46 protein-coding genes and 1 tRNA gene (2 of these 47 only partly in view) are annotated in these 57,671 nt (G+C 69.4%); 22 read left to right on the forward strand and 25 right to left on the reverse strand.

Translation table 11 applies throughout. From position 1 onward, the window contains the following. The 3 genes from ACWGDB_RS21680 to bldG all read right to left on the reverse strand — a co-directional run. On the reverse strand, nucleotides 1–1,783 hold the 5' portion of the coding sequence (locus tag ACWGDB_RS21680) for a sodium-translocating pyrophosphatase (RefSeq protein ID WP_453823889.1). It extends 623 nt beyond the left edge of the window; only the first 1,783 of its 2,406 coding nucleotides appear in the window; the start codon lies at nucleotides 1,781–1,783; the stop codon falls past the left edge of the window. A 302-nt stretch (nucleotides 1,784–2,085) separates the two neighbouring features. Further along, on the reverse strand, nucleotides 2,086–2,523 hold the full coding sequence (locus ACWGDB_RS21685) for an ATP-binding protein (protein WP_383610562.1): 438 nt from the start codon (nucleotides 2,521–2,523) through the stop codon (nucleotides 2,086–2,088). A 124-nt stretch (nucleotides 2,524–2,647) separates the two neighbouring features. Continuing rightward, nucleotides 2,648–2,989 carry an anti-sigma factor antagonist BldG gene (gene bldG, locus ACWGDB_RS21690; RefSeq protein ID WP_003975386.1) on the reverse strand — a complete coding sequence of 114 codons (342 nt, stop codon included), beginning with the start codon at nucleotides 2,987–2,989 and terminating at the stop codon, nucleotides 2,648–2,650. A gap of 82 nt (nucleotides 2,990–3,071) precedes the next feature. Here bldG and ACWGDB_RS21695 point away from each other — a divergent pair, with 82 nt between their 5' ends. After that, nucleotides 3,072–5,579, forward strand: a complete 2,508-nt coding sequence (locus ACWGDB_RS21695) for a DEAD/DEAH box helicase (protein WP_453823890.1) — start codon at nucleotides 3,072–3,074, stop codon at nucleotides 5,577–5,579. Between the two features lie 518 nt (nucleotides 5,580–6,097). On the opposite strand, the gene ACWGDB_RS21700 is transcribed toward ACWGDB_RS21695, so the two are convergent. The 7 genes from ACWGDB_RS21700 to ssd form a co-directional block, all read right to left on the reverse strand. Beyond that, complete coding sequence (locus ACWGDB_RS21700) at nucleotides 6,098–6,577, reverse strand: Rv3654c family TadE-like protein (protein ID WP_453823891.1); 480 nt, start codon at nucleotides 6,575–6,577, stop codon at nucleotides 6,098–6,100. A gap of 158 nt (nucleotides 6,578–6,735) precedes the next feature. Then, the gene (locus ACWGDB_RS21705; RefSeq protein ID WP_453823892.1) at nucleotides 6,736–7,149 is read right to left on the reverse strand and encodes a TadE family type IV pilus minor pilin; all 414 of its coding nucleotides are present in this window, start codon (nucleotides 7,147–7,149) and stop codon (nucleotides 6,736–6,738) included. Continuing rightward, complete coding sequence (locus tag ACWGDB_RS21710) at nucleotides 7,136–7,345, reverse strand: DUF4244 domain-containing protein (protein WP_453823893.1); 210 nt, start codon at nucleotides 7,343–7,345, stop codon at nucleotides 7,136–7,138. The genes ACWGDB_RS21705 and ACWGDB_RS21710 overlap by 14 nt, the downstream gene beginning before the upstream one ends. 134 nt (nucleotides 7,346–7,479) lie before the next feature. After that, nucleotides 7,480–8,268 carry a type II secretion system F family protein gene (locus tag ACWGDB_RS21715; RefSeq protein WP_453823894.1) on the reverse strand — a complete coding sequence of 263 codons (789 nt, stop codon included), beginning with the start codon at nucleotides 8,266–8,268 and terminating at the stop codon, nucleotides 7,480–7,482. 40 nt (nucleotides 8,269–8,308) lie between these two features. Then, nucleotides 8,309–9,169: a type II secretion system F family protein gene (locus ACWGDB_RS21720; RefSeq protein ID WP_453823895.1), complete on the reverse strand. Its 861-nt coding sequence runs from the start codon at nucleotides 9,167–9,169 to the stop codon at nucleotides 8,309–8,311. Nucleotides 9,170–9,270: 101 nt separating this feature from the next. Then, nucleotides 9,271–10,437: a TadA family conjugal transfer-associated ATPase gene (locus tag ACWGDB_RS21725; protein WP_453823934.1), complete on the reverse strand. Its 1,167-nt coding sequence runs from the start codon at nucleotides 10,435–10,437 to the stop codon at nucleotides 9,271–9,273. Nucleotides 10,438–10,862: 425 nt separating this feature from the next. Then, complete coding sequence (ssd, locus tag ACWGDB_RS21730; protein WP_453823935.1) at nucleotides 10,863–11,990, reverse strand: septum site-determining protein Ssd; 1,128 nt, start codon at nucleotides 11,988–11,990, stop codon at nucleotides 10,863–10,865. Nucleotides 11,991–12,549: 559 nt separating this feature from the next. On the opposite strand from ssd, the gene ACWGDB_RS21735 reads away from it, so the two are divergent. Further along, nucleotides 12,550–13,383, forward strand: a complete 834-nt coding sequence (locus ACWGDB_RS21735) for an HAD family hydrolase (RefSeq protein WP_453823896.1) — start codon at nucleotides 12,550–12,552, stop codon at nucleotides 13,381–13,383. A 438-nt stretch (nucleotides 13,384–13,821) separates the two neighbouring features. Here the strand turns inward: ACWGDB_RS21735 and ACWGDB_RS21740 are convergent, their stop codons facing one another. Then, a complete protein-coding gene (locus ACWGDB_RS21740) occupies nucleotides 13,822–14,646 on the reverse strand; it encodes a Fic family protein (protein WP_406199322.1) in 825 nt (274 codons plus the stop codon). Between the two features lie 101 nt (nucleotides 14,647–14,747). Here ACWGDB_RS21740 and ACWGDB_RS21745 point away from each other — a divergent pair, with 101 nt between their 5' ends. Beyond that, nucleotides 14,748–15,761, forward strand: a complete 1,014-nt coding sequence (locus tag ACWGDB_RS21745; RefSeq protein ID WP_453823897.1) for an ATP-binding protein — start codon at nucleotides 14,748–14,750, stop codon at nucleotides 15,759–15,761. A gap of 35 nt (nucleotides 15,762–15,796) precedes the next feature. Here ACWGDB_RS21745 and ACWGDB_RS21750 read toward each other — a convergent pair whose 3' ends face one another. Then, the gene (locus tag ACWGDB_RS21750) at nucleotides 15,797–17,080 is read right to left on the reverse strand and encodes a hypothetical protein (RefSeq protein ID WP_453823936.1); all 1,284 of its coding nucleotides are present in this window, start codon (nucleotides 17,078–17,080) and stop codon (nucleotides 15,797–15,799) included. 373 nt (nucleotides 17,081–17,453) lie between these two features. On the opposite strand from ACWGDB_RS21750, the gene ACWGDB_RS21755 reads away from it, so the two are divergent. The 6 genes from ACWGDB_RS21755 to ACWGDB_RS21780 all read left to right on the forward strand — a co-directional run bounded on the left by ACWGDB_RS21755 (nucleotide 17,454) and on the right by ACWGDB_RS21780 (nucleotide 25,953). Next, nucleotides 17,454–20,123 (forward strand): SulP family inorganic anion transporter, encoded by a 2,670-nt coding sequence (locus ACWGDB_RS21755; RefSeq protein WP_453823898.1) that lies wholly within the window; start codon nucleotides 17,454–17,456, stop codon nucleotides 20,121–20,123. A gap of 383 nt (nucleotides 20,124–20,506) precedes the next feature. Beyond that, a complete protein-coding gene (gene acs / locus ACWGDB_RS21760; protein WP_453823899.1) occupies nucleotides 20,507–22,465 on the forward strand; it encodes an acetate--CoA ligase in 1,959 nt (652 codons plus the stop codon). A gap of 220 nt (nucleotides 22,466–22,685) precedes the next feature. After that, nucleotides 22,686–24,125, forward strand: a complete 1,440-nt coding sequence (gene nhaA / locus ACWGDB_RS21765) for a Na+/H+ antiporter NhaA (RefSeq protein ID WP_453823900.1) — start codon at nucleotides 22,686–22,688, stop codon at nucleotides 24,123–24,125. A 79-nt stretch (nucleotides 24,126–24,204) separates the two neighbouring features. Next, nucleotides 24,205–24,708 carry a phage holin family protein gene (locus ACWGDB_RS21770; protein ID WP_453823901.1) on the forward strand — a complete coding sequence of 168 codons (504 nt, stop codon included), beginning with the start codon at nucleotides 24,205–24,207 and terminating at the stop codon, nucleotides 24,706–24,708. Then, on the forward strand, nucleotides 24,705–25,643 hold the full coding sequence (locus tag ACWGDB_RS21775) for an alpha/beta fold hydrolase (RefSeq protein WP_453823902.1): 939 nt from the start codon (nucleotides 24,705–24,707) through the stop codon (nucleotides 25,641–25,643). Before ACWGDB_RS21770 ends, ACWGDB_RS21775 begins: the two co-directional genes overlap by 4 nt. Nucleotides 25,644–25,770: 127 nt before the next feature. Further along, nucleotides 25,771–25,953 (forward strand): hypothetical protein, encoded by a 183-nt coding sequence (locus ACWGDB_RS21780; RefSeq protein WP_453823903.1) that lies wholly within the window; start codon nucleotides 25,771–25,773, stop codon nucleotides 25,951–25,953. Between the two features lie 39 nt (nucleotides 25,954–25,992). Here ACWGDB_RS21780 and ACWGDB_RS21785 read toward each other — a convergent pair whose 3' ends face one another. From ACWGDB_RS21785 to nth, 3 genes are all read right to left on the reverse strand, one after another. Beyond that, nucleotides 25,993–27,192, reverse strand: coding sequence for a MarP family serine protease (locus ACWGDB_RS21785; RefSeq protein ID WP_453823904.1), 1,200 nt, complete (start codon nucleotides 27,190–27,192; stop codon nucleotides 25,993–25,995). 13 nt (nucleotides 27,193–27,205) lie between these two features. Then, entirely contained in the window at nucleotides 27,206–27,901 is a 696-nt protein-coding gene (locus tag ACWGDB_RS21790; protein WP_453823905.1) for an NUDIX hydrolase, read from the reverse strand. Between the two features lie 220 nt (nucleotides 27,902–28,121). Next, nucleotides 28,122–29,156, reverse strand: a complete 1,035-nt coding sequence (nth, locus tag ACWGDB_RS21795; protein ID WP_453823937.1) for an endonuclease III — start codon at nucleotides 29,154–29,156, stop codon at nucleotides 28,122–28,124. Between the two features lie 531 nt (nucleotides 29,157–29,687). On the opposite strand from nth, the gene ACWGDB_RS21800 reads away from it, so the two are divergent. From ACWGDB_RS21800 to ACWGDB_RS21810, 3 genes are all read left to right on the forward strand, one after another. Next, nucleotides 29,688–30,362, forward strand: coding sequence for a Crp/Fnr family transcriptional regulator (locus ACWGDB_RS21800; protein ID WP_453823906.1), 675 nt, complete (start codon nucleotides 29,688–29,690; stop codon nucleotides 30,360–30,362). Between the two features lie 143 nt (nucleotides 30,363–30,505). Next, nucleotides 30,506–31,372: an NUDIX hydrolase gene (locus tag ACWGDB_RS21805; protein WP_453823907.1), complete on the forward strand. Its 867-nt coding sequence runs from the start codon at nucleotides 30,506–30,508 to the stop codon at nucleotides 31,370–31,372. 67 nt (nucleotides 31,373–31,439) lie between these two features. After that, nucleotides 31,440–32,270: an MBL fold metallo-hydrolase gene (locus ACWGDB_RS21810; RefSeq protein ID WP_453823908.1), complete on the forward strand. Its 831-nt coding sequence runs from the start codon at nucleotides 31,440–31,442 to the stop codon at nucleotides 32,268–32,270. A 32-nt stretch (nucleotides 32,271–32,302) separates the two neighbouring features. Here the strand turns inward: ACWGDB_RS21810 and ACWGDB_RS21815 are convergent, their stop codons facing one another. The 3 genes from ACWGDB_RS21815 to ACWGDB_RS21825 form a co-directional block, all read right to left on the reverse strand. Beyond that, nucleotides 32,303–33,124, reverse strand: a complete 822-nt coding sequence (locus ACWGDB_RS21815) for a nucleotidyltransferase domain-containing protein (RefSeq protein ID WP_453823909.1) — start codon at nucleotides 33,122–33,124, stop codon at nucleotides 32,303–32,305. Nucleotides 33,125–33,265: 141 nt separating this feature from the next. Continuing rightward, nucleotides 33,266–33,733, reverse strand: coding sequence for a RidA family protein (locus ACWGDB_RS21820; RefSeq protein WP_383610498.1), 468 nt, complete (start codon nucleotides 33,731–33,733; stop codon nucleotides 33,266–33,268). Further along, nucleotides 33,730–33,891: a DUF4177 domain-containing protein gene (locus ACWGDB_RS21825; protein WP_003975360.1), complete on the reverse strand. Its 162-nt coding sequence runs from the start codon at nucleotides 33,889–33,891 to the stop codon at nucleotides 33,730–33,732. Before ACWGDB_RS21825 ends, ACWGDB_RS21820 begins: the two co-directional genes overlap by 4 nt. Before the next feature lie 106 nt (nucleotides 33,892–33,997). Here ACWGDB_RS21825 and ACWGDB_RS21830 point away from each other — a divergent pair, with 106 nt between their 5' ends. Next, nucleotides 33,998–34,975, forward strand: coding sequence for an ArsA-related P-loop ATPase (locus ACWGDB_RS21830; protein WP_453823910.1), 978 nt, complete (start codon nucleotides 33,998–34,000; stop codon nucleotides 34,973–34,975). A gap of 112 nt (nucleotides 34,976–35,087) precedes the next feature. After that, nucleotides 35,088–36,566 (forward strand): ArsA-related P-loop ATPase, encoded by a 1,479-nt coding sequence (locus ACWGDB_RS21835; protein WP_453823911.1) that lies wholly within the window; start codon nucleotides 35,088–35,090, stop codon nucleotides 36,564–36,566. Nucleotides 36,567–36,612: 46 nt separating this feature from the next. On the opposite strand, the gene ACWGDB_RS21840 is transcribed toward ACWGDB_RS21835, so the two are convergent. After that, a complete protein-coding gene (locus ACWGDB_RS21840; RefSeq protein ID WP_328425258.1) occupies nucleotides 36,613–36,951 on the reverse strand; it encodes a WhiB family transcriptional regulator in 339 nt (112 codons plus the stop codon). 466 nt (nucleotides 36,952–37,417) lie between these two features. On the opposite strand from ACWGDB_RS21840, the gene ACWGDB_RS21845 reads away from it, so the two are divergent. Next, nucleotides 37,418–39,718 carry a transglycosylase domain-containing protein gene (locus tag ACWGDB_RS21845; protein ID WP_453823912.1) on the forward strand — a complete coding sequence of 767 codons (2,301 nt, stop codon included), beginning with the start codon at nucleotides 37,418–37,420 and terminating at the stop codon, nucleotides 39,716–39,718. Between the two features lie 115 nt (nucleotides 39,719–39,833). Here the strand turns inward: ACWGDB_RS21845 and ACWGDB_RS21850 are convergent, their stop codons facing one another. Next, a complete protein-coding gene (locus tag ACWGDB_RS21850) occupies nucleotides 39,834–40,298 on the reverse strand; it encodes a GatB/YqeY domain-containing protein (RefSeq protein WP_383610488.1) in 465 nt (154 codons plus the stop codon). Between the two features lie 120 nt (nucleotides 40,299–40,418). On the opposite strand from ACWGDB_RS21850, the gene ACWGDB_RS21855 reads away from it, so the two are divergent. The 3 genes from ACWGDB_RS21855 (at nucleotide 40,419) to ACWGDB_RS21865 (ending at nucleotide 42,461) form a co-directional block, all read left to right on the forward strand. Continuing rightward, nucleotides 40,419–41,345 (forward strand): metallophosphoesterase, encoded by a 927-nt coding sequence (locus tag ACWGDB_RS21855; protein ID WP_453823913.1) that lies wholly within the window; start codon nucleotides 40,419–40,421, stop codon nucleotides 41,343–41,345. A gap of 200 nt (nucleotides 41,346–41,545) precedes the next feature. Further along, entirely contained in the window at nucleotides 41,546–42,355 is an 810-nt protein-coding gene (locus ACWGDB_RS21860) for a Pr6Pr family membrane protein (protein WP_453823914.1), read from the forward strand. Between the two features lie 32 nt (nucleotides 42,356–42,387). Continuing rightward, nucleotides 42,388–42,461 (forward strand) — tRNA-Pro (locus ACWGDB_RS21865). Between the two features lie 1,580 nt (nucleotides 42,462–44,041). Here ACWGDB_RS21865 and ACWGDB_RS21870 read toward each other — a convergent pair. Continuing rightward, nucleotides 44,042–46,069 (reverse strand): RCC1 domain-containing protein, encoded by a 2,028-nt coding sequence (locus tag ACWGDB_RS21870; protein ID WP_453823915.1) that lies wholly within the window; start codon nucleotides 46,067–46,069, stop codon nucleotides 44,042–44,044. Between the two features lie 273 nt (nucleotides 46,070–46,342). Continuing rightward, on the reverse strand, nucleotides 46,343–48,340 hold the full coding sequence (locus tag ACWGDB_RS21875) for a pentapeptide repeat-containing protein (protein WP_453823916.1): 1,998 nt from the start codon (nucleotides 48,338–48,340) through the stop codon (nucleotides 46,343–46,345). A gap of 310 nt (nucleotides 48,341–48,650) precedes the next feature. On the opposite strand from ACWGDB_RS21875, the gene ACWGDB_RS21880 reads away from it, so the two are divergent. After that, entirely contained in the window at nucleotides 48,651–49,280 is a 630-nt protein-coding gene (locus ACWGDB_RS21880) for a class I SAM-dependent methyltransferase (RefSeq protein WP_062931541.1), read from the forward strand. Between the two features lie 108 nt (nucleotides 49,281–49,388). Here ACWGDB_RS21880 and ACWGDB_RS21885 read toward each other — a convergent pair whose 3' ends face one another. The 3 genes from ACWGDB_RS21885 to ACWGDB_RS21895 form a co-directional block, all read right to left on the reverse strand. Then, nucleotides 49,389–50,279, reverse strand: coding sequence for a tyrosine-type recombinase/integrase (locus ACWGDB_RS21885; RefSeq protein WP_453823917.1), 891 nt, complete (start codon nucleotides 50,277–50,279; stop codon nucleotides 49,389–49,391). Beyond that, nucleotides 50,164–50,820, reverse strand: coding sequence for a site-specific integrase (locus ACWGDB_RS21890; RefSeq protein WP_453823918.1), 657 nt, complete (start codon nucleotides 50,818–50,820; stop codon nucleotides 50,164–50,166). The genes ACWGDB_RS21885 and ACWGDB_RS21890 overlap by 116 nt, the downstream gene beginning before the upstream one ends. A gap of 197 nt (nucleotides 50,821–51,017) precedes the next feature. Continuing rightward, on the reverse strand, nucleotides 51,018–51,452 hold the full coding sequence (locus ACWGDB_RS21895) for a DUF4913 domain-containing protein (RefSeq protein ID WP_453823919.1): 435 nt from the start codon (nucleotides 51,450–51,452) through the stop codon (nucleotides 51,018–51,020). A gap of 924 nt (nucleotides 51,453–52,376) precedes the next feature. On the opposite strand from ACWGDB_RS21895, the gene ACWGDB_RS21900 reads away from it, so the two are divergent. The 3 genes from ACWGDB_RS21900 to ACWGDB_RS21910 form a co-directional block, all read left to right on the forward strand. Then, nucleotides 52,377–53,174: a GAF domain-containing protein gene (locus tag ACWGDB_RS21900; protein ID WP_453823920.1), complete on the forward strand. Its 798-nt coding sequence runs from the start codon at nucleotides 52,377–52,379 to the stop codon at nucleotides 53,172–53,174. Nucleotides 53,175–53,251: 77 nt separating this feature from the next. Beyond that, entirely contained in the window at nucleotides 53,252–53,434 is a 183-nt protein-coding gene (locus ACWGDB_RS21905; protein WP_453823921.1) for a hypothetical protein, read from the forward strand. A gap of 701 nt (nucleotides 53,435–54,135) precedes the next feature. After that, nucleotides 54,136–57,671 carry the 5' portion of an nSTAND1 domain-containing NTPase gene (locus ACWGDB_RS21910; protein WP_453823922.1) on the forward strand. The gene runs 565 nt beyond the window's last position, so only the first 3,536 of its 4,101 coding nucleotides appear in the window; it begins with the start codon at nucleotides 54,136–54,138; its stop codon lies off the right edge, out of view.

The raw sequence follows: 57,671 nt of genomic DNA on the forward strand, positions 1-57,671 counted from the left end.
CCGACCGCGACACGGCGTTGATGGCGAGCCCCGAGAAGAGGAAGACGACCGCAGCGCCGGCGATCAGGCCGACGAGGTTGTTGGGCTGCGAGATGTCCATCATCAGGTTCATCGGCGCGCCTTCGCCGCTGAGTTTCTCGCCCACGTCCCGCGCGCCGGTGGTGATGGCGTCTCGGTACGACCCGAAGAGCGCCGCTGCCGCCAGGACGGCGGTGGCGATGGCGATGCCCTTGGTGATGGCCTTGGTGGTGTTGCCGACCGCGTCCAGGTTGGTGAGCACCTGGGCGCCCGCGCCCTCGACGTCGCCGGACATCTCGGCGATGCCCTGCGCGTTGTCGGAGACCGGACCGAAGGTGTCCATGGCGACGATCACGCCGACCGTGGTGAGCAGGCCGGTGCCGGCCAGCGCCACCGCGAACAGCGCCAGCATGATCGACGTACCGCCGAGCAGGAACGCCCCGTAGACGCCGAGCCCGATCAACAGGGCGGTGTAGACGGCCGATTCCAGACCGACCGAGATACCGGCGAGGACGACGGTGGCCGGACCGGTGAGCGAGGTCTTGCCGATGTCCATGACCGGCCGGCGGTTGGTCTCGGTGAAGTAGCCGGTCAGCTGCTGGATGACGGCGGCCAGCACGATGCCGATGCCCACGGCGACGAGCGCGAGGATCCGCGGATCGCCGTCCTTGGCCGCGATGGCCGCGTCGGTGACGCCGTCGAGGTCGGCGTACGACGACGGCAGGTAGATGAACACGGCGGCCGCGACCAGCACGATCGAGATCACCGCGGAGATGAAGAACCCGCGGTTGATCGCCGTCATGCCGCTGCGGTCACTGCGGCGCGGTGCCACGGCGAAGATGCCGATCATCGCGGTGATCACGCCGATCGCGGGCACGATCAGCGGGAAGGCGAGCCCGGAGTCACCGAACGCCGCCGACCCGAGGATCAGCGCGGCGACCAGGGTCACGGCGTACGACTCGAAGAGGTCGGCAGCCATGCCGGCACAGTCGCCGACGTTGTCGCCCACATTGTCGGCGATGGTCGCGGCATTGCGCGGATCGTCCTCCGGAATGCCCTGTTCGACCTTGCCGACCAGGTCGGCGCCGACGTCGGCGGCCTTGGTGAAGATGCCGCCACCGACACGCATGAACATCGCGATCAGCGCGGCACCGAGACCGAATCCTTCGAGCACCTTCGGCGCGTCGGCCGCGTACACCAGCACCACACAGGAGGCGCCCAGCAGACCGAGCCCCACCGTGAACATGCCGACGACGCCGCCGGTACGGAAAGCGATCTTCATGGCTTTGTGCGAGACGGCGGTGAGATCCTTTTCCGGCTCACCCTCCGCCGGGGTCGCTTCCCGCGCGGCTGCGGCAACGCGCACATTGCTGCGCACCGCGAGCCACATGCCGATATAACCGGTGCCCGCCGAGAACGCGGCGCCGATCAAGAAGAACACCGATCGGCCGATGCGCTGATTCCAGTCGTCCGCGGGCAGCAGCATGAGCAGGAAGAACACGACCACGGCGAATACGCCGAGCGTGCGCAACTGCCGGGCCAGATAGGCGTTCGCGCCTTCCTGGATGGCCGTCGCGATCTTCTTCATGCTGTCGGTGCCCTCGCCCGCCGCGAGCACCTGGCGCACCAGGACTCCGGCGACCACGAGCGCGGCCAGCGCGACGATGCCGATGATCGTGATGATGATCCGGTTGTCGTCCGTCAGTACTGCGGCTGCGAGGGTAGTGGGATGGTCCAGCTGATGAGGGGTAGAAAGCCCCGCCATTCGTCCTCCTTGACGCTTGGGCTGAGCTCAAGATGTGGACGGATTCTAGGTACCGGAAGCTGATCAAAACAGAGCGCGGTAAACGGAATCAGCCTTCACATGCCGTTCAGCAAATGATCGACGTACCACCACAGAACCCGAAAGCGCTAATGCCCCAAAACCATTGACGCCCGCGTTTACTTGATCAAATGATCGGCAGATTGATCGTGAATTCATTCACGAATTCCCGCACGTTCTCCGAAAAACGCGAAGGGGCCCTGCTCAGCAGGGCCCCTTCGCGATGTGACGGGTGAGTGGGCCGGTCAGGAGAGCACCGCGGCCGGCGGTGTGGTCGGCCAGGTCATACGGATCAGCCCACCGTGCTCCCCCGCGGAGACCTCGACGTCGTCGACGAGTCCGCTGATGACCGCGAGGCCCATCTCGTCCTCCTCGGCATCCACTTCGCCGTCGCCGCCCGCGGCACGGGCTGCCCGGTCGCCGGGAACGGAGCGTGGTGCCTCGTCGCCGACCTCGATGGAGAACTGTTTCTCCTCCTCGATCAGCGCCACCTTCACCGGCGCCGTGATGCCGACGCTCTGGTGCAGTCCGACGGCACGGGTGCAGGCCTCGCCGACAGCGAGCCTGACCTCGTCGAGTACGGCCTCGTCCACTCCGGCCCTGCGCGCCACCGCTGCCGCCACCAGTCGGGCGGTCCTGACGTGCTCGGGCAGCGCGCTGAAGCGGAGTTCAACGGTGGCCATGCATCCCCCTCAGAACTACGGGCGTGCTTTCGGGGGGACCGGGCCGCCGAAAGCCCAGTCCCCCTTCACTTTCACCTTCTGCGAACCTGGGCACGCCGCAGTACGGCGTGCCCGGGTCCGGTGATCAGTCGGTTGCCGCTACCGCTTCCTCGACCGAGGTGTGGATCGGGAACACCTTGGTGAGGCCGGTGATACGGAAGATCTTCAGAATGCGCTCCTGGTTGCAGACCAGGCGCAGGGAGCCCTCATGGGCACGCACACGCTTCAGGCCGCCGACCAGCACGCCGAGCCCGGTGGAGTCGAGGAAGTCCACGCCCTCCATGTCGACGACGAGGTGGAAACTCCCATCGTTCACAAGCTCGACCAACTGTTCGCGCAGCTTGGGCGCGGTATATACGTCGATTTCGCCACCGACCTCGACGACCGTACGATCGCCGACGGTACGGGTCGACAGGGACAGGTCCACGGATCCTCCAGCACCTTGCTATCGAGCGGTCGCCCCTAAGGACACCTCGGCTTACAGCCCCCAGGACGGTTCGCCAGCCGCGATGGCATTCAATCACTTACCGGCAGGCGTGCACGACGCCTTGGTCCCATTGTCCGTCACGCCAGTGACACACTCGGTGCCGATGGCCAAGAATCTCCGATCCGATCGATCCCCGACGGGCCCCGTTTCCCGGGTGGACCCGGGCACGGTGCTGGGACGGCTCGCCTCGGGACCGAACCGGGCTTCGCGCATCACTCATACGGAGCATGTGCCCCCGCGCGCCGGTCGCCATGCCATCTGGCCTGATCGGATCCGCGCGGAGATCATCGCCGCGGTGCAGACGGCCGGAATCGAACATCCCTGGGCCCACCAGGCACGCGCCGCCGAGCACGCCCTGGACGGCGACTCGGTGGTCGTCGCCACGGGCACGGCGTCGGGCAAGTCCCTGGCCTACCTGGTCCCGGTTCTCTCGACGCTCCTGGACGGCTCGGAGGCGCCGAACGGGCGCGGCGCCACCGCCCTCTACCTCGCTCCGACCAAGGCTCTTGCGGCGGATCAGTGCCGTTCGGTGAAGGAACTTTCACATCCGCTGGGCAATTCCGTACGGTCGGCCGTGTACGACGGCGATACTCCGTTCGAGGAGCGCGAGTGGATCCGCCAGTACGCCAACTACGTCCTGACCAACCCCGACATGCTGCATCGCGGCATACTCCCGTCCCACCCCCGCTGGTCCTCCTTCCTGAAGGCGCTGAAGTACGTCGTCATCGACGAGTGCCACACCTACCGCGGCGTCTTCGGCTCCCACGTCGCCCAGGTCCTGCGCCGCCTGCGCCGCCTGTGCGCCCGCTACGGGGCCTCTCCCGTCTTCCTGCTGGCCTCCGCGACCGCCGCCGAGCCCGCGGTCGCCGCCGGCCGTCTCACCGGCCTCCCGGTGGTGGAGGTCGCCGACGACGCCTCCCCGCGTGGCGAGCTGGTCTTCGCCCTCTGGGAGCCCCCGCTCACCGAGCTCCAGGGCGAGAAGGGCGCCCCCGTCCGGCGTACGGCCACCGCCGAGACGGCGGACCTGCTGACCGACCTCGCCGTCCAGGGCACCCGCACCGTCGCCTTCGTACGTTCCCGGCGTGGCGCCGAGCTGATCTCGGTCATCGCGCAGGAACGCCTCGCCGAGGTCGATCGCTCCCTCGCCCGGCGTGTCGCGGCGTACCGCGGCGGCTACCTCCCCGAGGAACGCCGCGCCCTGGAACAGGCCCTCCACTCCGGCGAACTCCTCGGCCTCGCCGCCACCACCGCCCTGGAACTCGGCATCGACGTCTCCGGCCTCGACGCCGTACTGATCGCCGGCTACCCGGGCACACGCGCGTCCCTGTGGCAGCAGGCAGGTCGGGCCGGCCGCGCCGGGCAGGGCGCGCTTGCCGTCCTGATCGCCCGCGACGATCCGCTGGACACCTACCTCGTCCACCATCCCGAGGCCCTGTTCGACCGTCCGGTGGAGTCGACGGTCCTCGACCCCGACAACCCGTACGTCCTCGCCCCGCACCTGTGCGCCGCAGCCGCCGAAGTTCCGCTGACGGACGAGGACCTGGAGCTGTTCGGCCCCGAGACCGAAGCGCTGTTGCCGCAGCTGGAGGCCGCGAAGCTACTGCGCCGCCGCACGAAGGCCTGGCACTGGACGCGCCGGGAACGGGCCGCCGACCTGACCGACATCCGCGGCGAGGGCGGCCGTCCGGTCCAGGTGGTCGAGTCCGGCACGGGTCGGCTGCTCGGCACCGTCGACGCGGGCGCCGCGCACGGCACGGTGCACGAGGGTGCGGTGCACCTGCACCAGGGCCGTACGTACCTGGTGCGCTCCCTCGACCTGGAGGACTCGGTCGCCTTGGTCGAGGAGGCCTCCCCGTCGTACTCGACGGTCGCCCGCGACACGACGGCGATCTCCGTCCTGGAGACGGACATCGAGGTCCCCTGGGGTGACGGCCGCCTGTGCTACGGCTCCGTCGAGGTCACCAACCAGGTGGTCTCCTTCCTGCGGCGCAGGCTGATCACCGGCGAAGTACTGGGCGAGACGAAACTCGACCTCCCCCCTCGGACGTTGCGCACGCGCGCGGTGTGGTGGACGGTCACCGAGGACCAGCTGGACGAGGCCCGGATCAACCCGGAGATCCTCGGCGGCGCCCTGCACGCCGCCGAGCACGCCTCGATCGGCCTGCTGCCCCTCTTCGCGACCTGCGACCGCTGGGACATCGGCGGCGTGTCGATCCCGCTCCACCCCGACACGCTGCTCCCGACGGTCTTCGTCTACGACGGCCACCCCGGCGGCGCGGGCTTCGCCGAGCGCGCCTTCCACACCGCCCGCAGCTGGCTCACCGCCACCCGCCAGGCCATCGCCTCCTGCGAGTGCGACGCCGGCTGCCCGTCCTGCATCCAGTCCCCCAAGTGCGGCAACGGCAACGATCCGCTGCACAAGCGTGGGGCGGTGCGGCTGCTCACTGTGCTGTTGCGGGGGGCGCCGGAGGAGACGGCGGAGGCCGGGGTGAGTGAGGGCGGGGGGTCCGGTCCGGGTGAGGCGGCGTGACCTGAGCTGAGTTGGGTTGGGTGAGTGGGTGAGGTTGGGCGGTCTGGTCCGGGTGAGGCCCGGGGGGCTGGCTTGGGTGAGGCCCGGGGGCTGGCTTGGGTGAAGCCCGAGGGGCTGGCTTGGATGAGGCCGCGGCGCCTGGTCTGGTGCGGCCGGACAGCCAGGCCTGGGTGACGGCGCGGGGCCGACCGGCCCGGGGCGGGACGGCGGGGTTGCCTTGGAGCGGGGGCGGGAGCAGGGCGTTTGTCGCGGAAGGGGACGCTGTCGCGGAACAGGGGGGAGGCTCCCGTCCCGGATCGGGAGGGTGAGGCCGTCTCGGACCGGTAGGAGGAGGGTGCGCTGGCCCCGGACCCGGCCCCGGACCTGGCCCTGGCCCGCTCTCTGGGGTGCCCCGATGCCCCGCGCCGGAAGGGAGAGCCAGCCCCTGGCCCCGAGGGCGAGTCTGTCCCGAACCGGGCGGGAGAGAGCCTGCCCCGGCTCCTGGGCGGCAGGAGGAGCCGTCGGTGGCCGCGTAACGGTCAGGGAGGCGGCGTCGGCCGGTCGGTGCCCTCAAGGGGGACCTGCGGACTCCCCGTCAGCCGGTCCGTCCCCTCAGGGCCGAACGGCTGAGGCCACGACAGCAGGGACGCCCGCGTTTGCTCGGCGGGCCCCGACGGCCCCGCCCGCGCCCTGACCTCCGCAGCGAACGGCCCCCGACCCGACGCCGCCGTCACATCCGACACCTCCCCCACCAGCACGCACCGCACCAGCCGCACCCCCTGAGCCTCAGCCACCCGTTCCGCCCGAGCGCAGGCCGCCGTACCGCCCTCCGCCCAGTGGTCCGCCGCCGCCAGCGCCGCGAGATCGGCACCGCCGGCCGCGCGGTGCCGGGTCATGACGGCTTGTCCCAGGGCGAGTACGACGCCGAAGACGACACAGAGCACCGCGATGGCGCCGACGCTCCAGACGGTGGCGGAGCCGCGATCGGAACGGAGGGCGACAGCGCGCCGTCGGGCCACTCGGCCCCAGGCCCAGCACTTGCCTCTGCTCTGGCCCTGGCCCTGGCCCCAGTCGGTCTCGGCGTCCGCGTCGGCGACCCTCCCGGACCGCCGACCGCCCGCCCCACGCTCAGGGCTTTGCGCGACGCCAGACCCGGTGCGTACTGCCCAACTCCTACTCATGTTCCCGACCCCACCGTCTCCTCCGCCGACGCCACGGCCTCCTCCCGTACCTCGAAGGGAAGACCGCCCAGCACCGGCGGCTTGGCCACGACGACCACGCGGACCTCGTCCCCCTTCCTGCCGACCGTGACCGTCGCACCGCGCGGTGCCGCCTCCCGGGTGACCTCGATGACCGCGTCGGCCGGATCCTGCCGGGCTGCCGCGCGGGCACCCGTCCGAGCCGCGTCGACGCACTGGATCTGCGCGGCCACCACGATCAGGCACCACACCAAGGCCATCGCGAACATCACCAGCACGGGCAGCACGACAGCCGACTCCGCCGTCACGAATCCTTGGTCCGAACCCCAGACCGCGAGCCGACCGCTCCTCCGCTTGCTCCTCCTCCCGCTCCTCGGCTCACATCCGCGCATCGAGCGCCTGCTTCACGATGTCCTGCAGCTGCGCGCTGACCTGCCCGCTCGTCACGACCTTGAAGAGCACCACTGCGAACGCCACCGCCGCGACGATCCCCATCGCGTACTCGGAGGTGACCATCCCCGCGTCCCTCCGCGCCGCCCGCATCCTGCACACCAGGGCCCGCATCCGTGCCCGTACCGCCTTGTACATCTCAACCCCCGTAGAGCTCAGTTCTGTTGAAACCAGCTATTGAATGTCCTGCTACTAATCCGTTGAAGGTCCCGCTGACCCGTTGAAGGTCCCGCTGATCCGCAGCCGTATGCCGCGCTCGCTCCCTCACCGCGTCACCCGCCACCCCCTCCCAGCACCCCACCCGCCAGTCCGATCACCACCGGCGCGACCCCGACCGCGATGAACGCGGGCAGGAAGCACAGCCCCACCGGTGCGCTCACCATGACCGCCGCCCGCCTGGCACGTTCCGTCGCCGTGCGCGCCCAGTCGGCGCGGGCCTCCGCGGCGATCCGCGCGACCGGCCCGGCCGCAGGGAGCCCGGACACGTCGGACCGTTCCAGCAGCCGCGCCAGCGCCCCGGCCCTCGGCAACGAGGCCAACCGCTGCCACGCCTCGCCCGGTTCACCGCCGAGCCGCACTTCCGCGGCACCTCGCGCGAGCCGGTCCCCTACGGGGCCGCCCAGGGCCTCGCCGACGGCCTGTGCCGCGATCACCGGAACGGCTCCCGCAGCGATGCAGGCCGCCAACAGATCTGCCGCGAGCGGAAGTTGCCTTGCCACTTCACCGGCGTCGACTTCGTCCGCAGGGCGGAGGGCTTCCTGCCGACGCCGCCACGCCCAAAGCCCGGCCGCGACGATCAACCCCACCGCCAACCCGGCGACCCCGCCTACCACCGCCCAACCGGCAGCCACGACAGCCACCATGGGCAGCCCCCGCCGCACGCCCGACCGGACGTCGAACCGCCGGCGACTCGACGCCAGATCGACCGTCGTCATCAACTCGGCGAGCCGTCGCCGAGCCCTTCTCTCGTTTCTGGCCGCGAGCACCCACCACAAGGCCCACCCGACGACCAGCATCGCCCCCAACGCCGTCCCCACCCTGTGGACAACCTCCGCGTTCACGCCGCCACCTCCCTCTCACGCCCCCGACTGGTTCGAGTCCTCACGTCGCCTCCGCTCCCCGCACGATCCGCAGCGCCCACCACGTCCCCAACCCCTCCAACACGCCCCCGACGACCAGGCACCCGACCCCCGCCCCGGTATGCAGCAGCACCCGCAACGGTTGGGCCCCCATGGCGGCACCGAGCAGCAATCCGAGGACCGGCAGACCGGCGAGCATCACCGCCGTCGAGCGAGCGCCCACCAACTGAGCACGCAAGTCCGCGCGTTGGTCACGTTCGGCCCGCAACGCCCCTTCCAGCCGGTCGAGCCCGGCCGCGAGCCCCGCGCCCTGGTCCACGGCCACCCGCCAGCACGCCGCCAGGCCCGACAAGCCCTCGGCGCCCGGCTGCCGTGCCGCCAAGGCGAGGGCGCCCGGCACATCCCCGCCGAACCGTGCCGCCGCCAGCACCGCGGCCTGTGCCTGACCAAGCCCACCGGAGTCCCGCGCCGCCAGCAGCAACGCCTCCCCCGGCTGCCGTCCGGCCCGCACCTCCCCGGCGAGCGCCCCGCACAGCGCGATCACCGCGTCCCCCCGACGCTCCCGTGACCGCCGCGCCTCCCGCGCCAGCCGTACCCGCCGCAGCACCGGCACCCCGACCGCCCCCGCGACGACCGGCAACACCGACGACCCCAGCACGGCCAGCACCAACCCGGCGACCGGCGCCCACCACTCGGCCCGCAACCGCTCACGAAGGCGCCCCAGCTCCCGCGCCATCTGCCGCCACTCCGGCGGCCCGGCACCCACAGCCCCACCGCCCGCCAGCAGCAATTGCGCCCGCCGCGCCCCGGAGTTTCGCCCGCCCAGCAGCCAGACCGCCGCCCCTAGGCAGGCCACGGCAGCGCCCAACGACATCTCACCCATACGGATCACCCACACCCTTCACGCCTGCACAGCCCTCACGCCCCGCGTCGTTCACGACCGCGCACCCCTCACACCCCGCGTCCCTCACCACCGCGCACCGCTCACACCTCCACCCCGCCATCGCCCTCCTCCCGAAGCAGCCCCCGAAGCCGCTCCCACCCCCGCTGGTACGCGAACCCCTCCGCGCCCCACCGCAGCGCCGGCACCGTCCGCACCAACCCCGACGGGTCCCGCTCCAGGACGTGCACCTCGGCGATACGCCGCCGCCCGTTCCGGTCGCGCACGAGATGCAGTACGACCGCCAGGGCCGCCGCCAACTGGCTGTGCAGCGCGGCCCGGTCGAGCCCGGCCGCCGTACCGAGCGCCTCCAGTCGGGCCGGCACGTCGGCCGCCGCGTTGGCGTGGACGGTCCCGCAGCCTCCCTCGTGGCCGGTGTTCAACGCGGCCAGCAGATGGACCACTTCGGGGCCTCGCACCTCGCCCACGACCAGCCGGTCCGGGCGCATGCGCAGCGCTTGCCGCACCAGGTCCTCGAGGGTGACGAGCCCGGCGCCCTCCTGGTTGGCGGGTCTGCTCTCCAGCCGTACGACATGCGGGTGGTCGGGCCTGAGTTCTGCCGAGTCCTCCGCGAGGACGATCCGCTCGCCCGCCCCGACGAGCCCCAGCAGCGCGCTCAGCAGCGTCGTCTTGCCGCTGCCGGTCCCACCACTGATCAGGAAGGACAGCCGCGCGTCGAGGAGCGCCCGCAGAACCCGGTCCCCGCCCGGCGGCACCGTGCCCGCCGCGACCAACTCGTCGAGCGTGAACGCCCGCGGCCGCACGACACGCAGCGCCAGGCAGGTGCAGCCGACGGCGACCGGCGGCAGCACCGCGTGCAGCCGGGTGCCGTCGGGCAGCCGGGCGTCCACCCAGGGCCGCGCGTCATCCAGGCGGCGCCCTGCCACCGCGGCGAGGCGTTGTGCGAGGCGCCGTACGGCCGAAGCGTCCGGGAAGGACACGGATGTCAGCTCCAGTCCGCCGCCCCGGTCCACCCAGACCCGATCCGGCGCCGAGACCAGCACATCCGTCACGGACGGATCGGCGAGCAGCGGCTCCAGCGGGCCGCTCCCGACCAGCTCTGACCGTAACTGCTCGGCCGCCCCGAGGACTTCGGCGTCCCCCAGCACCCTGCCCTGCTCCCGCAGTGCCTGCGCGACCCGCGCCGGAGTCGGTTCGGCCCCGCTCTCGGCCAGCCACTGCCGCACCCCGACGAGCAGCCCCGCAGGCATGCCCACCCCGGCCGCCTGCCCCTCCGTCGCCCACCGAACAGCCGCCGTACCGGCTCTCGCGGCCGGCTCCCGCGGCACGGCCGACGATCCGTCTCTGTCGCCCGACTCCCACCGCACAGTCGACGATCCGTCCATGCCCGCCAACTCCCGCCGCCCGGCACCCGAAATCGCCGTACGGTCCGACAGCCGCCCGCCCACAGCCCCGCCCGCTAAGTGGTCCGACAGCCGCCCCGCCACACTGCCACGCACCGCACGCCCCACCGGCCGACGCTCATCAGCGTCGCCCGCAGACGCATCCGACGCCCACCGCGGCGTACCTCTACGGGCCCTGACGCCCGACGCGCCGCCCGCTCGCGCCCTCTCGGACGACACCCGCACCGGCTCGGCCTCGCGTCCGCCACCCCGCCCAAGCCTCGACCCCGTACTCATGCCACCCTCGCCTCGAGCAACGCCCGCTCCCAGAACTCCCGGCAGAACCGCGCCAACGGCCCTCGCCCCGCCACTCCCGGCGGATCCTTGCTCTCGTGCGGCCGCAGCAGCCCCGACTCGACCGGCACCTCACCCACGAGCGGCAGCTCCAGGAGTCGGGCGACCTCGCGGTCGTCGAGCCCTGCCGCGTACGGTCCGCGTACCGCCACCCGCAGGTCACGCAGGACCAGTTGGACCGCGGAGGCCACCTGCCGAGCGGCGGCCACGGCGCGCAGTTCGGCGGGGGCCACGAGGATCCCGACGTCGAGTTGGGCGAGGGCTTGCGCGACCCCCTCGTCGATACGGCGGGGCAGGTCGACGACGACCGCGCCGCCCCGGCGCCGGGCCGCGGCGAGGACCGCTCGCATCGCCTGTGGCGGGACGGCGACGCAGTCGCCGCGATCCCAGCTCAGGACCCGCAGGGAGTGCAGTTTCGGCAGTGACTCCTCCAGGGCGCCGCTGCCGAGCCGTCCGCGTGAGCCGGCGAATGCCGGCCAGCGCAGGCCGTCGGCAGACTCGCCGCCGAGGAGTACGTCGAGTCCGCCGCCCAGCGGATCGGCGTCCACGAGCAGCGTGCGGAGCCCCTCACGCGCGGCGGTGACGGCGAGGGCGCACGCGAGCGTGGAGGCGCCGGCCCCGCCGCGTCCTCCGATGACGCCGACAGTGAGGGCGGGGCGTCCGACGCCTTCGGCGACGTCGGCGATGCGGTCGACAAGCCACTGTTCACCGTCCGGCAGCATCAGGACGTGATCGGCGCCGATCTCGACGGCCCGGCGCCAGACCCCGGAGTCGTCCTGGTCCCGGCCGACGAGCACGACGCCCCTTCGGCGGCCGACGCCGCGCACGCGGCGTGCGGCGTCGTCGCCGACCAGGACGAGCGGCGCGGCCTCCCAGCTGCCTCTGGGCTCGGGCACTCCGTGGTGGACCTCCGGTGTGGCGCCTGCCGCGGCGCACAGGCGCAACAGGTCGTCGAGCAGATCTGTGTCCTCCGTGACGATCAACGGCTTGCCCGGCCGCCCTGAGGCGGCGGGCGGCGGATCGTGTGTGACGGTTGCGGTCACGGTTTCCGTCCCCCTTCGCTGCATCACTCGCGCAGCCCTGCGGCCCCGCGATTCCCAAACGTGTGAAGAACCGGCAAGCGGCCTCCATATGAACGGCCGATACGAACCGGCCAAACGCGCCCGACTAACCAGAACCGGCCATGAAGTCGGCCTGAGCGGGGCGTGTTGGAAACACGGTGCAGCGATCCCGGAAATCGTGTGGATCTTGGTCGATAACTGTGGACAACTCGGCGCTTGTGAATATCGCCGTCACCCATACCGGTGACCCCCGTACCGATCCCTGTGCGACTCCCGCAGAGCAGCACGATCGCTACACACAGTGATGAATGATGGGCATGCGAAAGAGGCGGCCGCAGCCGCCTCAACTCGGCCCTACGGCCGCGCTCGGAAGGGGAAAATGTACCCGGACATGCGACGACCCCCGCCGGGGGGGAGAGCGGGGGTCGTCTCCACGGCCGACTCGGGGGGGGGAGGAGTCGGACCGGGTTAGCACGGTCGCGAACGATCCGTGACTTCCATGGTGTACCCGAGAGCCCTCTCAGGCAAACCCACGCGCCCACCTTACGCCGAATGGGCTGCCCCTATGCTCGGGGTCGTGGAAAACCACTCCTTGCCCCGCACAGCCGCCTTCTTTGACCTGGACAAGACGGTCATTGCGAAGTCGAGCACGCTCACGTTCAGCAAGTCCTTCTACCAAGGCGGTCTGATCAACCGCCGGGCCGCCTTGCGGACCGCATATGCCCAGTTCGTCTTCCGCCTGGGCGGTATGGACCATGACCAGATGGAGCGCACACGCGAGTACCTCTCCGCGCTCGTCCGCGGCTGGAACGTCCAGCAGGTCAAGGAGATCGTCGCCGAAACGCTGCACGACCTGATCGACCCGATCATCTACGACGAGGCCGCCTCCCTCATCGAGGAGCACCACACCGCCGGCCGCGACGTCGTGATCGTGTCCACGTCGGGCGCGGAGGTGGTCGAGCCGATCGGCGAGCTGCTCGGCGCCGACCGCGTGGTCGCCACGCGCATGGTCGTCGGCGATGACGGCTGCTTCACCGGCGAGGTGGAGTACTACGCGTACGGTCCGACGAAGGCCGAGGCGATCAAGGAGCTGGCCGCGTCCGAGGGCTACGACCTCTCCCGCTGCTACGCCTACAGCGACTCGGTCACCGATCTGCCGATGCTGCAGGCCGTCGGCCATCCGCATGCGGTGAATCCCGACCGCACGCTGCGCCGTGAGGCACTCGTGCGCGGGTGGCCGATTCTCGACTTCCATCGCCCCGTCCGGCTCAAGCAGCGCATTCCTTCGTTCTCCGTACCCCCGCGCCCCGCCCTTGTCGCGGCTGCGGCCATAGGAGCCGCGGCGGCCACCGCGGGCCTCGTCTGGTACGCGAGTCGACGCCGCTCCGCGCTCGCCTGAACTGCACTTCCCGGGCTGGGCGCATCGCGTTCGACTTACCGATGACCGTTTGTCTCCGTTTTGCGAGCAAAAGTAAAGAACTGCGGCCAGGCCTTCCGCTTGGTTGGGTCCTGGAGTACAAAGGACTCAACGGCCCGCGAGACCAAGGACATCCGAGAGGATCACCTTAAATTACGCATTTGGCCCCACGGACCGAGCATGGACACCGGGCACCCACGCGACGTCGACCCGTCGATTACGGGCCAGCCGCACCAGGTGACGGGCAAAGTTCCCGACCTGATGGGCAACATATCGAGGACGCCTGGTAACCCGGTGGACATGCCAGCGGCGGTACGAATCCTCGTACCGCCGCAACTCTTATGAGCCCCCTCGGGGGCTTTTTTCATGCCCTACGCATCGCAATGCTTTGCGGCTCACAACGCCTCACGCGCGTGTGCGTCACGCCGCGCCGCGCTGAAGCGCCTCGCAGACAGCCGTCGACTCGCGCGCGCCGAGCTCGATCGCCTTGCCACAGTGGGCGATCCAGGCGGCCATGCCCTCGGGGGTGCCCGAGACATAGCCATCGAGCGCCGCCAGATAGGCCGCGCGGCCCAGTTCGCCGTGGCCGACCTCGGCGGGACAGACGGACTTCGGGTCGAGGCCGCTGCCGACCAGGACGATGCGCTCGGCCGTGCGCGCGACCAGGCCGTTGTGGGAGGTGAAGGGACGCAGCGCGAGAAGCTCGCCGTGCACGATGGCGGCCGTCACCAGCGCAGGAGCCGAACCGCCGGCGATGATCAGCTCGGACAGCCCCTCCAGTCGGCCATGCACCTCCGCCGCGCTCGGCAGCGGCAGCTCGACCAGCGGCTCGTCGACCGGCTCGCCCTCCTGCCGCGGCCGTCCGACCCGGTCGTCCTTGCTCGCCGCCGCCACCAGGTGCAGCCGGGCCAGCACCCGCAGCGGCGACTGCCGCCAGATGGACAGCAGTTGACCCGCCTCGGCCGTCAGCCGCAGCGAGGCACCCACAACGCGCGCCTCGTCGTCACCGCTGAAGTCGGTACGCCGGCGCACCTCTTCCAGTGCCCAGTCGGCCCCGGACAGCGACGCGGACCCGCGGGCGCCGCGCAGCGCCGCCTCGCCGGTGATCTCGTTGCTGCGGCGCCGCATGATCCGGTGCCCGTACACCCGGTCCACGGACTTACGCACGGACTCCACGGACTCGGGCACACCGGGCAGGGAACCGAGAGTCGCGAGCGGATCGGCGGACGCGCCTGTCGTACTCATGAGTACGACACTACGCAACCAGGGCGCGCACCCCACGATCGAGTGGCCTTCTTCACGCACGCATGCGACGCACAGCTACTGGTCCACTACCCTTTGTGAACATGAAAATTGCTTTCGTCGGGAAGGGCGGCAGCGGCAAGACGACCCTGTCCTCCCTGTTCATCCGCCATCTCGCCGCGACCGGCGCGCCCGTCGTCGCCGTCGACGCCGACATCAACCAGCACCTGGGAGCCGCACTCGGCCTCGACGACACGCAGGCCGCGGCACTGCCCGCGATGGGCGAGCGGTTGTCGCTGATCAAGGACTACCTGCGCGGTTCCAATCCGCGGATCGCCTCCACGCGGACGATGATCAAGACGACGCCGCCGGGCGAGGGGTCGCGGCTGCTGCGGGTGTGCGAGAGCAACGCGGTGTACGACGCCTGCGCCCGGCCGGTGGAACTCGACGGCGGCGCCGTCCGTTTGATGGTCACCGGCCCCTTCACGGACTCCGATCTCGGGGTCGCCTGCTACCACTCCAAGACGGGGGCGGTGGAGCTGTTCCTGAACCACCTGGTGGACGGCCCCGACGAGTACGTCGTGGTCGACATGACGGCGGGCTCGGATTCCTTCGCCTCCGGCATGTTCACCCGCTTCGACATCACGTTCCTCATCGCCGAGCCGACCCGGAAGGGGGTCTCCGTCTATCGCCAGTACAAGGAGTACGCCCGCGACTTCGGCGTCATCCTGAAGGTCGTCGGCAACAAGGTGCAGGGTCAGGACGATCTCGACTTCCTCCGTGCCGAGGTCGGGGACGACCTGCTGGTGACCGTCGGGCACTCGGACTGGGTGCGCGCCATGGAGAGGGGCCGCCCGCCCCGGTTCGAGCTCCTGGAGGACCCCAATCAGCTCGCACTGCGCCGCCTGCACACGGCCGTGGATGCCACACACGAGCTGCGGGACTGGGAGCGTTACACCCGCCAGATGGTGCACTTCCACCTGAAGAACGCCCAGTCCTGGGGCAACGAGCGCACCGGGGCCGACCTGGCGGCGCAGATCGACCCCGGATTCGTACTCGGCGAGAACGTCGCGACCCTGTCCGGGGGCAACAACTCCCACCTGACTCCTACTGCTTGACCTGTCGCCGACGGGCTGCTGACCGACCGCTTGACCTACTCCTTGGCGCCTTCCTTGACCGCAGGCGCCCCGGGCACTCCCTTCGGGGCCGGGGCCGGGCGACCCGACAGGAAGGACGCCCAGCCCTCCTTCGGGGCCTCACCGACCCCGAGGGTGCGCAGCTTCTTCAGGGTCGCCGGGTCCTGGGCGTCCAGCCAGTCGGCGAGTTGGCGGAAGGACACGCAGCGCACGTCGGGTTTGTTGCAGACGGCCTCGACGACGGCTTCGACGGCGCGCATGTAGGTGCCGCCGTTCCAGGACTCGAAGTGGTTGCCGATGATCAGGGGCGCGCGGTTGCCGTCGTAGGCCCGGTGGAAACCCTTGAGCAGACCGTCGCGCATCTGGTTGCCCCAGAAGTCGTGCTTGGCGGGGTCGCCCTGGCTGTCGGTGCCCGACTGGTTGACCATGAAGTTGTAGTCCATGGTGAGCTGCTCGTAGGAGTGCCCGGGGAAGGGCACGAGCTGCAGCGACAGATCCCACAGACCCTCCTTCTTCGTGGGCCAGAGCTGGGTGTTGACCCCGCTGGAGTCGTAGCGGAAGCCGAGATCCCGCGCGGCCTTCACGAAGTTCTTCTGGCCTTCCAGGCAGGGTGTGCGGGCGCCGATGAGCTCCTTGTCGTAGTCGAAGGGCAAAGGGGGCGCCTTCGTCATACCGGCGTTGGTCTTCCAGGACTTCACGAACTTCTTCGCCTGGGTGATCTCGTCCTTCCATTCCTCCACCGACCATTCACCGACCCCGCCGTCGCTGCCGCAGAAATGGCCGTTGAAATGAGTGCCGATCTCGTTGCCTTCGAGCCACGCGAGGCGCAGTTGCTTCACTGTGTCGGCGATGCCCTCTTCGTCGTTGAAGCCGATGTCGGAGCGGCCCGGGGAGTGCTGGGGCGGCCGGTACAGATCGCGTTTGTGGTTCGGCAGCATGTACACGCCGCTGAGGAAGTACGTCATCGTCGCGTTGTTCGCCTTGGAAACCTTGCGGAAGTGGGAGAACAGCTTCTGGCTGTCCTCGCCGGCGCCGTCCCAGGAGAACACCACGAACTGCGGCGGCTTCTGACCGGGCTTCAGCCGCTCCGGTCTGCGCAGATGCGGCTGCGCCCCGGTGTACGCGGTGGACCCGTCGCCGATCAGCCGGACGACGTTCTGCGGCGCGGGTGCCGCCGGCTTGACCTTCGGCGGTCCGGGCACGCCCTGCCCGGCATCGGTGCCGGTCGAGCAACCCGCGAGGGAAGCGGCACAGACCGCCGCGATCGCGGTGCCCGCGGTAATCCTGTGCGTCGCGATGATCCTGTGCGTCGCGGAGGCCCTGTGTGACGCGGCAATTGTGCGAGGGGCGGCGTTGTGGCGGGTGGCGGCCATGTTCCGTCCACCTTCTTCCTTCTCTCGGGTGCCGACAGCGCCGCCAAAGTCGCATGGGACCGAGAAGGAATTAGTACGACAAGCCGACTAATCAATCACTTCACTCTTGAGGGGGATTTATTAGTCCATTTGCTCGGAAAAACTATTCCGGCCCTTTACTCTGCATTACGATCCGTTTACCGACTGTTGATGCATCCCGCCGCTGCACGCCGTGACCACACGGCCGCCGACCCGACCCCTCGCCGAAGAGCGGGGGACCACCAGATCCGCGACCGCGCTGCCCCGGAGGAGACGGGAAAACATGTCAGCCTTCGTCCCCACCCGCACCGACGAACCAAGCCGAGAGAAGCACCTCCACGAACCCCACAGCCCGCCCCCGACCAGGCGGCCCCGCCACCGCATCGCGGGCGCCGACGTGTCGGCCTCGATCGCGGTCTTCCTGATCGCACTCCCCCTGTCCCTGGGCATCGCCCTCGCCACGGGCGCGCCCCTCCAGGCCGGCCTCGTCGCCGCGGCCGTCGGCGGGATCGTCGTCGGCTATCTCGGCGGCACACCGCTCCAGGTCAGCGGCCCCGCGGCCGGCCTCACGGTCGTCACCGCCGAGCTCATCCAGAGATACGGATGGCGGACGACCTGTGCCATCACCGTCCTCGCCGGCCTCGCCCAACTCGGCCTCGGCTTCGTGCGCGTGGCACGCTCCGCACTCGCTGTCAGCCCGGCCATCGTGCACGGCATGCTCGCCGGCATCGGTGTCACCATCGCCGTGGCCCAGCTGCACATCGTCCTCGGCGGCACCCCGCACAGCTCGGTCCTCGACAACATGCGTGAGCTACCGGCCCAGTTGGCCGGCGTGCATGCAGCCGCCCTGTCGGTGAGCGCGCTGACCCTCGCCCTGCTGTTGGCCTGGCCCCGGATTCCCGGCCGCACGGGCGGGCTCCTGCGCAAGGTGCCGGCCCCGCTCGTCGCCGTCGCCGTCGCCAGCACAGCCGCGTCCTTCGCCGGGCTCAGCCTGCCCAAGGTCGACCTGCCGTCCTGGAGCAGCCACGCGCTGGCCGCACTCCCCGAGGGCCCGGTCCTCGGCCTGGTCGCCGCCGTGCTGACCATCACGCTGGTGTGCAGCGTGCAGTCGCTGCTCGGTGCGGTCGCCGTGGACAAGCTGGTCGCCACGCGGCCGGAGCAGTCCGCCCGTGTCGGGCGCTCCGACCTGGACCGTGAGCTGCTCGGTCAGGGCGCCGCCAATGTCGTCTCCGGCGCGCTCGGCGGGCTGCCCATCGCCGGGGTGGCCGTACGCAGTTCCGCGAATGTGCAAGCCGGTGCCGTCAGCCGGAACTCCACGATGCTGCACGGCGTTCTCGTAGTAGTCGCCGCGTTGCTGATGGTCCCGATCCTGGAGCTCATCCCGCTCGCCTCGCTCGCCGCCCTGGTGATGGCCGTCGGCATCCAGATGGTGTCCCTGCACCACATTCGCACGGTGACCCGCCACCGAGAAGTGCTGGTGTACGCCATCACCACCCTCGGCGTGGTGTTCTTCGGCGTCCTTGAGGGCGTGACGCTGGGAATCGCCATGGCCGTCGCCGTCGCCCTGCACCGCCTCACCCGCACCCGCATCACGCACGACGAGAAGGAAGGAGTCCATCACGTACATGTGAGAGGCCAGTTGACGTTCCTCGCGGTGCCACGGCTCAGCCGGGCCCTGCATCTCGTACCCCAAGGCGCGCAAGCCGTGGTGGAGTTGGACGGTTCGTTCATGGACCACGCGGCGTACGAGTCACTGCAGGACTGGCAGAACACGCACACCGCCCACGGCGGCTCCGTCGAGCTGATCGGACGCAGATCCGGGGTTCGGATCGGTGAGCCGACAGGACCGGTCGGTCTCCATCTCGACGGGACGGGCACGACCGAGTCGGCCGACTGCCGTTGCCACCCCTGGACTGCCTGGCGCAACCACCAGTGCGAGATCCCGGAGTCCGTCACGTCCCGCGACGGAGAGCCTGGGCAAGCGCAGGCGATCGCGACCGACGGCAGCGACGAGGCAGGTGCGTCCAGCAACACGGGAGCCTCTGGCTGCACAACAGCCCCTGGCCACACCGGCGCCACCGACGGCACCGACGGCACCGGCGACCCCGACACGATCGGCGGTGTCGGCAGGACCGACGGCACCGGAAGCCCCACCGGATCCGCCCGCCCCGACGAGAGCGGGGTCGACGGGGCGGCAAGGGCAGACAGGGTCGGCGCGGGCAGCGAGGTCCGCGGGATGGCGGGCGGCACCGACGGGAGCCGGCCGAGCGGCCGTCAACTGGCCCGAGGCATCAGCGCGTTCCAGCGCAACACCGCGCCCCTGGTGCGGGGCGAGCTGGCGCGGCTGGCGCGGGAGGGGCAGCAGCCTTCCCAGCTGTTCCTCACCTGCGCGGACTCACGAGTGGTCACGTCGATGATCACCTCCAGTGGTCCGGGCGACCTGTTCGTGGTGCGCAACGTGGGCAACCTCGTTCCGCTGCCCGGCCAGGAGAGCGGGGACGACTCGGTGGCGGCCGCGATCGAGTACGCGGTGGACGTGCTGGAGGTGCGGTCCGTCACGGTGTGCGGGCACTCCGGGTGCGGGGCCATGCAGGCGCTGCTCAACGCCGAACCGGACGGCCCGCGGGCCCCGCAGACCCCGCTCAGGAGGTGGCTGCGGCACGGGCTGCCGAGCCTGGAGCGGATGTCCGACGAGGACCGGCCGTGGGCCAGACTCGCCGGGCGGGCCCCGGCCGATGCGGTCGAACAGCTGTGCCTGACCAATGTGGTCCAGCAACTGGAGCACCTGCGAGCGCACGAGTCGGTGGCCCGGGCCCTGCGGGAGGGGGCGCTGGAATTGCACGGGATGTACTTCCACGTGGGCGAAGCACAGTCGTATCTGCTCGCCGAGGAGGGTGAGGAGGGTACGGACGACGTGTTCGACCACGTGGGAGTGGCGGATCTGTCGGCGTGATGCGGGGAGGTGAGCGCGGCCCCGTTCGGTGCGGGGCCGCGCTTCTCGTTGGCTGCGGTTCGCGTGGGCCGGGTTCACCTGGGAGGGGCCAGACCCGAGCGGGGCCGAGGCCCCACGGAGCGGCATTCCCGCGGATCGGCGTTTCGCCTGGACCGGGCTGGAATGTGAAAGGGATTACAGACCTGAACCGCGTCCGGTCGGCGCCCGTGGGAACGGATGACCCCGGCGCGTTCATCTCGACACCCGAAAGCACCTCCGGGCCACTTCCGGGCCCACCCGCCGACAGGTCTAAACCAATTTTCCGTCGACCCTTGTCATCGGGCCCCCGGGTCTGATGAGCTGTGGCCTGGGACACAACGGACACCCTGGGAAAGGGAGATGTCGTGAGCAACGAAAGCCTGGCCAACCTGCTCAAGGAAGAACGCAGGTTCGCACCCCCCGCCGACCTGGCCGCAGGCGCCAACGTCACCGCGGAGGCGTATGAACAGGCCAAGGCTGACAGGCTCGGTTTCTGGGCCGAGCAGGCCCGCCGGCTGACCTGGGCCAAGGAGCCTACCGAGACGCTGGACTGGTCGAACCCGCCGTTCGCGAAGTGGTTCAAGGACGGCGAGCTCAACGTCGCCTACAACTGCGTGGACCGGCATGTGGAGGCCGGGCACGGCGACCGGGTCGCCATCCACTTCGAGGGCGAGCCCGGCGACAGCCGCGCGATCACCTACGCCGAGCTCAAGGACGAGGTCTCCAAGGCCGCCAACGCCCTGCTGGAGCTGGGTGTTCAGAAGGGCGACCGGGTCGCGGTCTACATGCCGATGATTCCCGAGACGGCGGTCGCGATGCTGGCGTGCGCGCGCATCGGCGCCGCGCACTCCGTCGTCTTCGGCGGCTTCTCGGCGGACGCGCTCGCCACTCGGATCCAGGACGCCGACGCCAAGGTCGTCATCACCTCCGACGGCGGTTACCGGCGCGGCAAGCCGTCCGCGCTCAAGCCGGCCGTGGACGACGCGGTCGCGCGCGTGGAGAACGTCCAGCATGTGCTCGTCGTCCGGCGCACCGGTCAGGACGTCGCCTGGGACGACAGCCGCGACGTGTGGTGGCACGAGATCGTCGAGCGGCAGAGCGCCGAGCACACGCCTGAGGCGTTCGAGGCGGAGCACCCGCTGTTCATCCTGTACACGTCCGGGACGACGGGTAAGCCGAAGGGCATCCTGCACACCTCCGGCGGCTATCTCACCCAGACCGCGTACACGCACCACTCGGTCTTCGACCTCAAGCCGGAGACGGACGTCTACTGGTGCACCGCGGACGTCGGCTGGGTGACCGGGCACTCGTACATCGTGTACGGGCCGCTCGCGAACGGCGCGACGCAGGTCATGTACGAGGGCACGCCGGACACGCCGCACCAGGGCCGGTTCTGGGAGATCGTCCAGAAGTTCGGGGTGACGATCCTGTACACGGCGCCGACCGCGATCCGTACGTTCATGAAGTGGGGCGACGACATCCCCGCGAAGTTCGACCTCGGCAGCCTCCGGGTGCTGGGGTCCGTCGGTGAGCCGATCAACCCCGAGGCGTGGATCTGGTACCGCAAGAACATCGGCGGCGACCGCACCCCCATCGTGGACACGTGGTGGCAGACCGAGACCGGCGCGATGATGATCTCGCCGCTGCCGGGTGTCACGGAGACCAAGCCCGGTTCCGCGCAGACGCCGCTGCCCGGCATCGCCGCGACCGTCGTCGACGACGAGGCGAACGAGGTGCCCAACGGCGGTGGCGGCTATCTGGTCCTGACCGAGCCGTGGCCCTCGATGCTGCGCACCATCTGGGGCGACGACCAGCGGTTCATCGACACGTACTGGTCGCGGTTCGAGGGCAAGTACTTCGCCGGTGACGGGGCGAAGAAGGACGACGACGGCGACATCTGGCTCCTCGGGCGCGTCGACGACGTCATGCTCGTGTCGGGCCACAACATCTCCACCACGGAGGTCGAGTCCGCGCTGGTCTCGCACCCGTCCGTCGCCGAGGCGGCCGTCGTCGGTGCCGCCGACGAGACCACCGGGCAGGCGATCGTCGCCTTCGTGATCCTGCGCGGTACGGCGAACGCCGAGGACGAGGGCCTAGTCAACGAACTGCGCAACCACGTCGGCACCACGCTCGGCCCGATCGCCAAGCCGAAGCGGATCCTGCCGGTGGCCGAGCTGCCGAAGACCCGCTCCGGCAAGATCATGCGCCGACTGCTGCGGGACGTCGCGGAGAACCGCCAGCTCGGTGATGTCACCACGCTCACCGACTCGAGCGTCATGGACCTCATCCAGGCGAAGCTCCCGGCGGCGCCGAGCGAGGACTGAGCACGACCGCAGTCCGAACACGGCAGGGGACTGAGCACGACCGCGAAGGGCACCCGGCGTCAAACGCGCCGGGTGCCCTTCGCGTACGTACGGTGGAACTCGACGGATGCACCCCGACGCACCCTTAGGTAAACTAACCAAAAACAGCCTCACCCTCAGGTGCGCCGGGAAGTCTGGTCGGCATGTGTTCTGTCCTGCCCACCGACCGGAGGTCTTCCCCGTGGCCGCGTCCCGCACCACCGCTCCCGCCCGCAAGGTCTTCGCGCGGCTGTCCCTCCCCGAGCGGAACTTCGTCGCGGACGCGCTGCGCACCGAGACCGTCGGTGGTGTGCTGCTGCTCGTCGCCGCGATCGCCGCGCTGGTCTGGGTAAACGTTCCCGCACTGCACGACAGCTACGAGAGCGTCAGTCACTTCCACCTAGGCCCCGAAGCCCTGGGGCTGAATCTGTCCATCGAGCACTGGGCCGCCGACGGACTCCTCGCGATCTTCTTCTTCGTCGCCGGTATCGAGCTCAAGCGTGAGCTGGTCGCCGGCGATCTCCGGGACCCGAAGGCGGCCGTACTGCCGGTCGTCGCCGCGCTGTGCGGGATGGCGGTGCCCGCGCTGGTCTACACGCTGACCAATGTCACCGGGGCCGGCTCGTCGGCGGGCTGGGCCGTCCCGACCGCCACGGACATCGCCTTCGCGCTCGCCGTGCTCGCCGTCATCGGCACCTCCCTGCCGAGCGCCCTGCGCGCCTTCCTGCTCACCCTCGCCGTCGTCGACGACCTCTTCGCGATCCTGATCATCGCGGTCTTCTTCACCGACCGGATCGACTTCGCCGCGCTCGGCGGTGCCGTCGTCGGGCTGGGTGTCTTCTGGGTGCTGCTGAGGAAAGGCGTACGCGGGTGGTACGTCTACGTTCCGCTCGCCCTCGTCATCTGGGGGCTGATGTACAACAGCGGCATCCACGCCACCATCGCCGGCGTGGCGATGGGCCTGATGCTGCGCTGCACCCGTCGTGAGGGTGAGGAGCACTCCCCCGGCGAGCGCATCGAGCATCTCGTACGCCCGCTGTCGGCGGGCCTGGCCGTGCCGCTGTTCGCGCTGTTCAGCGCGGGCGTGGCAGTGTCCGGCGGTGCGCTCGGCGACGTGTTCGTCCAGCCGGAGACGCTGGGCGTGGTCCTCGGGCTCGTCGTCGGCAAGACGATCGGGATCTTCGGCGGCACATGGCTGACGGCACGTTTCACCAAGGCCTCGCTCAGCGACGACCTGGAGTGGGCGGACGTGTTCGCCGTGGCGACCCTCGCCGGCATCGGCTTCACCGTCTCGCTGCTCATCGGGGAGCTCGCCTTCGAGGGCGACGCCACGCTGACCGACGAGGTCAAAGCCGCCGTACTGCTGGGCTCCCTCATAGCCGCGACCCTGGCGACGGTGCTGCTGAAGGTACGGAACGCCAAGTACCGCACGATGGTCGAGGCCGAGGAGCGCGACGAGGACGAGAGCGGCATTCCGGATATCTATGAGGAGGACACTCCGGAGTACCACCTGCGGATGGCCGCCATCCACGACCGCAAGGCCGCCGAGCACCGCCGTATCGCCGAGGAGCAGGTCGCCGCACGCCACGCGCTTGCCGAAGTGGCGGGCGGGGCAGGCGAGGAGGAGCAGCGTCGGGCATGATCTGACGGGACGGCACAAAAGACGGAACCGCACCCAGTCAGGCAGAAGACGGAACCGTGACTACGAGGGAGACCCCGCGATGAGCGCACCCGACGGCAGCCCGGTCGGCGCCGAACGCAGCATCGGCCAGCTGTTCGCCTCGGCGACGACCGAGATGTCGGCGCTGGTGCACGACGAGATCGCACTGGCGAAAGCGCAGCTCAAGCAGGACGTCAAGCGCGGCGCGACGAGCGGCGGCGCGTTCACGGTGGCCGCCGCGGTGCTGGTGTTCTCGCTGCCGATGCTGAACTTCGCCCTCGCGTACGGCATTCGGACCTGGAGCGACTGGAACCTCGCGATCTGCTTCGTACTGTCCTTCGCGGCGAACGTCCTGGTTGCGCTCGTCCTCGCGCTGATCGGAGTCGTGTTCGCGAAGAAGGCCAAGAAGAGCCAGGGTCCGCAGAAGGTCGCCGCCTCGGTGAAGGAGACGGCGGGCGTCCTGCAGAAGGCCAAGCCGCATCCCCGTACGGCCCCGGCGACGGCACCGGAGCTGGAGGACCGGTCGCCCGCGGCCATCGAGGCTGTGGCACGCTCGTCGTCATGACGGATCCCGCCACCCCCTCGGCGCAACCTGCCTCGGTCGTACGACCCGATGGTCCCTGGACACACAGGGACGTGGCCGCCAATGGTGCGCGCTTCCACATCGCCGAGATGGGCGACGGCCCGCTGGTGCTGCTGCTGCACGGCTTCCCGCAGTTCTGGTGGACCTGGCGGCACCAGCTCGTCGCCCTCGCCGACGCGGGCTTCCGGGCGGTGGCGATGGACCTCAGGGGCGTCGGCGGCAGCGACCGCACCCCGCGCGGTTACGACCCGGCCAACCTCGCCCTCGACATCACCGGGGTGGTCCGCTCGCTCGGGGAGCCCGACGCCGCGCTGGTCGGACACGACCTCGGCGGCTATCTGGCGTGGACGGCGGCCGTGATGCGTCCCAAGCTCGTTCGGCGGCTCGCGGTCGCGTCCATGCCGCACCCGCGGCGCTGGCGCTCGGCGATGCTCTCGGACGTCAAGCAGACGAGTGCGAGTTCCTACATCTGGGGGTTTCAGCGACCCTGGGTTCCCGAGCGGCAGCTGACCGCCGAGGACGGGGCGCTCGTCGCGCGGCTGGTCCGGGACTGGTCGGGCCCGCGCCTGCCGGACGACGAGGCGGTGGAGACGTACCGCCGCGCGATCTGCATCCCGTCGACGGCGCACTGCTCCATCGAGCCGTACCGCTGGATGGTGCGCTCGCTGGCCCGGCCCGACGGTATCCAGTTCAACCGGCGCATGAAGCGCCCGGTGCGCGTCCCGACGCTGCATCTGCACGGCTCGCTCGACCCCGTGATGCGTACGCGCAGCGCGGCCGGCTCCGGCGAGTACGTCGAAGCGCCGTACCGCTGGCGGCTGTTCGACGGGCTCGGGCACTTCCCGCACGAGGAAGACCCGGTCGCTTTCTCCACCGAACTGATCAACTGGCTGAAAGATCCCGAACCCGATCGGTGACCGCGCCGACGCGCCCGGTATCCGGATCTGAACAGGTGTACTACGAACAGCCAATTGCCTGGCGCATAGGCCAATTGGGAGCCCTGGGGGCGGTTATCGACCTTGGGGCAGGGGCAGACGTCGGGGTATGGGCTGGACGCACGACTACAGTGACGCAGCACGCAATCGCCGCTCGGCCAATGGGCTGAGCTCCCACCAGCGAGGCACCGCCCCGCAGATGCCGGGCTCTGACCTACGGGTGGGCATTCCGCGCATTCTGCGCCGCCGGGCCCGCTGGGTCTCGGTGCGGCTGCGCCACCCGCGCACCTGACACCGGCCGCGCCCCGCGGCCCTGTTCCGGCACCCGGGACTACAGAGCGCAGCTGTCGCTGTCCACCTGCTGGTTGGCGGTACGCCCCTTGACGATGTCCTCCTGGATCTCGTCCGCGGTGAGCGCGTAGCCGGTCTCGGCGTCGTCGAGGGACTTGGCGAAGACCACGCCGTACACCTTGCCGTCGGGCGTGAGCAGCGGGCCGCCGGAGTTGCCCTGACGCACCGTCGCGTACAGCGAGTAGACGTCACGGCGCACGGTGCCGCGGTGGTAGATGTCCGGGCCGTTGGCCGGCAGGCGCCCGCGCACGCGCGCGGCACGCACGTCGTACGCCCCGTTCTCGGGGAAGCCCGCGATGATCGCGCTGTCGCCGCTCTCGGCGTCGGTGGCCGTGAACTGCAGTGCGGGCGCGTCCATGTCGGGCACGTCGAGTACGGCGATGTCGCGCTCCCAGTCGTAGAGAACGACGGTGGCGTCGTACTTCCTGCCCTCGCCCCCTATCTGGACGGTGGGTTCGTCGACGCCGCCGACGACGTGCGCGTTGGTCATGACGCGGCGGTCGGCGAAGACGAAGCCGGTGCCCTCCAGCACCTTGCCGCAACTCGTCGCCGTGCCCATGACCTTGACGATGGAGCGCTGGGCGCGGGTGGCCACCGGGCTGGCCGCCAGGGCCGGGTCGGGCGGCTTGACCTCGTTGATCGGTTCGTTCGAGAACGGGCTGAAGACCTGCGGGAAGCCGTTTTGCGCAAGGACCGTGGAGAAGTCCGCGAACCAGGTGTCCGCCTGGTCGGGCAGCGCCCGCGAGACGCCGAGCAGCACCTTGGAGCTACGGACCTCCTTGCCGAGCGTCGGCAGGGTGGTCCCGGCAAGGGCGGAGCCGATCAGCCAGGCCACCAGCAGCATCGCGACGACGTTGACGAGGGCACCGCCGGTCGCGTCCAGGGCGCGGGCCGGGGACCAGGTGATGTACCGGCGCAGCTTATTGCCGAGATGGGTGGTCAGGGCCTGGCCGACGGAGGCGCAGACGATCACCACGACGACCGCGACGACGGCGGCGGTCGTACTCACCTCGGCGTTGTCGGTCAGCGCGTCCCAGATGACCGGGAGGAGGTACACGGCCACGAGACCGCCGCCGAGGAAGCCGATCACCGACAGGATGCCTACGACGAAGCCCTGGCGGTAGCCCACGATCGCGAACCACACGGCGGCGACCAGCAACAGGATGTCCAGCACATTCACGGAGGCCACCCTGTCATGACCGCCAGTCGAGCGGGACCTGCTTGCTTCTGTCCCAGGGCCGCTCCCAGCCCGAGTAGTGCAGCAGACGGTCGATGATGCCGGCCGTGAAGCCCCAGACCAGGGCCGATTCGACCAGAAATGCCGGACCTCGGTGCCCGCTCGGGTGGACGGTCGTGGCGCGGTTGTCCGGGTCCGTGAGATCCGCCACGGGGACGGTGAAGACGCGGGCCGTCTCGTTCGGATCGACGACGTCGACCGGGCTCGGCTCGCGCCACCAGCCCAGCACGGGCGTCACGACGAAGCCGCTCACCGGGATGTACAGCTTGGGCAGGACGCCGAAGAGCTGGACGCCGCCGGGATCGAGCCCGGTCTCCTCCTCGGCCTCGCGAAGAGCTGCCCGCAACGGCCCGTCGGCCTGCGGGTCGCCGTCCTCGGGGTCGAGGGCGCCGCCCGGAAAGGAGGGCTGTCCGGCATGGGAGCGCAGTGAGCTGGCGCGCTCCATCAGCAGCAGCTCGGGCCCGCGCTCGCCCTCGCCGAAGAGGATCAGTACGGCCGACTGGCGCCCCGCGCCGTCCTCCGGCGGCAGGAAGCGGCTCAGCTGCATCGGCTCGACCGTCTCCACCACCCGCACCACCGGGGCCAGCCAGGCCGGCAGCCCTTCGTCGCTGAGCACCACCGGCCCGCCCTGTGTATCGCTCGCCCGCGTCATCGCCACCCCCCTCGTCCTGCCCGGTACAACGCCCGACGGCACCTAGATCGTTCCGGCCGACCCGCCCGCTCGCCCACCGAACGGCATCCCGTCCGCCCGGGGGCGGCCGTACGACCACACGCCGGCGGGTGCTCGAACGGTTCCGGGCGGGCCGTACGCATGCTTGCCGACCCTCGACCGGTCCGCGCCGAGCCCCCGACAGCCCGTCCGCTCGGCCGCGTCATCCGGCCCCCAGCGGCGGGGCCGGCTTGCCGCCCGCGTCGAGGTAGGACTGCGGAGGCTTGAGGCGCTGGCCGGGGAAGCCGCCCTTCTCGTACTTGAGGAGCTTCTTCGCCTTCTCGGGGTCGGTCTCGCCCTCGCCGTAGGCCGGGCAGAGCGGCGCGATGGGGCAGGCGCCGCAGGCGGGCTTGCGGGCGTGGCAGATGCGGCGGCCGTGCCAGATCACGTGGTGCGAGAGGTCCGTCCAGTCGCTCTTGGGGAACAGCGCTGCGATCTCGGCCTCGATCTTGTCGGGGTCCGTCTGCTCGGTCCACTGCCAGCGCCGCACCAGCCGCTGGAAGTGCGTGTCCACGGTGATGCCGGGACGGCCGAAGGCGTTGCCGAGGACGACGAAGGCCGTCTTGCGGCCGACGCCGGGCAGCTTGACCAGGTCCTCGAGCCGGCCCGGGACCTCGCCGCCGTGGTTCTCCACCAGCGCCTTCGACAGGCCCATGACCGACTTGGTCTTGGCCCGGAAGAAACCGCACGGTCGGAGGATCTCCTCGACCTCCTCCGGGTTGGCTGCCGAAAGGTCCTCCGGGGTGGGGTACTTGCCGAAGAGCGCGGGAGTCGTCTGGTTGACACGCAGGTCGGTGGTCTGGGCGGACAGGACCGTGGCGACCAGGAGCTGGAACGAGTTGTCGAAGTCCAGCTCGGGGTGGGCGTACGGGTAGACGTCGGCGAGCTCACGGTTGATACGGCGGGCGCGACGGACGAGGGCGGTGCGGGACTCGGCCGTGGGGGGCTTCGGGGTGACGGTCTTGACGGCGGAGGCGCCTTTCACCGAGGCGGTGGCCTTCTTGGGGACGATGGCCGGTTTCTTACTGATCGCCCTCTTCGTGCTCACCCTCGCCGCAGTCGTTTTCTTCGCGCTCGCCGTTTTCTTGGCGCTTGCCGTCTTCTTGGCGGGAGCGGCTTTCTTGGCAGGCGTGGCTTTCTTGGTGGCTGTCGACTTCTTGGTCGCTGTCGACTTCTTGGCGGCCGTCTGTTTCTTCACGTCCGCACCCTTCCCCACGCCCACGCCGGCTTCCTTCTTTGCGGGCACGGCCCGCGTGGCTGCCGCAGCCTTCTTCGAGGGCGCGGCCTTCTTCGCGCCCGTCGACGCCTCCACAGCACCCGGCTGCCTACCGCCCGCGGCCTTCTCCTCGGCGTCCGACTTCACCGCCGTTTTCTCGCCACGTGCCACCGCCGCACCCGGCGCCTTTTTCGCCGCTTTTGCCGTTTTCCGTCCGCCACCAGGGTTCTGTTCGCCCACAGCGGAATCGCGACGTACAACCACCCGCCCAGCCCCCTTGGCCTGTGCTCTCACCGGCGATTTGGACACCCGGCCAGCCTAAAGCCCGGCACTGACATCCGCCCCGGACCCTGAAGATCGGCCCCCAATTGGACCCCTGCCGCTTACCTCGGGACACCTGTGCGGCATCCTTGTGACAGATCACACTGTTTGGACCGTCCGGCAAAATGGGGAGCACGGCCCCCTGGTACGCGGGGGAGCGATCCCCTGAGCAGGTCGACAAGGAGAGAACTCGTGGACGACCCTCTGCGGCGCAATCCGCTCTTCGCGGCTCTCGACGACGAGCAGTCCGCGGAACTGCGCGCCTCCATGGGTGAGGTGACCCTCGCACGTGGCGACTCCCTGTTCCACGAGGGCGACCCGGGCGATCGGCTCTACGTCGTCACCGAGGGCAAGGTCAAGCTTCACCGGACGTCTCCCGACGGCCGCGAGAACATGCTGGCCGTCGTAGGCCCCGGAGAGCTCATCGGCGAGCTGTCCCTCTTCGACCCGGGCCCGCGCACGGCGACCGCCACCGCGCTGACCGAGGTCAAGCTGCTGGGCCTGGGCCACGGCGACCTCCAGCCCTGGCTGAACGCCCGCCCCGAGGTGGCCACCGCGCTGCTGCGCGCCGTCGCGCGCCGTCTGCGCCGCACCAACGACGCGATGTCCGACCTCGTCTTCTCGGACGTCCCCGGCCGCGTGGCACGCGCGCTCCTGGACCTGTCCCGCCGTTTCGGCGTGCAGTCCGAGGAGGGCATCCACGTCGTGCACGACCTGACGCAGGAAGAGCTGGCCCAGCTGGTCGGCGCATCCCGCGAGACGGTCAACAAGGCGCTGGCCGACTTCGCAGGTCGCGGCTGGCTCCGCCTGGAGGCCCGCGCGGTGATCCTGCTGGACGTGGAGCGGCTGGCCAAGCGCTCGCGCTAGGCACACCGAGTCAGCGCCAGGCGCATCTCGAGCCGTACGACGCCGGGGCCCCGTCTCTCCGTGAGGCGGGGCCCCGGCGCGTTTGCCTGCCCCCTGATCGGCCACCCCTCGAACATCCGCGCACCAGGAGATAGCCTCCGCCCATGGCAAACGGGCAGTGGTACCCACCGGAGTGGCCGGACAGAATCCGCGCGCTCGCGGAAGGAAGCCTCACTCCGGCTGCCCCGAAGCGCGCGGCCACCGTCATGCTGCTCAGGGACGCCGGCACCGGCCCGGCCGTGCACATGCTGCGCCGCCGCGCGTCCATGGCCTTCGCCGGCGGGGCGTACGCCTACCCGGGCGGCGGCGTCGATCCTCGCGACGAGCATCCGATCCGCTGGGCGGGCCCCACGCGCGCGTGGTGGGCGCAGCGGCTGGGCGTCGACGAGGCGGCGGCCCAGGCGATCGTCTGCGCGGCCGTGCGGGAGACGTACGAGGAGGCGGGCGTCCTGCTCGCCGGCCCGACCCCCGATTCCGTCGTCGGTGACACCACCGGCGAGGACTGGGAGGCGGACCGCGCAGCCTTGGTGGCCCGGGACGTGTCGTTCGCCGAGTTCCTGGACCGCCGGGGACTGGTGCTGCGTTCGGATCTGCTGGGCGCCTGGACCCGCTGGATCACCCCGGAGTTCGAACCCCGCCGCTACGACACGTGGTTCTTCGTCGCCGCCCTCCCCGAGGGCCAGCGCACCCGCAACGCCTCCACCGAGGCCGACCGCACGGTGTGGATCCGTCCCGCGGACGCCGCCGACTCGTACGACAAGGGCGAGCTGCTGATGATGCCGCCCACCATCGCGACGCTGCGCCAGCTGACCCCGTACGACAGCGCCGCTCAGGCGCTCGCCGCCGCTCCCGAACGCGACCTCACGCCCGTCCTGGCGCAGGCCCGCCTGGAGGACGGCGAGATCGTGCTGTCCTGGCCCGGCCACGACGAGTTCACCAAGCACATCCCGACCGGCGGAGCCCCCGCATGACCTTGCCCGCAGCACCCGCGGTTCCCGAAGCTCCCGCAGTGCCGACAGCCCTGGAAGGCCCCCTCGTATGACGGACGCAGCAGCCCTCCCCGGCCAGCCGCGAGGCGGGGTCCTCTCCGGCCCCGCCACCGCCCGCGCCGTCAACGTCCTCGCGCCCAACCCCTCCGCGATGACTCTGGACGGCACCAACACCTGGCTGCTGTCCGAGCCCGACTCGGACCTCGCCGTCGTGGTCGACCCGGGCCCACTGCACGAGGGACACCTGCGCAACGTCGTCGACACGGCCGAGAAGGCCGGCAAGCGCGTCGCCCTGACGCTGCTCACCCACGGCCACCCGGACCACGCCGAGGGCGCCGTACGCTTCGCCGAACTGACCGGCACACACGTGCGTGCCCTCGACCCGGCGCTGCGGCTAGGCGACGAGGGGCTCGGCGCCGGAAACGTGATCGACATCGGCGGCCTGGAGTTGCGGGTCGTCCCGACGCCCGGCCACACCGCCGACTCGCTCTCCTTCCACCTCCCCGCCGACCGGGCCGTCCTGACCGGCGACACGATCCTGGGGCGCGGCACGACCGTCGTGGCGCACCCCGACGGCCGCCTAGGCGACTACCTGGACACCCTGCGGCGGCTCCGGTCCCTCACGGTCGACGACGGCGTGCACACCGTCCTCCCGGGTCACGGCCCCGTCCTCGAGGACGCCCAGGGCGCCGTCGAGTTCTACCTCGCCCACCGCGCCCACCGCCTCGCCCAGGTCGAGACGGCCGTCGAGGACGGCTACGGCACGCCGGCCGAAGTCGTCGCCCACGTGTACGCGGACGTGGACCGCTCCCTGTGGCCCGCGGCCGAGTTGTCGGTACGGGCGCAGCTGGACTACCTGGAGGAGCACGGGCTCATCTAGGCGAGCCGGCCGAGGGCCGCCCCTGAGCGTCGTCAGTCGGGCCGGGGGGCTTTGACGCCGTGCACACGCGCGTACTCCTGCTCAAGCCAGGGGCCGAGGTCCTCCACGTACGACCGGAGGACAGCCGCGTCTCCGGTCGGCTCCCGCCCGAGCAGGGCCGCGCTCCGCATCTGCTCGGCCCGCGCGGGATAGTACGAGCCGAATGCGTCCGCCATCTCCACCAGATCGCTGGTCCACCCGCCCCAGCGCGGCATGACGAGCGTGAACCCGGTCCGCACCAGATGCCGCGACATGAACCGGACGAGCGGCCGTCGGGCGTCATCGCTGTCGTCGGCGCCGGCGATCCGCGCCCGCCAGCGAGGCAGCAGGAGGCCGAGATCGCCGTTCGTCTCGCGCGCGAGCAGCGAGTCGGGCCGGTAGCGCGGCAGATACTCGGCGAGATCGTCCCCCAGAAGGGGCGTGCACAGACAGGCGACGAACCACCCGCCGTCGTACCGCTCCAGGTCACTCAGCAGCTGCCCGCGGCTGCACAGCAGCGTTCCCGCCCCGTCGATCTGCGCGAACTCCTTGTCCAGCCCCTCGTCGAGCCCGCGCGCGTCCGTGCGGTCCGTCTCGGTCGGCTCCTCGCGCAGGGCGACCAGCAGATCCAGGTCGCTGCGCCCCAAGCGCGCGGTGCCGCGCGGAATCGACCCGTAGAGGTAGGCGCTGTGCAGCCGTGCCCCGAACACATCCAGCAGGCGGTCGCGCGCGGCGGCGACGACGGGACGGAACGCATGGGGGACGCGCCCGAGCGCCCCTTCGCGCGCGATGTACCCCTGGGCGTCCAGCCCGCTTCGGAGGACGGTTTCGGCCATGGGGCCACTGTGCCCTGCCGGGAGGGCGGCGTGCCGCTCATTTACGGTGCCGTTCAGCGATGTTCAGCCGCTCCGGGCGGCGGCCGGCACCCGGCGGTGGGCAGCCTCGACAGCCGCACCGCCGAAGGCCTGCGCCAACGCCTACGCCTGCGTGAGCTCCACCTGGAGCTCGACCTCCACCGGCGCGTCCAGCGGAAGCACGGCCACGCCGACCGCGCTGCGCGCGTGGACGCCCTTGTCGCCCAGGACCTGGGCGAGGAGTTCGCTGGCGCCGTTGAGGACGCCGGGCTGGCCGGTGAAGTCCGGGGCCGAGGCCACGAAGCCCACCACCTTCACCACGCGCGCGACACGGTCCAGGTCGCCCGCCACCGACTTCACGGCCGCGAGGGCGTTCAGGGCGCACGTGCGGGCGAGGTCCTTGGCCTCCTCGGCGGTGACCTCGGCGCCCACCTTGCCGGTGACCGGGAGTTTGCCCTCCACCATGGGCAGCTGGCCGGCGGTGTAGACGTACACCCCGGACTGGACGGCCGGCTGGTACGCGGCCAGCGGAGGCACGACCTCCGGCAGCGTCAGGCCCAGCTCGGCGAGCTTCTCCTCGACCGCGCTCACGCCTGCTTCTCCCGCTTCAGGTAGGCCACGAGCTGCTCGGGGTTGTTCGGCCCGGGCACGACCTGGACGAGCTCCCAGCCGTCCTCGCCCCAGGTGTCCAGAATCTGCTTCGTGGCGTGGACGAGCAGCGGCACGGTTGCGTATTCCCACTTGGTCATGTGGCCGACTTTATCCGCTGCCCGGCGCGGGCCATGCGGCCGACCGCGGTCACGTTGTCCACAGGCTGTCGCGTAGCTTGCGCACCGACTGGTTAGGCTCGAAGACGTGAGCAGGCTCCAGGTCGTCAGCGGCAAGGGCGGGACCGGAAAGACCACGGTCGCCGCCGCGCTCGCGCTCGCCCTCACCACGGAGGGGAAGCGGACGCTTCTCGTCGAGGTCGAGGGCAGGCAGGGCATCGCGCAGCTCTTCGAAACAGAGGCGCTGCCTTATGAGGAGCGGAAGATCGCCGTCGCTCCTGGGGGCGGGGAGGTGTATGCCCTCGCCATAGACCCCGAACTGGCCCTTCTGGACTACCTCCAGATGTTCTACAAGATGGGCGGTGCGGGCCGGGCCCTGAAAAAGCTCGGCGCGATCGACTTCGCCACCACCGTCGCGCCGGGGCTGAGAGACGTACTCCTGACCGGCAAGGCGTGTGAGGCCGTGCGGCGCAAGGACAAGGCCGGCCGGTTCGTCTACGACTGTGTCGTCATGGACGCCCCTCCCACCGGGCGCATCACCCGCTTCCTCAACGTCAACGACGAGGTCGCCGGGCTCGCCCGGATAGGGCCGATACACAATCAGGCACAGGCCGTGATGCGCGTGCTGAAGTCGGCCGAGACGGCCGTGCACCTGGTCACGCTGCTGGAGGAGATGCCCGTCCAGGAGACCGCGGACGGGATCGCCGAGCTGCGTGCCGCGCGACTGCCGGTGGGGCGGATCATCGTGAACATGGTGCGGCCCGAGGTGTTGGACGCCACCGACCTGGAACTCGTACGCAGTGTGCCGCGTGCCGCCGTCGCCAAGTCGCTGTCCTCCGCCGGGCTCGGCGGGGCACGGCGCGGCGGGAACGCCGAGCGGCTGGTGGACCCGCTGCTGGCGCAGGCCGACGAGTACGCCGAGCGGTACGCGCTGGAGCAGGAGCAGCGGGCGGTCCTGGACGAGTTGGGGCTGCCGGTGCACGAACTGCCGCTGCTCGCCGAGGGCATGGACCTGGCGGGCCTGTACGAACTCGCGGGCGAGCTGCGGGAACAGGGACTGTCATGAGTCCGTTCACCAGGCAGGACACGAGTCCGAACAGCCGGCGGGAGCGGCACGCCGTACGGCGGGATCGGCACGTCGTACGTCAGGACCGTCAGCGTCGGAAGCAGGGGATGTCATGAGCCGTCCGGAATCCGCCCAGGCGCCCGACGCCGCGCGCGCCTCTCACCTGTCCCCCACGCGCGTGCTCGACCTCGACCCGCTGCTCGACGACCCGAAGACCCGCATCGTGGTGTGCTGCGGCTCGGGCGGCGTCGGCAAGACCACGACCGCGGCGGCGCTGGGACTGCGGGCCGCCGAGCGCGGGCGCAAGGTGGTCGTGCTCACCATCGACCCGGCCCGCCGGCTCGCCCAGTCGATGGGCATCGACTCCCTGGACAACACCCCGCGCCGGGTGAAGGGCGTCGAGGGTGAGGGCGAGCTGCACGCGATGATGCTCGACATGAAGCGCACCTTCGACGAGATCGTCGAGGCGCACGCGGACCCCGACCGGGCGTCCGCGATCCTGGGCAACCCCTTCTACCAATCGCTCTCGGCGGGCTTCGCGGGCACGCAGGAATACATGGCGATGGAGAAGCTGGGCCAGCTGCGCGCCCGGGACGAGTGGGACCTCATCGTCGTCGACACGCCGCCGTCCCGCTCGGCGCTGGACTTCCTGGACGCGCCCAAGCGGCTCGGCTCGTTCCTGGACGGCAAGCTGATCCGCGTCCTGCTGGCCCCGGCCAAGGTGGGCGGCCGCGCGGGGATGAAGTTCCTGAACGTCGGCATGTCGATGATGACGGGCGCGCTGGGCAAGCTGCTCGGCGGTCAGCTGCTGAAGGACGTACAGACCTTCGTGGCCGCGATGGACTCCATGTTCGGCGGGTTCCGTACGCGCGCGGACGCGACGTACAAGCTGCTCCAGGCGCCCGGGACGGCGTTCCTGGTGGTGGCCGCGCCGGAGCGGGACGCGCTGCGCGAGGCCGCGTACTTCGTGGAGCGGCTGGCCGCCGAGGACATGCCGCTCGCCGGTCTGGTGCTCAACCGGGTCCACGGCAGCGGCGCCGACCGGCTGTCGGCCGAGCGGGCGCTCGCCGCCGCGGAAAATCTTGAAGAGACCGGCATTGTGGATCAGGAGGGCGGGAAAGCTGGACTTCGTAACTCCCCTGACACGTACGACAGTTCAGAATCAGTCGCATCCGAATCGCCCGCTTCCGACGAACCGGCTCCCGAAGAACCGGTTCGCGACGCAGGCTCCCCCGCCGCTCCTGAGGCAGGCTCCCCCGCCCCCGACACGGAGCGCACCGCAGCCACGGACGTGCCGCAGCCCGTCACTCCGCAATCCGCCACCGGCGCCGATGCGCCGGGCCCGGCGCATGTGGAGCGGTCCGTCGACCAACTCACCACAGGTCTGCTGAGGCTGCACGCCGAGCGCATGCAGCTGCTCACTCGTGAGCAGCGCACGCGTGACCGCTTCACCTCACTGCATCCCGAGGTGGCCGTGGCCGAAGTGGCCGCGCTGCCCGGCGATGTGCATGACCTGGCAGGACTGCGGAACATCGGAAACCGGCTCGCGGCCCATAAGCCGGAGCTGCCCGACCCCGCGGCCGGCACCTGAGGGAGTTCCGGGAGGAGACCTCTTGGTCCCCTCCGCCCTGGCCCCCTCAGCTCACCGCCGCGAAGTCCTCGTACACCTGGTCGTCGTCGAGCGGCAGGATGCCCGCGCCCCGCTCGTACTCCGAGCGCGCGGTCTCCAGCAGCCGCCGCCAGGAGGTCACGGTGGGCCGCCTGCGCAGCAGCGCACGGCGCTCCCGCTCGGTCATTCCTCCCCACACGCCGAACTCGACGCGGTTGTCCAGCGCGTCCGCCAGGCACTCCGTGCGCACCGGGCATCCGGTGCACACCGCCTTGGCCCTGTTCTGCGCTGCTCCCTGAACGAACAGTTCATCCGGATCGGTAGTGCGGCAGGCCGCCTGCGCACTCCAGTCGACTACCCAGCCCATACCGGCGCCGTCCTCTCCCGAATCGAGGCTCCCCCACGGCGGCAGCGGCATATTCACCGCCGCCAGTTGAGGACGTTACGGAAGGTGGGCACAGCGCAACACCCCCTTCGGGCCCAATCTTGAATGGCCCGAACGGACTATGCGTAAGCGGCAGATCACCCGGGGGAGTGAGCTGGCGACATGCGTGACTTTCCCGACAAACCAGGACAGTTCAGTTGAGTCACAACGGACGCCGGATGACACACAAGGCGGATTCGGACACGCCCCCACCAAAAAATGTGGGGAACCTCCGGAACGATTCGGGGTCGCCGGACGTATTGATACGTGGTCGCACTGCTGTGACAGTTGAGAGCAGCTTAGGCCAACGCCTGCGTGCCTGTCCGGCGAATGGGCCGCATCCATGAGTGAGCTCTGCTCGCGCACGGTGGGCCTCGGTTCGCTCATCTCTACGGTTTAGGCTGCCCCCATGCCAAAGAAGCGCTCGGGCGGTGGTCTGTCGCCAACGCAACAGGCCGCCAAGTTCCTCGGTGTCAGTGTGCTCGCGGGAGCCGTGCTGGCCGGTATCGCGTTGCCCGCCGTCGGCGCGCTGGGGCTCGCGGCCAAGGGTTCGGTCGAGAGTTTCGACGAGCTCCCGGTCAGCCTCAAGACACCGCCACTGAGCCAGCGCACCACGATCCTGGACACCAAGGGCGCCCAGATCGCCTCGGTCTACTCGCGCGACCGTACGGTGGTCGACCTCAAGGACATCTCGCCGTACATGCAGAAAGCGATCGTCGCGATCGAGGACGCCCGCTTCTACCAGCATGGCGCGGTCGACCTGAAGGGCGTCCTGCGCGCCCTCAACCGCAACGCGCAGAGCGGCGGCGTCACCGAGGGCGCGTCCACGCTCACCCAGCAGTACGTGAAGAACGTCTTCGTCGAGGAGGCCGGCGACGACGCGACGAAGGTCGCGCAGGCCACCCAGCAGACCCTCGGCCGCAAGATCAAGGAGCTGAAGTACGCGATCCAGGTCGAGGAGGAGCTCGGCAAGAAGAAGATCCTCGAGAACTACCTGAACATCACGTTCTTCGGCCAGCAGGCGTACGGCGTCGAGGCCGCCTCCCAGCGTTACTTCTCCAAGTCCGCCAAGGACCTCGAACTCCAGGAAGCGGCCCTGCTCGCCGGCATCGTCCAGTCGCCGAGCCGCTACGACCCGGTCAACGACGAGGCCGAGGCCATCAAGCGGCGCAACATCGTCCTGCAGCGCATGGCCGACGTCGGCGACGTCTCCCGGGCGGAGGCCGACGAGGCGAAGGAGGCGCCGCTCGGCCTGAAGGTCAGCAAGCCCAACAACGGCTGCATCACCGCGGTCAAGGGCGCCGGGTTCTTCTGCCAGTACGTCGAGAAGGTCTTCCTCAGCGACCCGGTCTTCGGCAAGAACCGCGAGGCCCGCGCCAAGATCTGGAACCGCGGCGGCCTGACCATCACGACGACCCTCGCCCCACAGGCCCAGGAGTCGGTCCAGGCCTCGCTCAAGGACCACGTCAACCAGGACGACAAGGTCGCCGCCGCGACCACCCTCGTCGAGCCCGGCACCGGCAAGATCCTCGGCATGGGCCAGTCGAAGCCGTACGGCTACGGCAAGAACGAGACCGAGTACAACTACTCGGTCGACGCGGCCTACGGCGGCTCCAACTTCGGCTTCCCGACCGGTTCGACGTTCAAGCCGTTCGTCGCGGCGGCCGCCCTGGAGGAGGGCCGCCCGCCGACGCAGGAGTACGCGTCACCGTACGAGATGGAGTACCCGAGCCCGGTCCAGACGTGCGACAGCAAGCCGTGGACCAACCTGAAGGGCGAGAAGCTGGAGAACGAAGCCGAGTCGGAGCGCGGCCCCTACCGCCTGAGGAAGGCGATGGAGCTGTCGGTCAACACCTACTTCGTGCAGATGGTCGCCGACATCGGTCTGTGCCCGGTGGTCAACATCACCGACAAGCTGCAGGTCCGGCAGGGCAACGGCGACAAGCTCCCGGAGACCCCCTCCGTCACCCTCGGCTCGATCGGCCTCTCCCCGCTGACGATGGCGAGCGCGTACGCCGCCTTCGCCTCCCGCGGCATGTACTGCACGCCGATCGCCATCGAGTCGATCTCGCAGAAGGTCGGCGGGGAGCAGAAGTCGCTCGAGGTGCCCAAGTCGACGTGCTCGCGGGCGATGTCCGAGCAGACCGCGGACACCATCAACACCCTGCTCCAGGGCGTGGTCGACTCCGGCACGGGCAAGGAGGCCGGTCTCACCAACCGCCAGAGCGCCGGTAAGACGGGTACGACGGACGAGCGCCGCAACGCCTGGTTCGTCGGCTACACGCCGAACCTCTCGGGCGCCGTCTGGGTCGGCAGCGCCACCCAGAAGGTCAAGATGCGGAACATCTTCATCGGCGGCCAGTACCACGACCTGGTCTACGGCGGCCGGGTCCCGGGCCCGATCTGGCGCGACGCGATGAACGGCGCCCTCGACGGCAAGCCCGACGAGAACTTCAACACCGTCCACATCCCGGAGGACAAGCCGGACCGTGGCCGCGGTGACGAGGACGAGGACGGCGACGAGAACGGCAACGACGACGGGAACAACGGCGACGAGTTCATCGGCGGCCTGATCGGCGGCGGGAACAACAACGGCGGCGGCAACAATGGCGGCGCGGACGGCGGTACGTCCCCGGAGCCCTCCTTCTCGATCCCCGAGGGCTGGTGGCAGGGGCAGTCGAACGGGGGCGGCACCGGGGGGCGTGGCTGACGCGGCCTTGAGAAAGGGGACGGCCCCTGTCCTTTCGTACGAAGGGACAGGGGCCGTCTGTCGTCCGAGGCGGAGCGGTTGGTGGCCACACCGGCCGCCCGCCGTGTCGTAGGTGTCAGCCGGCGAGCAGCTTCTTGACCACCGCGGCCACGCGGCCGCCCTCCGCCAGGCCCGCCACCTTCGGGTTCACGATCTTCATGACGGCGCCCATGGCCCGCGGGCCCTCGGCGCCGGCCGCCTTGGCCTCCTCGACGGCCTGGGCGACGATCTGGTTCAGCTCGTCGTCGCTGAGCTGCTTCGGCAGGTACGTGGCGAGGACCTCGCCCTCCGCCTTCTCCCGCTCGGCGGACTCGGCACGACCACCCTGCGCGAAGGCCTCGGCCGCCTCACGGCGCTTCTTCGCCTCGCGAGTGATCACCTTCTGCACCTCGTCGTCAGAGAGCTCGCGCTTCTCCTTGCCCGCGACCTCCTCCTTGGTGATCGCGGCGAGCGTCAGCCGGAGCGTCGAGGAGCGGAGCTCGTCGCGCTCCTTGATCGCGGCGTTGAGGTCTTCCTGCAGCTTCGACTTGAGCGTGGTCATGGCGTCGATTGTCGCAGGTGTGGGGCAGGGAACGCCCCTTGATTTCAAGGGGCGTGCACGGCGATGCCGTACCCGGGGCGGCAGGGTACGGGGACTTCGCCGGTCTGACACGATGGTTGTATGCGCGCGCGATACGGAGTACCCCTGGGCATCACGGCGGTTGGCGCCGCCGGTCTGTTGTATTCGGCGGGTTTCGAGGCCCGTTCCTTCCGCCTGCGACGGGTGACGGTCCCCGTCCTGCCCGCGGGCATGCGTCCGCTGCGCGTGCTCCAGGTCTCCGACATCCACATGGTCGGCGGCCAGCACAAGAAGCAGCGCTGGCTGCGCTCGCTGGCGGGCCTGCGCCCGGACTTCGTGATCAACACCGGCGACAACCTCTCCGACCCGGAGGGTGTGCCGGAGGTACTGGACGCGCTGGGTCCGCTGATGCAGTTCCCGGGGGCGTACGTCTTCGGCTCGAACGACTACTACGGCCCGAAGCTGCGCAACCCCGCCCGCTACCTGCTGGAGAAGGCCCAGGGCCGCCACGGCCTGAACGGCAACGCACCCGCCGTCGGCGCGATCCACAACCCCTGGGAGGACCTGCGCGACGGCTTCGACGCCGCGGGCTGGCTCAACCTCACGAACACGCGCGGGACGCTGAAGGTCGAGGGCGTGTCGGTGGAGCTCACCGGCCTCGACGACCCGCACATCAAGAGGGACCGCTACGAGCGGGTGGCCGGGGGCCCGTCCGGCGCCGCCGACCTCGCGCTGGGCGTGGTGCACGCGCCGTACCTGCGCGTCCTGGACTCCTACACGGCCGACGACTACCCCCTGATCCTGGCCGGCCACACCCACGGCGGCCAGCTCTGCATCCCCTTCTACGGCGCCCTGGTCACCAACTGCGACCTCGACACGGACCGCGTGAAGGGCCTGTCCACGCACACGGCGGAGGGCCGTACGTCCTACCTGCACGTCTCGGCAGGCTGCGGCGCGAACCGCTACACGCCGTTCCGGTTCGCTTGCCCGCCGGAGGCGACGTTGTTGACGTTGGTGGGGCGGGAGTAGGGGCCGGTGATGCGGGTGGGGCGGGAGTGAGGGTGGGGCCGGAGTAAGGGACGGGTGGGCCGGAACAAGGGTCAGGGTGGGCCGGAGTGAAGGGCGGGTGGGCCTGGGCACAGGGCGGGGTGCAGCCATCCGGCCGCTCGGCGTAGCCCACACGGACCACCCGTATCGCCCGTTTTGCCCATCCTGCTTAGCGTGAGGGCATGACAGCCCCGATACCCAGGGACATCCCGGACCTCCCCGCGATACCGGGCATCCCCGCGCTGCTGCCGTCCCACGTCCCCGCCACCGCGGTGGTGGCCCCCGCCCGCCGCCCCCTGGCAGCCGTGTACCGTCTGCTGGTCGCCCTGGTCGCGGCCGCGGCGGTCGCCGTCGAACTGACCCTCGGCAGCCCGGTGCGCATCCTGAGCCACTTCGCTATCCAGGCCAACATCCTGCTGGCCCTGGTCTTCATCCTCTCGGCCCGCCGCGCCTGGACCGCCCGCCGCCCCCTGCCCTCCGCACTGACGGGCGCCACGCTGCTCTACGCCCTGGTCACGGGCCTCGTCTACCACCTGCTGCTGGCCAACGAGTCGAGCCCTTACGCCCTCCCCGGCGTCCTCACGGGCGCGGCCACGGACCCCACGGGCTGGCACGCGCTCACCACCCAGGTCCTGCACACGGCAACACCCATCGCGGCCCTGCTGGACTGGCTGCTCCTGACGGCCCCGGGCCACCTGCACCTGCGCCCGGCGGCGACCTGGCTGCTGTACCCCCTCACCTACCTGGCGCTCACCCTCACCCGAGGCGAACTGCTCGCCTCCGGCACACCGGCCCGCTACCTCTACCCCTTCCTCGACGTGGCCCGGCACGGCTACAAGAGCGTCCTCGGCAACGCCCTCCTCATCGGCCTCGCCATCTACGCCCTGGCCATCGCCCTCGTGGCCCTCGACCACGCCCGCCCCAACCCCATCCGCCACCGCGTCCACCAACGCACGAAAACCGGATTTCGTCTCCAGCCACCGGTGGGCTAAAGTAAACGACGTCGCCGCGACAGCAGCGACATCGGGGTGTAGCGCAGCTTGGCAGCGCGCTTCGTTCGGGACGAAGAGGTCGTGGGTTCAAATCCCGCCACCCCGACAGAGAAACACCAGATCAGGCCCGGTCTCCTTCATCAGGGACCGGGCCTGATTCATTTTCCTGAGTGCCTGGGGAGTGGATCAAGGAAACTCCCGGACCGTGAGTCCACGCACGCCATGCTGGAAGCACCACCGGCCGGCCCCCAGTCCAGTACCACGACCATGCGGCCGTGATGGGGCTGCGGCGGGGAGCCGCAGAGGCAGACCCCGCACGCTGTACCGCATCCGGTACACCCTGCCGTGATGGCGCTGCGGCCGGACGCCACAGACCAGGTAGCCGTCGTCTTCTTCAGGACCAGCAATTCCTTGGTGCCGTGATGGCGCTGCGGCCGATGACTGCAGAGACAACAGGGAGCGGCGCGTGGCGGCGCCGACCTTGCGGAAGCCGCGATGGTGCTGCGGCCGAGAGCCGCAGAAACAGGGGGTGCCCGACACCAGCGTTGGTGATGGCGATCGTGCCGCAATTGTGCCGCGGCCAGCGGCCACAGAGACAGCCTGGCGGTGGCAATCCTCGTACGGCATCCCACCAACCGTGATCGTGCTGTCGTCGGTAGCCACAGAAAGTACCTTGGGATGTGAGTGAGCTCCGTCGTCAAGGAGAAAGCTTCAATGAGGCCGCGGCCGGAGCCACAAAGGCAGAGTCGGCTTCCTGGTCCTCGCCCGGGATCTTCGACGTGTCGTGATTGGTGCTGCGGCCGAGAGCCACAGAGACAGACGCAGCAGGTCGGAGCGGAGCGACTCCGGGATGAGACCGTGATGGTGCTGCGGCCGGAAGCCGCAGAAATCAGGAGCCAGCTTGTTCACAACAGGACCGGCCACAATGTGGCCGTAATGGGGCTACGGCCGGGAGCCGCAGAGCCAGTCGTATCGGCGGTAAGGGCCTCGTGCCGCAACTGCGGCCGTAGTGGTGCTGCGGCCGGAAGCCGCAGAGACTGTCGTCCAGGCACGGACATACGCGAGGCTGCCGTTCCCGCAGAAGAGGTCGTGGGTTCAAATCCCGCCACCCCGACATTGAAACACCAGGTCAGGCCCGATCTCCTTCATCAAAGACCGGGCCTGATTCGTTCTTCTGAGTGACTGGGGAGTGGATCAAGGAAACTCTGGGACCGCGAGTCCACGAGCGACACGTCGGAAGGCGCCACCGGCCGGCCTCAAGTCAAACGACGGACTGAGTACCACGCCAACGGGGCCGCATAGGACTGCGGCAGGGAGCCGCAGAGACCGAACTGTTCGGGTCAATCGTCGACGCGGTCTCCGACAGGCCGTGATGCTGCGGCCAGCAGCCGCAGAGAACACTCAGATCCCGCTCGACACGTTCTACCCCAAGACGCCGTACTTGCCGAACGGCGCTGCGGCCGGGAGCCACAGAGACAAAGGCGCACGGCCGTCAAGTGCTGGTCGCAGAGCCGGCCTGAACGGACGACGGTCGCGAGCCAACCTCCCGCAGTCCACCGGACAAGGGCTGGAACATCAGAGCCCCCTCCTCCAGCGGTTCAAATGCCACGGTGAGCAACTGCTGAAGAGCCTCTTCCGGCATACCGTCGGTGTCTCGAGCCCCTCGTAGGGGGCCTCGAGGTGCAGTTATCGTTGCTCGTCGGGTCGGGCCACGCTCATTCCGTGGGCTACGCCGGCCGCTATAGCACTCGCTTTCTGTATTCCCACGGTCCTGGTGGGAGGCGATGTTCCAGTAAGAACACCGGTTCCGAGCTGTCCAAAATGGTTTGCGCCCCATCCCCAGACGCGCCCGTCAGATTTCAGCGCTAGGCCAAAGTGGAAACCGATTGCGACGTCGATCACTCCGTCGAGACCAGCTACCCGGACAGCGGTGGGAAAGACGTCAAACACTGAGGCGCTGGGATTCACAACTTTAGTCACGTTACCTCCCCAAGCCCACACCCGGCCTTGCTTGTCTGCCGCGCAGCTAAATACATGCCCTCCGCCGGCGGCGACGATGTCACGGCCCGAAAATGCGCCTACCGGCTTTGGCTTGATCGGCGTCGCGGCATAATGGACGTCAGAAATTCCATCCCCCAAGCAGCCCTCGTAGCCGAGGCCCCACATCCACAACTGGCCCCTATCTGATGCAATTGCCATGCTGTGATCATGGGCAGCCGAGATGGCTACTGCATGAACGTCTAGATGAGTTCTAACTGGCGAGACCAAATCTGTTTGCAAGCCGCCGCCGGGGAGCTCTCCAATGCCGAGCTGTCCGTACCAATTTGCGCCCCACCCCCAGACGCTCCCGTCCTCTTTCAACGCCAGGCTATGGGCGTATCCGGCGGCTATAGCGGTGACTTGAGACAATCCGTGCACCTGCACGGGCTGGCGCCTGTCTGTCTGGGAGCCGTCGCCCAGCTGACCGTACCCGTTGCGGCCCCAGGCCCACACCGTCCCGTCGCCCTTGAGCGCGAGACTATGCTTCCCTCCTGCGGCGACATCAGTCATGTGGGTAAGTCCTGGGACCTGTACAGGTGCTGAGCGGTGAATCGAGGTCCCGTCACCTACTTGTCCTTCGTCATTGGCCCCCCACGCCCACACGGTGCCGTCATCCTTGACGGCCAAGGTGTGATACCAACCCGCCAGATCTACGATGCCTTCGTGATTCTCGGGATGCACCGGGACGTCGCGTTCGAGTTTCGCTCCATCACCAATCTGCCCATAGCCACCTGCCCCCCAAAGCCACGGGTCGCCACCCATAGGCCGTGGCTCTTGGCAGAAACCAAAGGTCTGTACGAAGATGAACCCACCATCCGGCGGCACAGGGTTGCCTTTTTCGTCCAGTATCGGACGCTTATTCTTGTCGAGCACAATCGGGTTTACTACCGGAATCCCCCTGATGACCGCAATTCCGGTTTCGTTATATATGGGATTCAGCATCGTCTTTCGATGGAAATCGCTTTTCATCCAAAATTCCATGACCGCGCGCTCAGCCGTAATTTCGGTCACGCCGGTACCCAGATAGAAGCCGTTGTAGCAGTTCTCATTCCTGGGCGGATCATCTGGACAATAGCCCGACGCCTTAATTCGGTCTTGTTCCGATCCGCGCTCAGGGTTTTGATGGACGATGGAGCCACCATCCTGCGGCCACCATTTCAGTCTTGCGGAGTCCCGGGCGTGCCTGAGCGCCTCCGCGCTTAGGGTCCTGTTGAGCGTGAGCGGGTCAGCGCGGACAATTGCGCGCTGTTCATTAACCAGGCACAGAACCGCTTCGATCGACTGCCACGCCGAAAGCTCCGCGACGGGTGTAGTAGCGTTCGGGCAAGCCATGAGTCCTCCTAACAAGACACAAGACACATATTTAGCGTCTCGCGTTCGGACTTTCGTTGCGCCTTGAGTTACGCCATTTGGGTGAACTTCGCCGGGGTAGATAGTCCTTGGCCGCTTGATCGCGGTGAGTGAATCTTCGGGACAGAATGGGTTGGTCGAGAGCACGTTTGATCGCAGCAAGGAGAGCCACAGAATCCGGCCGTCCGGCGTTCCTTCGGGCATGACATCCCGGTGCACGCTGGCGTGCTCGGCGATCCGCTCGGGCGCCAAGTCGTAAGGCGACTGCGCGACGTGCTCGGCCAGATACGCCGTCAGCTTCTCCGCGTCCGCGACGCAGCCCACGTCCACCACCCCGGCTGGGCGTCGCACGAAACGTCGCCCGGCAGCTGACGCGGCCCGACGCCAGAGCGCGGAATCGGGGGCCGCGGACTGCACCGACAGACGTGGGGCGTCCGGACCAGTGCACGCGTCACCGTTTCAACGCCAACCTCGTCGTTATCCAGGGGTCGAAGGGCTTCTGTGCAGCTCAAGGCATGATCGACGGTGCAGGCAAATAGGGCACGTGGACAGTTCGGCCGAACCGTCCACACGGCTTCGCTTGCCGGGGCAGGGCTGTCAGCGTTTGACGCGGTTGCGGATGGCAAGGACGGCCAGACCCAACAGAACGGGTTCGGTCAGGCGGGAGGTCATCTCTATGTAGGCGCCGGCGGTGGTCAGGTCCTGTCCGGAGGAGCGGAACACCACCGAGTTCAGCGTGACGTTCAGGGCTTTCTCGAAGCGCTCGCCGGTGAACCGGTTGCCGGTTGGGTTCTGCGGATCGTCCTTGTCGATCTCGAAGGTGACCTTGCCCCCGCCGGCCGGGACGGTGCCCGTCGCGGTCTGCTTTGGGGTGTCCTGGGCGAGGCCGAAGGCCATCAGCAGGACGATGGTGAGGAGCATGGCCGTCCCGAGCCAGGCCAGGGCCCGGGAGGCTCGCAGGCCGTAGCCGGACAGCGCCCAGTAGGCGGTCAGCAGCCCCCGTTCACTGCGGGGGATGTCGTCGGCGTGGCGGCGCATCTCCATCTCCCCGTAGTAGAAGTCCGCTGCCCCCGGCTCGTGCTTTCCGTCCTCGAAGGCCTTGCGCAGAGCCCGGTACACCGGCGCCAGCTGCAGAGGCCCCGTCCTCCCGGCGCCCAGGACCGCCACGTTCCAGCCCTGCACCGCCCCCGGCCTGCTGGCGCGCCAGTGGTGCTCCTCGGCCAGGACGCGCCGTGCGGTGAACCGCATGGGCGGCCAGCGCTGCCAGCGCACGGCGGGCGGCGCCGTGTCGAAGGTGCAGGCGCCCTCCAGACGGAGTTGGTCCAGGTGCACTGTGCCGGCGAACAGGCATCCCGACAGGTCGAGATCGGAGAGGACAAGGTGGGCGGCGTCCACCCCACGCAGTGACGCCACCCGCACCCCGGGGCTGGGCGCGTTCGGAAAAAGATCTTCGGTGAGCTGTCGGCCGTCGGTGAGCACGAACGGATTCGGCTCGGCGGCGATCGTGAGGGGGTACTCGAACACCGCATGTGCGAAGTCCACCGTGGCATAGCGCAGACGGATCTCCGCTGTCGATGACCAGCGAGTGCGACGGCACTCCAGACGGCGCGCAGCGAACGAGAGGGTCACCGGGCTGCCGAACACCGCACCGGACAGCCCAACCCGCCCAGCACACGACAAAGGACCGAACTGGACAGCGTCCACGAAAGTCGCGGACTCGAACCGAGCGTCTCCCTCGAAGGTCGCCGAATCGAACCGGGCGTCGCCCTTCAAGGTCGCGGACTCGAACCAGGCGCCGCCCTCGAAGGTCGCGGCCCCGAACCAGGCGTCGCCCTCGAAGGTTGCCGAATCGAACCGGGCGTCGCCCTTCAAGGTCGCGGACTCGAACCAGGCGCCGCCCTTGAAGGTCGCGGCCCCGAACCAGGCCTCGCCCTTGATGGTCGCCGACCCGAACATGGCGTCGATCTCGAAGGTCGCGGCCCCGAACCAGGCGCCGCCCTCGAAGGTTGCGGCCCCGAACCAGGCGTCGCCCTCGAACGTCGCCGACCCGAACCAGGCGCCGCCCTCGAACGTCGCCGAATCGAACCAGGCGTCGCCCTCGAAGGTCGCCGACCCGAACTGGGCGCCGCCCTCGAAGGTCGCCGACCTGAACCTGGCGTCGCCCTCGAAGGTCGCCGAATCGAACGCGGCGTCGCCCTTGAAGGTCGCGAACTCGAACCCGGCGTCGCCCTTGAAGGTCGCGAACTCGAACCCGGCGTCGCCCTCGAAGGCCGCCGACTCGAACGCGGCGTCGCCCTCGAAGGCCGCCGACTCGAACGCGCCGGTACCTAAACGGGCGTTACCGGTTGAGGGGTCACGGAGGGCGTCGAGTATGGCAATGAGGAGGGCATCGGTGAACGTGGTGCCCCGGTGGTCAATGCTGGCGCAGGGAGCCAGGCCAGCCAGGTAGGTGTCCCGATCGGCGTCGGCCAGATGGGCGAGGCACGCGGTGTGGCCGGGGACATGGACGCCGCGGCAGCCGACGGGATCGGTGGCCGGGTCCGCGCCGTGTGCGCAGTGCGGCCAGGACGGCGCTGCCGGGTGGGGTGTGCTCATGGTGCGGCGGCTCCACGGTGTCGAGTGCCCGTATGGACGCCCTGGGGACGGGAACGGTTCAGGCTCGACGATGACGGGCAACGTCGGAGCTCAGTTGCCATGTTCGAACATGCCGTACGTGCCTGAACAACCCGTAGATATCTGTCAGGCACGGTGCACTGAGGCGGACATGCTTCACATGCCTTCTCCGAACTACCGGGGGCGTCCCGTGATCAGGTGACGGGACGATCAGTCCCGAGGGGAAGGGCCGGTATGGGCCGGAGAACGGCGGTGAACGGCGGTGAACGGCAAGGGTGTTAGCGTCCTGCCCGTGTTAGAACACCAGGATGAGACCAGGGCGGCCTACAACGGGGTCGTCGAGCTCTATGCGTCAATGTTCACTAGTCGGTTGGAGACGCGGCCGTTCGCGCGGAACATGATCGGCACCTTCGCCGAGCTCGTGCGTGATACGGGGAACTTGCGGGTAGCCGACGTCGGGTGCGGACCCGGTCATCTGACGGCCATGCTCCACGACTTGGGGCTAGACGCCTTCGGGATCGACCTCTCCCCGGCCATGGTCGACCACGCTCGGCGGGCCCAGCCGATGCTGCGGTTCGACGAAGCGCGAATGGAGGCCCTGCCGGTCGAGGACGGCGCGCTCGGTGGAGTGCTGGCCCACTACTCGATGATCCATACCCCACCTGATGAACTGCCCGCGCTACTCGCTGAGCAGGTGCGTGTTCTGGCACCAGGGGGTCTGCTCCTGGTGTCCTTCTTCGGGACCGAGGGGCCGGATCCGGTCCGCTTCGATCACAAGGTGGCGCCCGCCTATAGCTGGCCAGCGGAGCAGTTTGCCGAGTCGCTGGCCGAGGCCGGGCTCGTCACGGTGGCTCGGTTGCTCCACGACCCAGCGTCCGAGCGCGGCTTCCTCGACACACACTTCTTGGCCCGCCGCCCGTAGAACGTGGCCCGTGGCCTGGGGTGGGGTAGGTCATCTGTGTGGATGAAGCTCGTCTGAAGCGCCGCGTTCTGGCCGATCGGTTTGGGTTGTTATCCATCTGTGTCGCAGTCAGTCCGCCTTATCCCGGTTCTCGGCTTCCCGAACTACGAGTTCACTGATCGTCGGCATGCCGACGAATACCGGCGAGCTCTTCCGCCTCTCGGTGGCGTCAATCTGGCTGATCTTGTCGTGGGTTGCGGTGAGGCTGACGGTCAGTTGCTCGACGTCGCCCAGCCATCCTTCTCGTTCGGCTTCGGCGATCCTGGCGTGGAGGTTCTCGCGGATCTCTTCCAGGCGGGGCCGTTCGTCCGGCCCCACGATCAGTACCGGACATCGGACACAGGCGTGCTCGTGGACGCAGCTGCTTCCGTATGCTCGGCCGCACTGCCCCAGGGCCAGCTTGCGCCGCTCGAAGTGCCCGAGGAACTCCTGCCACTCCTCGTCGGTCACCGCCCGGTATTCCCCGGCGGGTCGTAGACCGCGGCGCCGGGCGATGAAGGCTCGGTGAGCCTCGATGGCATCTTCCGGGTAGATCGCGGCATACCCCATCGTGGTTCCAATGTGGCCGTGACCAGCAATAACCTGGGCGATGTGCGGCGGCAAGCCGTTGAGGATGGCGTCGGTGATGAAGATCCTGCGGAAGTCGTGCGGCTGGAAGGTCAACGGCTGTCCGTGGGCGTCGGTGATGCCGGTATCCGCCAGCAGCGTGTTGAGTGACTGGCGGATCGTGGTGATGGAGATCGTCCTGTTCTCCCCGCCTACGGGCCACTGGTAGAGCAGCGGCATGGTTGGGTTCCAGACTTTCTCGTGCAGGTCATAGGACGGGATGCTTGGCACCCTGCCGTCATGCCCGCGAACACGGCTGATCACGGCGCTGAGAACGTCGGCGAGCTCCGGGCTGACCAGCAGGAGGCGCTCTTGGTCCGTCTTGGACGGCGCGATCTGCAGGAGCGGGATCACCTCTCCGGTGGTCGGCAGCTTGTAGCAGCGATCCGGTGTTGCGCTCCAGGTGGAAGTCGTAGAAGGTCCGCAGCACCGTCTCGCAATGCGCCCGGGTAGTGGGCGCGTACTTCTTGCCGACGGTGGGCTTGCCCGTCACTGGGTTCGGAGATCCCGGCGCCGGACTGTCACGCCGGGCCGGAGGTATCTCAGCAGGGTCCTTGCCGCGGTGACGCCAGTGGACACGTACCGGCTTGTCCGCCAGCTTCATCCACAGCATGAAGTCCCGGGCATCCTCTCGAACCGCGCGGTCCCACTCGATGCCGAAAGCCCACAGGTAGCGCCACCAGCGCAGCAGATCCATCTCGTACGAGCGTGGCGTCAACGGCGAACTGTCCGCTGCCATCAGGTCTCTGAGGTACGTGGCGACAGGCTCGATCGGCCGTCCGAACGAGTCCAGCACCTGATACGGCTCCCAGGGGTCTCCCGTCTCCAGTAATTGGCCTGACTCAGGCAGCACAAAGTTCTTCAAATCCCTGCCGGGACGCTGTTCACCGGACATGCCAGGAAGCTAGCAGAAACCCCATCTGAGCTGCGAGAACGCGTGAGTTAGTTCGGTCAACGTGCCTGTCGCCCGCTAGACACCCCAGATAACCGCCGCGGCGGCCATACCTCCGGCGCCGTGGTCGAGCCAGCCTGAGTGCTGAATGCCGGATCCAACCACAGCGCCGGGTCGGCTGTTTCCAAGGGCAGCGGCTCCTAGGGCCGCCGCATTTCGTGACCGTCGATGATGGAGCACTTGGCCAGCGGGCCGGTGTCACCATCCATGATCTGCCGCAGGTGGGGGTCACTGTGGTGCAGGAACCACATCGACATGCCCAGTGCGGGATCCAGGCGCAGGTGCTCCCCGGCCCGCCACAGCGCATTGACTCGGGTGAGGACCTCCGGGTGTGCCCACCATCGGGGGCACCACGTGAGGGTCTGTCCGTCGATCTTGCGGCGGATCACCGGAGCGAACCACTCCGTCATGTATTCGTTCACCGTCTGGTACACCAGCGGCGGCGGCTGATCCTTCTCTTTCTTCTTCTTGTTCTTCTTCGGGGCTTTCTCCGCCTGGCTGCCGGGGCCGCCAGTTGCTGTGGGTTCCTGGGGCGTCAGGGGATCGTCGGCCCACTCGTCGGTGATGCCGGGCATCAGGGGGACCCTCCCGGGTCGTGCGCCGCTAGAGCAGGCGGCTGACATCCTCCGCCAGCGCTTCGCCGGGCACGATGTTGAATAGGCTCAGAGTTCGCGGCGGGGGCCGTTCCACGTGTCTCAGCCCGCGTCGTCCTCACGGGTCAGCCCTGGGGAGTAAGCGGGGAGTGGATCAAGGAAGCCTTTCGGTTCGCCACCCACCGGAACCAACTCGTACCAACGCCCTGACCTGCACAGGAGTCAAGCGCTCCTGGCGAGCGACCTTTCCGCACATTATTCGGGACGAAGAGGTCGTGGGTTCAAATCCCGCCACCCCGACAGTGAAGTACCAGATCAGGGGCCTGATCCGCATCGCGGGTCGGGCCCCTGAGTCGTTCGGGCGATGCTCGGGGAGTAGTTCTTCGACGACCCCCCGAGCTGGATACAGGAGTGAAGGACGTCGGCCCCGACCCGCCCACGGGACGGAGCCGAGGCCCCTCCGACCTCTGTTACGCACGCCTGAGTCAAACTGGATCTTCTTCGCGACGCCGCCTTCTCCTGGCAGGGCGCTCCGCCTGCCCTGCACCCCCCTTGGCTCTGTCTATCGGCGATAGCCCTTGCTGAACCAGCAGAGCGCACGCGCGATCCCACGCAGGTGATTTCGCCCGCCGTCGAGCGCAGGGCAGAGGCCTGCCAAGTGGCTGCGCTCGGGCACGACGCGCTCTGGCGCCCCCAGAGTCGGCGTACAGGGCGGCACAAAGGGGCGCGCAGGGCAGCGAGCGCCCCACTCCCGCTACCGCACTCCAACTGGACTTCACCTATTTCGCAATGACCGACCTTGCTGCAACGCCGTTTGCGACACACTCACTTTCGCGCTACGGACCCAGGGCCGCCTCCTATTGATCATTGATTTGCGCCCAGGGCACAGATCTCGCAGAAGGTGTAATGTTCAAAAAACTTCTCGCTATCTTGCAAGCCATAGCACTTGCATTCCTACCGATCATCTCGCCCGGCTTGACGTTTTTCTGCGGAACTCAGGTGCCAGCTGCCAAGGGCGCAATAAAGGTGGGATACATCACATTTGGCGCCTTGTTCGCTATCGCAACTCCTTGGATTGCACGCATTAGCAGGAAGCGTGAACGCCGTAACGCCGTCATCAAGAACGAAGCGGTTATCTCTGCGGTGGCGGACGAAATGGGATCCCTGGTCACGCGCCCTGAAGAGAGGACCGGCAGGCTCGCGCGAATCCAAGATCGGCTAACCACCTGCGCAGCTCAGCACGCCGGCTCGAAGGCGCGGGCGGCCTTCTTCTCCGTGGAGGCACGGAGGCGTCTTCGCCTGGCGACTTACCACAACCGCGACACTCCACCACGGCAACTCGAAAAGAAGCAGGAGGAGGATCTTGTAAATGCAATGAACGGCAAGGAGATCGTCTACGTAAAAGACACCATGAACACCGATGGAAACCTAAGTTTCAACCTCGGCGACTCATATCGTTCGGCCATCATCGCCCCCGTTTACGCAGGTAACGAACCGCAGGGCGTCTTGGTAATTGACGCTCCCGAAGCCAAACGGCTGACGAAAAAACACGTGCGGGAGTCATACGTGCGAGCACTGACACATCTACTGGGCACCGCCCACGCGATGGGTAACGGCGTGCGTGTCAACGGGGCAGGCGTGCCACGCCAACCGGACGGGAGGCAGGGCGGTAAGGCTACCCCAAGTCAGGGTAAGGACAGTTGAGATGAACGAAACGGCCCATGGGCAGCCGAACCGCCCTAGCGTGCTGTGGAGTTGGCGCATTTGTCTGGGGGGACATGATGCCTGAACGCGAAGTCGAGATCATCGAGTCGGGACGCGCCTGGATGGCCGGCCGTGTGCCCAACGATGTGTACTTCTCCAAGGTGGTTCAGTCCGCCGCCGTCAGCCCAGGTGAGGAAGTACTGAGCCGGGTCCTCACCGTGATCGCGAAGATCATCAGGTGGAAGAGGTACACGGCGTGATCTCTCCTAGCGGCTGAGGGCCACACGGTGTGCCGCGAGTCGTCCTTGTACATGGGCATGCAACACGACGTTCCTGGCGATGGCCCCAACGTCGTGCCACGACCGCGGATCCGTCCTGCATCACGCGCCGGACGTGTTGGGCACAGGGCACCCTCGGGTGGTGCCGAACGAGGTCGGCACCGAGTGCACCCACATACGTGGTCTGGGAATCCCAAGGACAACCGGGCGCCGTCCGTCCTGCCCGTGGCTGCCCCCGGGCTCTCTTCAGCTGGAGCTTCCCTGAAGGGTCCCGGAGCGGACTCAGCCAAACAGCCGCGTCGTCCGGCACCGGTCCCTCCCCTCGTGGGGACCGGTGCCGAACGGCGAGGAGGTGTCGACCCTTGGAGACGCGCCGTGTTGGCGGGTCAGTGCGGGTCGAGCTGGATTGGGGTGGCGTCGAGGGCTCGTAGTTCCTGCGAAAGCGGATCGTGTCGAAGGTGTCCGAGAACATGCGGCGCCATGAGTGGTCTCTCCGGGCTCTTGGCTGGTGGCCTGCCTGGGCGTCGCGCGATGGATGCGCAAGTGCGTCGTGATCCTGCCAGTCGAGGGTGCCGGAGAGGAGCTTCCGGTCTCCGGGCGCCGACTTAGCCGCAGGTCAGCCATATAAAGTGAGTTTTCCGGTCCGGAAGACCAGGTGGGCCGAGCAGCGGCGGAGTAAGGGAGTGGAGGGCTTGAGTTCCGACTCGGCGGCGCGCACAGCCTTTGCGGAACGGCTCGCGCTGCTCTACAAGGAGGCCGGCAATCCGCCGCTCAAGAGTGTGGCCGACGCGGTCGTAAGGCTGCAGCGGGTCGATGAGCGGGGGCGTCCCGTACGGGTGTCCGCTCAGCGGATCAGTGACTGGCGTCGGGCCAAGAACGTGCCTGCCCAATTCGCCGCGCTGTCAGCCGTACTGCATGTCCTGGTTCCGCAGGCGCGCCGCGCGCGGCCGGCGCCCGTGTCCGGCGGGCTGTACGACCTGGGTCAGTGGCAGCGGCTGTGGGAACGGGCGACCTCCGGGGAAGAGGAGGATGCCCAGGCTCCGGTCGAGGCGCCCGCGGTGGCCGGTGGGGTGTGTCCCTATCGGGGGCTGGCCTCGTACCGGCAGCAGGACACCCGCTGGTTCTTCGGGCGGGAGCGGAGTACCGACGCGCTGGTCGCCCAGCTCCGTGCCGTGGAGAAGACCGGCGGTCTCGTCATGCTCGTCGGTGCCTCGGGGGCCGGCAAGTCCTCCCTGCTGAACGCCGGTCTGGTGACTGCCCTGCGCAACGGCGCGCTGGGCGGGGCGGGTGGCAGCGGTCCGGCGGGCGCGGTGGTGCAGCTTGTGCCGGGCGCCGATCCGCTGGCCGAGCTGACCCGTCGTATACCGGAACTTGCCGATGTCGTCCGGTCGGCGGAGGTGGAGGGCTCGGGCCATCGGACGGAGGACGGGGACGAGAACGGCGCCGACGAGCTCCGTGCCGACTTCGGGCGCCGCACACGCGCCGCCGTCCTCGCCTGGGCCCGGCGCGAGGCCGCGGACGCCGGCGCCCACGCCGACCAGGACCGCTCTTCCGGCACCACCGCCGCCAGTTCTCTCAGCCCCACCGACCCCGCCACCCAACCCGTCCTCATCGTCGACCAGTTCGAAGAGACCTTCACCCTCTGCCCCGACGAAGCGGACCGCCGCACCTTCGTCCAACTCCTCCACGCCGCCTGCACCCCCGCCGAGCCCGGCGACCCCCCGCCCGTCCTCGTCGTCCTCGGTATCCGTGCCGACTTCTACGAGCGGTGCCTCGGGCACCCGGAGCTGGCCGACGCGTTGCAGCACCGGCACATGGTGCTCGGGCCGCTCACGGCCTCGGAGTTGCGGGAGGCGGTGACCGGGCCGGCCAAGGCTGTGGGGCTGGAGCTGGAGCCGGGCCTTGCGGAGCTGATCGTGCGGGAGGTGAGTGCGGACGGACCGCGGGGGACGCATGACGCGGGGGCGTTGCCGCTGCTGTCGCACGCGCTGCTCGCCACCTGGCAGCGGCGCAAGGCCGGGCGGCTGACGCTGGCCGGGTATCGGGCGGCCGGCGGGATTCAGGGGGCCGTGGCGGCCACCGCCGAGCGCGCCTGGTCCGGCCTCGATCCGGCGGCGCGTACCGCCGCGCGGCTGCTGCTGCTCAGGCTGGTCCGGCTCGGCGAGGACACGCAGACGACCCGGCGGCGGGGAACGCGGCGGCAGTTGGCGAAGGAGTCGACGGACCCGAACAAGACGGAGGAGTCGCTCGAGGCGCTGGTGCGGGCCCGGTTGGTCACGCTGGACGCGGAGACCGTGGAGATCACGCACGAGGCGCTGCTCCATGCCTGGCCGCGGCTGCGGGACTGGATCGACGAGGACCGGCAGGGCAATCTGCTGCGCCAGCGGCTGGAGGAGGACGGCCGGGCCTGGGAGGAGTCCGCGCGGGACTCGTCGCTGCTGTACCGGGGCTCCCGGCTGGAGCAGGCCCACAGTTGGGCACGGTCGGCCGGGGACACGTTCCTGACCCGGGGTGCGGTGGAGTTCCTCGCCGCCTCGGTGAGGCTGCGCAGGCGGACGGTCTGGATCATGCGGAGCTCGATCGCGGCGCTGGTCGCGCTGGTGATGGTGGCCGTCGGGGCGGCGGTGGTCGCCTGGCAGCAGCGGGACGACGCCGTGTACGCGCAGGTGCTGGCCGAGGCCGACCGCTTCCAGTACACCGACCCGTCGCTGTCCGCTCAACTCGACCTGGTGGCCCACCGGCTGCGCCCGGACGACGAGGACACCAGGAGCCGGCTGATATCGATCGTGAACGCCCCGCTGGCCACGCCCCTGCGCGGCCACTCCGGCGCCGTCTACCTGACCACCTTCAGCCCGAACGGACGGCTCCTGGCCACCGCCAGCTACGACCGGACCGTACGGCTGTGGGACGTCTCCGACCAGAAGCGGCCCAAGCCCCTGGGCGAACCCCTGGCCGCGCACACCAGTTGGGTGAGCAGCGCCGTCTTCAGCCCGGACGGCAACACCCTCGCCAGTGCCTCGGACGACGGCACGGTCCGGCTGTGGGACGTACGGCAGCCGAGCCGGCCGCGGCCGCTCGGGGCGCCCCTGACCGGGCACGACGCCACGATCTACCTGGTCGCCTTCAGCCCGGACGGCCGTACCCTCGCCTCCGTCGGCGAGGACCGGACCGTACGGCTGTGGGACGTCACCGATCCGGAGCGGGCCGAGCCGCTGGGCGAGCCGCTGACCGGGGCCGGCGCCGCCGTGCGGTCGGTGGCGTTCAGCCCGGACGGCAAGACGCTGGCGGCCGGGGGCGACGACGACACCATCCGGCTGTGGGACGTGGCCGAACCGGACCGGCCGAAGGTGCTCGCCACACTGACCGGACACACCGACCTGGTGCACTCCGTCGCCTTCAGCCCGGACGGCCGCACCCTCGCCAGCGGCAGCGCGGACGACACGATCCGGCTGTGGGACGTCGCCGACCCCCGCCGTGGCCGGCAGCTCGGCGCACCGCTCACCGGGCACACCGGCCCCATCTGGTCGGTGGCCTTCAACCCCGAGGGCGACATGCTCGCCGCCGCCAGCGCGGACAGCACCGCGAGCCTGTGGAACGTCAGCGACCGGGCGTACCCCTCGCAGGTGGGCGAGCCGCTCGCGGGCGCCAGCGGGGAGATGTACGCGCTCGGGTTCAGCCCCGACGGCCGTACGCTCGCCACCGGCAGCGGCGACAGCAAGGTTCGGCTGTGGTCCATCCCGACGGCGGACATGATGGGCCGCAGCGGGGCGTTCCGCCCGGACGGGAAGGTCCTCGCCACGGCCGCGCGCGACGGGCGGATCCGGCTGTGGAACGTGTCTGCTCCCGGCCGGCCCGTGTCCCTGAGCACACCGTTCATGCCCGCGGACGGCTACCAGCGTTCGATGGTGTTCTCGCCCGACGGCCGCACCCTCGCCGTACGGACCGGGCACCGGGCGCTGTACCTGTGGAACGTCACCGACCCGGCCCGGCCGGTCCTGACCGGGCCGCCCCTCACCCTGCACACCCGTTTCGCGGGCCCGCGAAGCCTGGCCTACAGCCCCGACGGGCGCATCCTGGCCACCGCCTACGACGACCGCACCATCCGGCTGTGGAACGTCAGCGACCCCGCCCGTGTCGCGCCGCTCGGCGCACCGATCAAGGGGCACGCCGGCTACGTCAACTCCCTGGCCTTCAGCCCGGACGGCCGTACGCTCGCCAG

Source organism: Streptomyces sp. NPDC055013, assembly GCF_053608645.1.

Bases quoted from the DNA above. Each gene is read 5' to 3' on its own strand.
- ACWGDB_RS21685 (WP_383610562.1), bottom strand. From the start codon at position 2,523: ATGGCCACCGTTGAACTCCGCTTCAGCGCGCTGCCCGAGCACGTCAGG.
- ACWGDB_RS21695 (WP_453823890.1), top strand. From the start codon at position 3,072: ATGGCATTCAATCACTTACCGGCAGGCGTGCACGACGCCTTGGTCCCA.
- ACWGDB_RS21705 (WP_453823892.1), bottom strand. From the start codon at position 7,149: ATGCGCGGATGTGAGCCGAGGAGCGGGAGGAGGAGCAAGCGGAGGAGC.
- ACWGDB_RS21710 (WP_453823893.1), bottom strand. From the start codon at position 7,345: ATGTACAAGGCGGTACGGGCACGGATGCGGGCCCTGGTGTGCAGGATG.
- ACWGDB_RS21720 (WP_453823895.1), bottom strand. From the start codon at position 9,169: ATGGGTGAGATGTCGTTGGGCGCTGCCGTGGCCTGCCTAGGGGCGGCG.
- ACWGDB_RS21725 (WP_453823934.1), bottom strand. From the start codon at position 10,437: ATGCCTGCGGGGCTGCTCGTCGGGGTGCGGCAGTGGCTGGCCGAGAGC.
- ssd (WP_453823935.1), bottom strand. From the start codon at position 11,990: ATGCAGCGAAGGGGGACGGAAACCGTGACCGCAACCGTCACACACGAT.
- ACWGDB_RS21735 (WP_453823896.1), top strand. From the start codon at position 12,550: ATGCTCGGGGTCGTGGAAAACCACTCCTTGCCCCGCACAGCCGCCTTC.
- ACWGDB_RS21740 (WP_406199322.1), bottom strand. From the start codon at position 14,646: ATGAGTACGACAGGCGCGTCCGCCGATCCGCTCGCGACTCTCGGTTCC.
- ACWGDB_RS21745 (WP_453823897.1), top strand. From the start codon at position 14,748: ATGAAAATTGCTTTCGTCGGGAAGGGCGGCAGCGGCAAGACGACCCTG.
- ACWGDB_RS21755 (WP_453823898.1), top strand. From the start codon at position 17,454: ATGTCAGCCTTCGTCCCCACCCGCACCGACGAACCAAGCCGAGAGAAG.
- ACWGDB_RS21770 (WP_453823901.1), top strand. From the start codon at position 24,205: ATGAGCGCACCCGACGGCAGCCCGGTCGGCGCCGAACGCAGCATCGGC.
- ACWGDB_RS21775 (WP_453823902.1), top strand. From the start codon at position 24,705: ATGACGGATCCCGCCACCCCCTCGGCGCAACCTGCCTCGGTCGTACGA.
- ACWGDB_RS21780 (WP_453823903.1), top strand. From the start codon at position 25,771: ATGGGCTGGACGCACGACTACAGTGACGCAGCACGCAATCGCCGCTCG.
- ACWGDB_RS21790 (WP_453823905.1), bottom strand. From the start codon at position 27,901: ATGACGCGGGCGAGCGATACACAGGGCGGGCCGGTGGTGCTCAGCGAC.
- ACWGDB_RS21805 (WP_453823907.1), top strand. From the start codon at position 30,506: ATGGCAAACGGGCAGTGGTACCCACCGGAGTGGCCGGACAGAATCCGC.
- ACWGDB_RS21810 (WP_453823908.1), top strand. From the start codon at position 31,440: ATGACGGACGCAGCAGCCCTCCCCGGCCAGCCGCGAGGCGGGGTCCTC.
- ACWGDB_RS21815 (WP_453823909.1), bottom strand. From the start codon at position 33,124: ATGGCCGAAACCGTCCTCCGAAGCGGGCTGGACGCCCAGGGGTACATC.
- ACWGDB_RS21825 (WP_003975360.1), bottom strand. From the start codon at position 33,891: ATGACCAAGTGGGAATACGCAACCGTGCCGCTGCTCGTCCACGCCACG.
- ACWGDB_RS21835 (WP_453823911.1), top strand. From the start codon at position 35,088: ATGAGCCGTCCGGAATCCGCCCAGGCGCCCGACGCCGCGCGCGCCTCT.
- ACWGDB_RS21840 (WP_328425258.1), bottom strand. From the start codon at position 36,951: ATGGGCTGGGTAGTCGACTGGAGTGCGCAGGCGGCCTGCCGCACTACC.
- ACWGDB_RS21845 (WP_453823912.1), top strand. From the start codon at position 37,418: ATGCCAAAGAAGCGCTCGGGCGGTGGTCTGTCGCCAACGCAACAGGCC.
- ACWGDB_RS21850 (WP_383610488.1), bottom strand. From the start codon at position 40,298: ATGACCACGCTCAAGTCGAAGCTGCAGGAAGACCTCAACGCCGCGATC.
- ACWGDB_RS21855 (WP_453823913.1), top strand. From the start codon at position 40,419: ATGCGCGCGCGATACGGAGTACCCCTGGGCATCACGGCGGTTGGCGCC.
- ACWGDB_RS21860 (WP_453823914.1), top strand. From the start codon at position 41,546: ATGACAGCCCCGATACCCAGGGACATCCCGGACCTCCCCGCGATACCG.
- ACWGDB_RS21875 (WP_453823916.1), bottom strand. From the start codon at position 48,340: ATGAGCACACCCCACCCGGCAGCGCCGTCCTGGCCGCACTGCGCACAC.
- ACWGDB_RS21890 (WP_453823918.1), bottom strand. From the start codon at position 50,820: ATGTCCGGTGAACAGCGTCCCGGCAGGGATTTGAAGAACTTTGTGCTG.
- ACWGDB_RS21895 (WP_453823919.1), bottom strand. From the start codon at position 51,452: ATGCCCGGCATCACCGACGAGTGGGCCGACGATCCCCTGACGCCCCAG.
- ACWGDB_RS21900 (WP_453823920.1), top strand. From the start codon at position 52,377: ATGTTCAAAAAACTTCTCGCTATCTTGCAAGCCATAGCACTTGCATTC.
- ACWGDB_RS21905 (WP_453823921.1), top strand. From the start codon at position 53,252: ATGCCTGAACGCGAAGTCGAGATCATCGAGTCGGGACGCGCCTGGATG.